At 53.9% G+C, this 56,709-nt stretch carries 55 protein-coding genes, 1 pseudogene and 1 riboswitch; of the genes and pseudogenes, 27 read left to right on the top strand and 29 right to left on the bottom strand.

Translation table 11 applies throughout. The features are described 5' to 3' along the window. Position 1: 1 nt before the first annotated feature. Entirely contained in the window at positions 2–1,771 is a 1,770-nt protein-coding gene (locus IM294_RS18250) for a terminase ATPase subunit family protein (RefSeq protein WP_182410592.1), read from the top strand. Next, positions 1,771–2,808 carry a phage portal protein gene (locus IM294_RS18245; RefSeq protein WP_050737075.1) on the top strand — a complete coding sequence of 346 codons (1,038 nt, stop codon included), beginning with the start codon at positions 1,771–1,773 and terminating at the stop codon, positions 2,806–2,808. Before IM294_RS18250 ends, IM294_RS18245 begins: the two co-directional genes overlap by 1 nt. 519 nt (positions 2,809–3,327) lie before the next feature. On the opposite strand, the gene IM294_RS22270 is transcribed toward IM294_RS18245, so the two are convergent. Continuing rightward, positions 3,328–3,519, bottom strand: coding sequence for a hypothetical protein (locus IM294_RS22270; RefSeq protein WP_339327531.1), 192 nt, complete (start codon positions 3,517–3,519; stop codon positions 3,328–3,330). Here IM294_RS22270 and IM294_RS18240 point away from each other — a divergent pair. Further along, positions 3,518–3,949, top strand: a complete 432-nt coding sequence (locus IM294_RS18240) for a hypothetical protein (protein ID WP_171854451.1) — start codon at positions 3,518–3,520, stop codon at positions 3,947–3,949. The two genes, IM294_RS22270 and IM294_RS18240, sit on opposite strands and share 2 nt — an antisense overlap. A gap of 131 nt (positions 3,950–4,080) precedes the next feature. Further along, a complete protein-coding gene (locus IM294_RS18235; RefSeq protein ID WP_171854450.1) occupies positions 4,081–5,121 on the top strand; it encodes a Fic family protein in 1,041 nt (346 codons plus the stop codon). 381 nt (positions 5,122–5,502) lie between these two features. On the opposite strand, the gene IM294_RS18230 is transcribed toward IM294_RS18235, so the two are convergent. From IM294_RS18230 to IM294_RS18205, 6 genes are all read right to left on the bottom strand, one after another. Beyond that, on the bottom strand, positions 5,503–7,788 hold the full coding sequence (locus IM294_RS18230) for a replication endonuclease (protein WP_182410593.1): 2,286 nt from the start codon (positions 7,786–7,788) through the stop codon (positions 5,503–5,505). Beyond that, positions 7,778–8,053, bottom strand: a complete 276-nt coding sequence (locus IM294_RS18225; protein ID WP_182410594.1) for a DUF5405 family protein — start codon at positions 8,051–8,053, stop codon at positions 7,778–7,780. Before IM294_RS18225 ends, IM294_RS18230 begins: the two co-directional genes overlap by 11 nt. A gap of 16 nt (positions 8,054–8,069) precedes the next feature. Beyond that, positions 8,070–8,285 (bottom strand): DUF2732 family protein, encoded by a 216-nt coding sequence (locus IM294_RS18220; RefSeq protein ID WP_182410595.1) that lies wholly within the window; start codon positions 8,283–8,285, stop codon positions 8,070–8,072. Between the two features lie 64 nt (positions 8,286–8,349). Continuing rightward, positions 8,350–8,850, bottom strand: coding sequence for a hypothetical protein (locus tag IM294_RS18215; RefSeq protein WP_047634736.1), 501 nt, complete (start codon positions 8,848–8,850; stop codon positions 8,350–8,352). Then, entirely contained in the window at positions 8,841–9,020 is a 180-nt protein-coding gene (locus IM294_RS18210) for a hypothetical protein (protein WP_182410596.1), read from the bottom strand. The genes IM294_RS18215 and IM294_RS18210 overlap by 10 nt, the downstream gene beginning before the upstream one ends. Before the next feature lie 11 nt (positions 9,021–9,031). Then, a complete protein-coding gene (locus IM294_RS18205) occupies positions 9,032–9,307 on the bottom strand; it encodes a regulatory phage cox family protein (protein ID WP_182410597.1) in 276 nt (91 codons plus the stop codon). Positions 9,308–9,427: 120 nt separating this feature from the next. Between IM294_RS18205 and IM294_RS18200 the strand changes: the two genes are divergently transcribed. The 5 genes from IM294_RS18200 to yegS all read left to right on the top strand — a co-directional run bounded on the left by IM294_RS18200 (position 9,428) and on the right by yegS (position 13,840). Continuing rightward, on the top strand, positions 9,428–9,727 hold the full coding sequence (locus IM294_RS18200) for a helix-turn-helix transcriptional regulator (RefSeq protein ID WP_182410598.1): 300 nt from the start codon (positions 9,428–9,430) through the stop codon (positions 9,725–9,727). A gap of 112 nt (positions 9,728–9,839) precedes the next feature. Then, positions 9,840–10,847, top strand: a complete 1,008-nt coding sequence (locus IM294_RS18195; RefSeq protein ID WP_182410599.1) for a tyrosine-type recombinase/integrase — start codon at positions 9,840–9,842, stop codon at positions 10,845–10,847. Positions 10,848–11,201: 354 nt separating this feature from the next. Further along, a complete protein-coding gene (locus IM294_RS18190; protein ID WP_060571630.1) occupies positions 11,202–12,167 on the top strand; it encodes a hypothetical protein in 966 nt (321 codons plus the stop codon). A gap of 61 nt (positions 12,168–12,228) precedes the next feature. Beyond that, entirely contained in the window at positions 12,229–12,780 is a 552-nt protein-coding gene (locus IM294_RS18185; protein ID WP_227015684.1) for a hypothetical protein, read from the top strand. A 160-nt stretch (positions 12,781–12,940) separates the two neighbouring features. After that, positions 12,941–13,840 (top strand): lipid kinase YegS, encoded by a 900-nt coding sequence (yegS, locus tag IM294_RS18180; RefSeq protein ID WP_126818230.1) that lies wholly within the window; start codon positions 12,941–12,943, stop codon positions 13,838–13,840. A gap of 68 nt (positions 13,841–13,908) precedes the next feature. On the opposite strand, the gene fbaB is transcribed toward yegS, so the two are convergent. Beyond that, a complete protein-coding gene (fbaB, locus tag IM294_RS18175; RefSeq protein ID WP_008500869.1) occupies positions 13,909–14,961 on the bottom strand; it encodes a class I fructose-bisphosphate aldolase in 1,053 nt (350 codons plus the stop codon). 250 nt (positions 14,962–15,211) lie between these two features. Between fbaB and IM294_RS18170 the strand changes: the two genes are divergently transcribed. The 3 genes from IM294_RS18170 to IM294_RS18160 are packed head-to-tail and all read left to right on the top strand — an operon-like array spanning position 15,212 to position 18,440. Beyond that, on the top strand, positions 15,212–16,489 hold the full coding sequence (locus IM294_RS18170; protein ID WP_028013818.1) for a nucleoside permease: 1,278 nt from the start codon (positions 15,212–15,214) through the stop codon (positions 16,487–16,489). After that, complete coding sequence (locus IM294_RS18165; protein WP_041909084.1) at positions 16,486–17,490, top strand: ADP-ribosylglycohydrolase family protein; 1,005 nt, start codon at positions 16,486–16,488, stop codon at positions 17,488–17,490. The genes IM294_RS18170 and IM294_RS18165 overlap by 4 nt, the downstream gene beginning before the upstream one ends. Continuing rightward, on the top strand, positions 17,487–18,440 hold the full coding sequence (locus tag IM294_RS18160) for a PfkB family carbohydrate kinase (RefSeq protein WP_059358514.1): 954 nt from the start codon (positions 17,487–17,489) through the stop codon (positions 18,438–18,440). The genes IM294_RS18165 and IM294_RS18160 overlap by 4 nt, the downstream gene beginning before the upstream one ends. Here IM294_RS18160 and IM294_RS18155 read toward each other — a convergent pair. From IM294_RS18155 to thiM, 3 genes are read right to left on the bottom strand one after another with little or no spacing between them, the layout of a single operon-like run. Beyond that, the gene (locus IM294_RS18155; RefSeq protein WP_028013821.1) at positions 18,414–19,160 is read right to left on the bottom strand and encodes a GntR family transcriptional regulator; all 747 of its coding nucleotides are present in this window, start codon (positions 19,158–19,160) and stop codon (positions 18,414–18,416) included. The two genes, IM294_RS18160 and IM294_RS18155, sit on opposite strands and share 27 nt — an antisense overlap. 42 nt (positions 19,161–19,202) lie before the next feature. Continuing rightward, on the bottom strand, positions 19,203–20,003 hold the full coding sequence (thiD, locus tag IM294_RS18150; protein ID WP_126818229.1) for a bifunctional hydroxymethylpyrimidine kinase/phosphomethylpyrimidine kinase: 801 nt from the start codon (positions 20,001–20,003) through the stop codon (positions 19,203–19,205). Further along, positions 20,000–20,770 carry a hydroxyethylthiazole kinase gene (thiM, locus tag IM294_RS18145; protein ID WP_126818228.1) on the bottom strand — a complete coding sequence of 257 codons (771 nt, stop codon included), beginning with the start codon at positions 20,768–20,770 and terminating at the stop codon, positions 20,000–20,002. The genes thiD and thiM overlap by 4 nt, the downstream gene beginning before the upstream one ends. A 35-nt stretch (positions 20,771–20,805) precedes the next feature. Further along, positions 20,806–20,903, bottom strand: a riboswitch (TPP riboswitch). 211 nt (positions 20,904–21,114) lie between these two features. Here thiM and IM294_RS18140 point away from each other — a divergent pair. Together IM294_RS18140 and IM294_RS18135 are read left to right on the top strand one after the other, a co-directional pair. Beyond that, on the top strand, positions 21,115–21,375 hold the full coding sequence (locus tag IM294_RS18140) for a hypothetical protein (protein WP_185860352.1): 261 nt from the start codon (positions 21,115–21,117) through the stop codon (positions 21,373–21,375). Beyond that, positions 21,375–21,809, top strand: coding sequence for a hypothetical protein (locus tag IM294_RS18135; RefSeq protein WP_126818227.1), 435 nt, complete (start codon positions 21,375–21,377; stop codon positions 21,807–21,809). The genes IM294_RS18140 and IM294_RS18135 overlap by 1 nt, the downstream gene beginning before the upstream one ends. A 46-nt stretch (positions 21,810–21,855) precedes the next feature. Here the strand turns inward: IM294_RS18135 and IM294_RS18130 are convergent. Then, positions 21,856–22,709 (bottom strand): annotated as a pseudogene (locus tag IM294_RS18130) (integrase); the annotation flags it as partial. A 637-nt stretch (positions 22,710–23,346) separates the two neighbouring features. Between IM294_RS18130 and IM294_RS22125 the strand changes: the two are divergent. Together IM294_RS22125 and IM294_RS18120 are read left to right on the top strand one after the other, a co-directional pair. Continuing rightward, the gene (locus tag IM294_RS22125) at positions 23,347–24,417 is read left to right on the top strand and encodes a YadA C-terminal domain-containing protein (protein WP_227015683.1); all 1,071 of its coding nucleotides are present in this window, start codon (positions 23,347–23,349) and stop codon (positions 24,415–24,417) included. Positions 24,418–24,576: 159 nt separating this feature from the next. Continuing rightward, positions 24,577–25,047 carry a hypothetical protein gene (locus IM294_RS18120; RefSeq protein WP_126818226.1) on the top strand — a complete coding sequence of 157 codons (471 nt, stop codon included), beginning with the start codon at positions 24,577–24,579 and terminating at the stop codon, positions 25,045–25,047. A gap of 48 nt (positions 25,048–25,095) precedes the next feature. On the opposite strand, the gene IM294_RS18115 is transcribed toward IM294_RS18120, so the two are convergent. After that, positions 25,096–26,529 (bottom strand): glycoside hydrolase family 32 protein, encoded by a 1,434-nt coding sequence (locus IM294_RS18115; RefSeq protein WP_193360374.1) that lies wholly within the window; start codon positions 26,527–26,529, stop codon positions 25,096–25,098. A gap of 17 nt (positions 26,530–26,546) precedes the next feature. Beyond that, a complete protein-coding gene (locus IM294_RS18110; RefSeq protein WP_126818224.1) occupies positions 26,547–27,788 on the bottom strand; it encodes an MFS transporter in 1,242 nt (413 codons plus the stop codon). 236 nt (positions 27,789–28,024) lie between these two features. Between IM294_RS18110 and IM294_RS18105 the strand changes: the two genes are divergently transcribed. From IM294_RS18105 to IM294_RS18095, 3 genes are all read left to right on the top strand, one after another. Then, positions 28,025–29,032, top strand: coding sequence for a LacI family DNA-binding transcriptional regulator (locus tag IM294_RS18105; protein WP_126818223.1), 1,008 nt, complete (start codon positions 28,025–28,027; stop codon positions 29,030–29,032). A 343-nt stretch (positions 29,033–29,375) separates the two neighbouring features. After that, on the top strand, positions 29,376–30,752 hold the full coding sequence (locus tag IM294_RS18100) for a diaminobutyrate--2-oxoglutarate transaminase (protein WP_014884533.1): 1,377 nt from the start codon (positions 29,376–29,378) through the stop codon (positions 30,750–30,752). Positions 30,753–30,770: 18 nt separating this feature from the next. Continuing rightward, entirely contained in the window at positions 30,771–32,237 is a 1,467-nt protein-coding gene (locus IM294_RS18095; RefSeq protein WP_028013828.1) for an aspartate aminotransferase family protein, read from the top strand. A 36-nt stretch (positions 32,238–32,273) separates the two neighbouring features. Here the strand turns inward: IM294_RS18095 and IM294_RS18090 are convergent, their stop codons facing one another. The 4 genes from IM294_RS18090 to IM294_RS18075 form a co-directional block, all read right to left on the bottom strand. Next, positions 32,274–32,789, bottom strand: a complete 516-nt coding sequence (locus tag IM294_RS18090) for a protein disulfide oxidoreductase (protein WP_126818222.1) — start codon at positions 32,787–32,789, stop codon at positions 32,274–32,276. Between the two features lie 75 nt (positions 32,790–32,864). Next, complete coding sequence (locus IM294_RS18085; protein ID WP_126818221.1) at positions 32,865–35,039, bottom strand: polysaccharide biosynthesis tyrosine autokinase; 2,175 nt, start codon at positions 35,037–35,039, stop codon at positions 32,865–32,867. After that, positions 35,039–35,488 (bottom strand): protein tyrosine phosphatase, encoded by a 450-nt coding sequence (locus IM294_RS18080; RefSeq protein ID WP_126818220.1) that lies wholly within the window; start codon positions 35,486–35,488, stop codon positions 35,039–35,041. The genes IM294_RS18085 and IM294_RS18080 overlap by 1 nt, the downstream gene beginning before the upstream one ends. After that, complete coding sequence (locus IM294_RS18075) at positions 35,488–36,627, bottom strand: polysaccharide export protein (protein ID WP_028013832.1); 1,140 nt, start codon at positions 36,625–36,627, stop codon at positions 35,488–35,490. Before IM294_RS18075 ends, IM294_RS18080 begins: the two co-directional genes overlap by 1 nt. A gap of 475 nt (positions 36,628–37,102) precedes the next feature. On the opposite strand from IM294_RS18075, the gene IM294_RS18070 reads away from it, so the two are divergent. Together IM294_RS18070 and IM294_RS18065 are read left to right on the top strand one after the other, a co-directional pair. Further along, positions 37,103–37,435 carry an RcnB family protein gene (locus tag IM294_RS18070; RefSeq protein ID WP_008500887.1) on the top strand — a complete coding sequence of 111 codons (333 nt, stop codon included), beginning with the start codon at positions 37,103–37,105 and terminating at the stop codon, positions 37,433–37,435. Next, positions 37,386–37,865, top strand: a complete 480-nt coding sequence (locus tag IM294_RS18065; RefSeq protein ID WP_045259769.1) for a GNAT family N-acetyltransferase — start codon at positions 37,386–37,388, stop codon at positions 37,863–37,865. Before IM294_RS18070 ends, IM294_RS18065 begins: the two co-directional genes overlap by 50 nt. 93 nt (positions 37,866–37,958) lie before the next feature. Here IM294_RS18065 and apbC read toward each other — a convergent pair whose 3' ends face one another. Then, entirely contained in the window at positions 37,959–39,068 is a 1,110-nt protein-coding gene (apbC, locus tag IM294_RS18060; protein WP_028013834.1) for an iron-sulfur cluster carrier protein ApbC, read from the bottom strand. Between the two features lie 137 nt (positions 39,069–39,205). On the opposite strand from apbC, the gene metG reads away from it, so the two are divergent. Then, entirely contained in the window at positions 39,206–41,239 is a 2,034-nt protein-coding gene (gene metG, locus IM294_RS18055) for a methionine--tRNA ligase (protein ID WP_047363114.1), read from the top strand. A gap of 30 nt (positions 41,240–41,269) precedes the next feature. Here the strand turns inward: metG and IM294_RS18050 are convergent, their stop codons facing one another. Genes IM294_RS18050 through IM294_RS18040 form a run of 3 tightly spaced genes read right to left on the bottom strand, consistent with a single transcriptional unit; the run spans position 41,270 to position 44,185 of the window. Beyond that, positions 41,270–41,740, bottom strand: coding sequence for a DUF1456 family protein (locus IM294_RS18050; RefSeq protein ID WP_045259745.1), 471 nt, complete (start codon positions 41,738–41,740; stop codon positions 41,270–41,272). Between the two features lie 46 nt (positions 41,741–41,786). Continuing rightward, positions 41,787–42,506: a two-component system response regulator BtsR gene (gene btsR / locus IM294_RS18045; protein ID WP_023312443.1), complete on the bottom strand. Its 720-nt coding sequence runs from the start codon at positions 42,504–42,506 to the stop codon at positions 41,787–41,789. Then, a complete protein-coding gene (locus tag IM294_RS18040) occupies positions 42,500–44,185 on the bottom strand; it encodes a sensor histidine kinase (RefSeq protein WP_126818219.1) in 1,686 nt (561 codons plus the stop codon). The genes btsR and IM294_RS18040 overlap by 7 nt, the downstream gene beginning before the upstream one ends. Before the next feature lie 218 nt (positions 44,186–44,403). On the opposite strand from IM294_RS18040, the gene mlrA reads away from it, so the two are divergent. Beyond that, positions 44,404–45,144, top strand: coding sequence for an HTH-type transcriptional regulator MlrA (mlrA, locus tag IM294_RS18035; protein ID WP_126818218.1), 741 nt, complete (start codon positions 44,404–44,406; stop codon positions 45,142–45,144). A gap of 69 nt (positions 45,145–45,213) precedes the next feature. After that, a complete protein-coding gene (locus IM294_RS18030) occupies positions 45,214–45,327 on the top strand; it encodes a protein YohO (RefSeq protein ID WP_008500895.1) in 114 nt (37 codons plus the stop codon). On the opposite strand, the gene IM294_RS18025 is transcribed toward IM294_RS18030, so the two are convergent. The 5 genes from IM294_RS18025 to bglX form a co-directional block, all read right to left on the bottom strand. After that, entirely contained in the window at positions 45,302–46,039 is a 738-nt protein-coding gene (locus IM294_RS18025) for an ABC transporter permease (protein ID WP_126818217.1), read from the bottom strand. The two genes, IM294_RS18030 and IM294_RS18025, sit on opposite strands and share 26 nt — an antisense overlap. Beyond that, the gene (locus tag IM294_RS18020; RefSeq protein WP_126818216.1) at positions 46,023–46,973 is read right to left on the bottom strand and encodes an ABC transporter ATP-binding protein; all 951 of its coding nucleotides are present in this window, start codon (positions 46,971–46,973) and stop codon (positions 46,023–46,025) included. The genes IM294_RS18025 and IM294_RS18020 overlap by 17 nt, the downstream gene beginning before the upstream one ends. Continuing rightward, positions 46,966–48,123 carry an ABC transporter permease gene (locus IM294_RS18015; protein WP_126818215.1) on the bottom strand — a complete coding sequence of 386 codons (1,158 nt, stop codon included), beginning with the start codon at positions 48,121–48,123 and terminating at the stop codon, positions 46,966–46,968. The genes IM294_RS18020 and IM294_RS18015 overlap by 8 nt, the downstream gene beginning before the upstream one ends. 12 nt (positions 48,124–48,135) lie before the next feature. After that, positions 48,136–49,053 (bottom strand): ABC transporter substrate-binding protein, encoded by a 918-nt coding sequence (locus tag IM294_RS18010; RefSeq protein WP_041909045.1) that lies wholly within the window; start codon positions 49,051–49,053, stop codon positions 48,136–48,138. A 146-nt stretch (positions 49,054–49,199) separates the two neighbouring features. Beyond that, positions 49,200–51,497: a beta-glucosidase BglX gene (bglX, locus tag IM294_RS18005; RefSeq protein WP_126818214.1), complete on the bottom strand. Its 2,298-nt coding sequence runs from the start codon at positions 51,495–51,497 to the stop codon at positions 49,200–49,202. Positions 51,498–51,686: 189 nt separating this feature from the next. Here bglX and dld point away from each other — a divergent pair, with 189 nt between their 5' ends. Beyond that, a complete protein-coding gene (gene dld / locus IM294_RS18000) occupies positions 51,687–53,435 on the top strand; it encodes a D-lactate dehydrogenase (protein WP_041909041.1) in 1,749 nt (582 codons plus the stop codon). Positions 53,436–53,547: 112 nt separating this feature from the next. Continuing rightward, entirely contained in the window at positions 53,548–54,102 is a 555-nt protein-coding gene (locus tag IM294_RS17995) for a GNAT family N-acetyltransferase (RefSeq protein WP_028013845.1), read from the top strand. 93 nt (positions 54,103–54,195) lie between these two features. Here IM294_RS17995 and pbpG read toward each other — a convergent pair whose 3' ends face one another. Together pbpG and IM294_RS17985 are read right to left on the bottom strand one after the other, a co-directional pair. Beyond that, positions 54,196–55,119, bottom strand: a complete 924-nt coding sequence (gene pbpG, locus IM294_RS17990; RefSeq protein ID WP_028013846.1) for a D-alanyl-D-alanine endopeptidase — start codon at positions 55,117–55,119, stop codon at positions 54,196–54,198. 167 nt (positions 55,120–55,286) lie between these two features. Beyond that, positions 55,287–55,874 carry a Yip1 family protein gene (locus tag IM294_RS17985; protein WP_126818213.1) on the bottom strand — a complete coding sequence of 196 codons (588 nt, stop codon included), beginning with the start codon at positions 55,872–55,874 and terminating at the stop codon, positions 55,287–55,289. A 157-nt stretch (positions 55,875–56,031) separates the two neighbouring features. On the opposite strand from IM294_RS17985, the gene IM294_RS17980 reads away from it, so the two are divergent. Then, positions 56,032–56,604, top strand: a complete 573-nt coding sequence (locus IM294_RS17980; protein ID WP_126818212.1) for a DedA family protein — start codon at positions 56,032–56,034, stop codon at positions 56,602–56,604. Positions 56,605–56,709 lie beyond the last annotated feature (105 nt).

Here is a 56,709-nt window from a genome sequence, read left to right as displayed (position 1 = left end):
CATGACAATTTCAACTGACCTTTCACTGTTAAATGACCCGCGACGACAGGCGCGGCTGTTGTACTGGCAGGGGTTCGCCGTGCCGCAAATCTGCGACATGCTGCAGCTCAAGCGCCCGACCGTGCAGAGCTGGAAACAGCGTGATGAATGGGAGGAAACTGCGCCGATTAATCGGGTAGAAATGACGTTAGAGGCTCGACTCATTCAGCTTTACGCAAAGCCAGACCTGACACCGCATGACTTTAAAGTCGCTGATTTCCTGTCGCGCCAGATGGAGCGCCTCGCGCGCGTCAACCGTTACGCTCAGACCGGTAACGAAGTGGATTTAAACCCCAAAATTGCCAGCCGCAACAAAGGGGATCGCAAAAAGCCGAAACGCAATTATTTCAGCGACGAGGCAATCGAGAAGCTCGAAGAGATTTTTCTCGACCAGTCATTCGAGTATCAGCTCGAATGGTGGCGCGCCGGGCTTGCCCACCGTATCCGCCACATTCTCAAATCCCGCCAGATTGGCGCGACGTTTTATTTTGCGCGTGAAGCGTTACTTCAGGCACTCAAAACCGGCCACAACCAGATATTTCTTTCGGCCAGTAAAACGCAGGCTTACGTGTTCCGTAAGTACATCATCGCCTTTGCCCGACAGGTTGACGTCGAGCTCACCGGCGATCCGATTGTGCTCGGCAATAACGGTGCTGAGCTCATGTTTCTCGGTACTAATGCCAACACGGCGCAGAGTCATAACGGCGATTTGTACGTTGATGAAATTTTCTGGATCCCCAACTTCCAGAAATTAAAGCGGGTCGCCGGGGGGATGTCTTCTCAGGAGCATTTACGCACTACCTACTTTTCGACCCCATCGTCGCTGGCGCATGGTGCTTATCCGTTCTGGTCTGGCGAGCAGTTCAACCGTGGCCGCTCGGACGCCAGCGAACGCGTCGACATCGATATCAGTCACGCCGCGCTCGCGAAAGGCGTTGCCTGCCCGGATGGACAGTGGCGGCAGATTGTCACCATTGAGGACGCGCTCGCTAAAGGGTGCACGCTGTTCAACATCGATACGCTGAAGCGCGAAAACAGCGTCGATGAGTTCCGCAATCTGTTCATGTGCGAATTTGTCGATGACAAAGCGTCGGTATTCCCGTTCGAGGAATTACAGCGCTGCATGGTGGATAGCCTCGAAGTCTGGGACGACTACGCGCCATTCGCTGACCGGCCATTTGGTCATCGCCCGGTATGGGTCGGCTATGACCCGTCATTACGCGGTGATAGTGCCGGTTGCGTGGTAATCGCGCCGCCGGTCGTCGCCGGGGGTAAATTCCGCATCCTTGAGCGCCATCAGTGGAAAGGCATGGACTTTGCTCAGCAGGCCGAGTCCATTCGCGAGCTCACGCAGAAATACAACGTTGAGTACATCGGTATCGATGCGACTGGTCTCGGTCAGGGCGTATTCCAGCTTGTGCGCTCTTTCTACCCGGCAGCACGTGAAATTCGTTACACACCGGAAATGAAAACCGCAATGGTGCTCAAAGCGAAGGACACAATCGGCCGCGGGTGCCTTGAGTACGACGTCAGCGCGACCGATCTCACGCAGTCGTTTATGTCGATTCGTAAAACCATGACCAGCAGCGGGCGCAGTGCGACCTATGAAGCCAGCCGCACAGAGGAAGCCAGCCACGCAGACCTCGCATGGGCGACCATGCACGTATTGATTAACGAACCGCTTACCGCCGCCAGCGGGCAGCAGTCATCCAGTATTATGGAGTGGAATTAATGAGCAAGAAACGCAACAAGCGCCAGCCGCAACAAAGCACACGCAAGCACACCGCCGAGCCAGCTCAGAGCATGGAAGCATTCACGTTTGGCGAGCCGACGCCGGTACTCGACCGCCGCGACATTCTCGATTATGTCGAGTGCATCGATAACGGCCAGTGGTACGAGCCGCCGGTAAGTTTCTCAGGGCTTGCGAAAAGTATGCGCGCCGCCGTACACCACAGCTCACCGATTTACGTTAAGCGTAATATTCTGGTGTCGACCTATATTCCGCACCCGCTGTTATCACGTCAGGACTTCAGCCGCTTTGCGCTCGATTATCTGGTATTTGGTAACGCCTTTTTAGAAGAGCGTCGAAGCGTCACCGGCAAACCGCTAAAGTGCGAAACCTCCCCGGCCAAGTACACCCGACGCGGGGTGGATGATGATACTTACTGGTACATTCAGAGCTACACGCAGCCGCACCAGTACGCGACAGGCTCCGTCTTCCACCTGCTTGAGCCGGATATCAATCAGGAGCTCTACGGGATGCCGGAATACCTGAGCGCACTCAATTCCGCCTGGCTGAATGAATCCGCCACGCTGTTTCGCCGTAAGTATTACCAGAACGGGGCGCACGCCGGTTACATCATGTATGTGACTGACGCCGCGCAGAGTAGCACCGACGTCGAGGCGCTCCGCAAGGCGATGCGTGACTCGAAAGGGCTCGGCAACTTTAAGAATCTGTTTTTTTACGCGCCAAACGGAAAGGCCGACGGCATTAAAATCGTGCCGCTGAGTGAGGTCGCCACGAAGGATGATTTTTTTAACATTAAAAAAGTCAGTGCCGCTGACCTGCTTGACGCCCACCGCATCCCGTTCCAGTTGATGGGTGGCAAGCCTGAAAACGTCGGGTCAGTGGGGGATGTTGAGAAGGTGGCAAAGGTCTTTGTTCGGAATGAGCTAATCCCGCTACAGGCGCGATTCATGGAGCTGAACGAGTGGGCCGGTCAGGAGATTATCCGTTTCGACAAATACTCCCTCGAAGACAACGAATAAACCGTAATCAGCCGCCCTGACAGGCGGCTTTTTAATACCCACCATCACACGCTCTCAGAGCGACGACACGCCGTTGCAATCGACAACCTCCCAACGACTCACCCGACACCATTACAACGCGATAGCGAGCCGCTGAGACGCGAGAAAAATAAATAAATAACCCGGCTCAGCGCGCAATGCTTTCCCCGCCTCGCCTGCGCGCTTAACGGGTCGCTTTTAATGCAGGTGCATCAGGAGACCCGAGCCGCGCCAGCACTGGTGCTGGCTGGCAAATGCTGGAATATAAAACGAATGCAAACTCATGCACCTGATGCATGCGTCGCTAAAAAAACAGAAAAACACCCGAAAAATTAAATAAAAAGCCGGTAATTATGGTGCCGGTTTCGGTCGGGTTTTACCCTGATTACTGGCCGCGCAATGCGCCTATAACACTATTGAGGCTCATGCTGGCAACAATCAGCAGAAAAATCGTCGTCCACGGATTTTCATAAATGAGAGATAACATATTGATATAGTTATTTATTTGTGCATTCTAATGTGGTTTAACAGGCTTTTTATAACGACCGTAAGCTCATCTTTACTGGCTTGCTCGACCATTTTTGCGGTATAGCTTTCCACCTCGCGTGAGCTCAGGTCGTTATTTAAGGCCATTACAGTCAGTTTCTTGACCCAATCTGCAAATGGGTCTATTGATGAAAGGGAATTACACATGTCCAAAAACCTCGAGTTATTTAACCAGCAGACGGCGGAAATCTTTGCAGTTCTATGGGATAACTTCCCGGTGCCACAGGTCATTACCTACGAAAAATTTAACGCTGCGCTACCTGATGACTACTTTGACCAACTTAACTCACCAGAAATGAAAGCACTGAATCAATTACGTAGTGTGGTTGAGGGTACATTCACTTTTCTTAATGAAAATGGCTACATCTTGTACGGAACAGACCACCAGACCTATTTCCATGATGTGCGCCTCACTGAGAAAGCTCTCGCTGTGCTCAACATAAAACCCGAAGCACTTGGTGGTAATGAAACGATGGGCGATAAAATTATCAGTGCGGTGAAAGACGGGACACCGGGAGTTATTGCCGGTGCGGTGACGAACTTGCTGACTCTCGGCGTTAACTTGATAACAAGCTAACATCTCGCGCATCTCCTAGCTCTACCTCATCAGTTTTTAAGAAGATTGCACTTCAGTTGGTGCAAGATAAAATGCCTTTTAACTTAAAATATGTTATTTTTTCAAGATGTTCCAAACCCTGAATGAAGAAAATGAAGCATACAAAAGCCGAGATAGTTAAAGTAAATGGTGAATTCTCTCTGAGCTTACTTAGCTTTGATATAGTTCACATTAAGAAAACATTAGAGCATAAAAGAAGCATTAACTATTACTGGAACACTAAAACAAAAGAGGTTATTTGTGGTTCAGGCTCACTGCGGAATCATCATGACATCCCATCTGTAGCTCATTTATTTCATTACAAAAAAAGAGCTTGCGATCTTAGCCGTGAAGAAATCCAACTAGGCGACTCTGTATGCGTATTATTCAATACAACTGCCGCACTTTTCCTTTTCGGTTCAATTGTTGGTATCGATAAATTAAAAAAAGGCACTTATTTTCACATATTGCCTCATGACAAAAACTTCCCTTTCCAGCTTAATCAAGTCATCAAAGTAAAGCACCAGAAAAATAACATTTATCTTTTAAAAGATGGCAAAAATGAACGCTACGAGTATATGGCAACAAAAAACATGGCTTTTGCGAAATATCAATACCAAGTTGATTTTGCTGAAATCGTAATATCATATATTAACAGCACACAACTTATAATAAATTATGCGTCTGATAAGAATAAAACAATAAACGAAAAAACCATCTTAGAATGCCATAAGGCTCTTTTTGCACATATTTATGATTGGGCTGGAAAATACAGAAACCACCCTGTTGTAGTTGGCGATAAAGAACGTCCAACCATGGAACATGACGAGGTAAAAAAATCATTAAAAGCCAGTCTCAGAGCCTGTACAAAAAAAGAACTTGAAAAAATAAGTTCAAAAGAGCAACTGGTTAATAAATTAACAACCCTTCACGCAGAACTTGCATGGATTCATCCTTTTCAAGATGGTAATGGCCGCTCAATACGACTATTTCTTCAAATAGTAGCAGCTACTATGGGTTATGAATTTGATATGGAGAAGTTAGATGGAAATATTAAGAATAAACGGGCATATCATTATGCTGTCAGGCGTGCAATACATAATAGCAAAGGGAATTTGATTGCCCTTATTTCAAGGGCAATCAAAGAACTTTAAGCCGCAGCAACCCGTGTCAAGAATCGAGCTGCCTGAGACATTTTAGACCATGAAGTATTGGTAATATTATTACCTTCCAGAGAAAACGAAGCACGCAGGGAACGATTAACACTTTGCTCAAGCCTTGAACGACGTACAGGCTTAGCAGCTGCGTGCTCGCCTCTTACTTGTATCGTGATAACCTTTTTGCTCATTTTAGTCTCTCTAGTCTTTAAGAACATCATAACTCACTCGGCAATGATAGTTTTTCTCATCTACAAACTTCACAGCCGGATGGCGATTCTACGCCTGATTGCTCACATCTACAACACTTACTTCATACACTGTTCGGCTTACCAGCCATCACACAACCGCTCAGAAACTCACTACTACAAGAGTTCTTTAGTTATCTTCAACTATATACCACCCCCACTCATCTACAACCGGATATGCAAATTTTTTATTGCCATAAATCACCGTTGCCCCACGCGCCAGCACGTCGAGCACCCACCGTTCCGGGGTAATGCCCTCCTGAGCTAAATCGAAACGAATTCTTGCGACGCGATCCCTTTCGGGCTTTGTCATCCTAGCTGATGGCGCTTGCTCGCTGGTTTTGAGCGGTGCATTGCTTCTTTGCTGCCGATGTTTGCGCGGTGCGCCAGCTTTTAACGCCCCGTTAAGCACTTTCACGACGTCTGGCTCATTCCAGCCGATAACCCCGCGCTCAATCAGATTTAACACCGCTGCGGCATGCTCAGACGGTGTGGGGATCATAACTGGATCGCCACCGCCGGTGAGCTTTCCACAGTTATTGACAGGACTCCGAGGCGCGGCAGAGCCGCTTTTTAAAATCAAAGGCTCAACGGCCAAAACCTTTGGAACGATGCGCCATTCGGCTGTACGGGTAACATGGACACGGTGAGCCCCGAGGTGTGGGGCATAAATACCGACCACTCTCTCGATATCTTCCTCATATTCGTTGACCTCATCCGTCACCTTACGCGCGACCCTAACGGCCTGAGCGTCACGCTTAACGTTTGCCCCTCCCTGCGCGATGATGTACCGCTCAAAGTCTCCCTCATCTGCAGCAGCTCGCGCGGCCTCGACCCTGTCGTCAAATTCACTGGCAATACTTACGCCACGCGGCAGCTTGCGCAGTTCGCGGTAAGCGCCCATTGTCGGGAGGCCAATTGGTTTAAACTGCGGGATGCGCCATGTAGACGCCCATGCGGTAACGGCGGCGGCCGTATCTTTAAGAGGTTTGCCGGTGTCGTGATCGAGCTGGCCGTCGAGCGCATAGCCGTCGATATTTTTGGCAATGTATTTAGCGATATAACCCGCCGCGCCGCCCTGATTAAGATGACGTGACTCAAAGCGCTGTTTTGCTGCGCCCTTTTCGTTTCCGTCCTCTTTAAGGGCGTAATGACGCATAATTTCATTAATGGCTTTACGCTGACCGGGTTTGCAAAACAGCATCATGTGCCAATGTGGCGTGCCGTCGTGATGTGGCTCGACAACACGCATCCCGTACACTTCCAAATCGTTATCCTTGAAAGCGGTACGCATAAGGCTCCAGATTCGGCACAGGTAGCGCTGGCCGTCTTTTGGCGTGAATGCGCTTTCGTTCCAGCCGTGATTAAGCTGTACCGTTTTGTTTTCGCCTTTACCGACCTGTCTGGTCGGATGATATTTCGAGGGTGTGGTCAGGGTGATAAACATCCCTACATCACCGGCGCTGGCCGCGTAGCGCTCAATCCCGGCGATAGTGTTCATCAGTTCCATACGACGTATTTCAGGGTTAGAGATACTCCCCATGACCTTGCTGATGAGGTCGATACGTTCGCCGGTGACTTTGTTTTCCAGCTCGCAGGATTTCAGGTATTCGAGATTAGCCAGGCGGCGCGCGTGAACTTCGCGGATCGCCATTTTGCTGGCATAGGGCGAACGGTCTTTGTTGACCTCACCGGCAGCGATGAGCAGCGCCTCGCGCCAGCGCATACGCTGCGCTTTAAGCTGGTTAACCCACCACTCATCTTTTATCAGACGGGAAATTGCGGAAAACGCCATACGGATCGTCATTTGACCCTTACGGTATTTTTTCCAGTACATCGGGGTGATGTTAAAAGCTCGTGCGACACCGGCCACCTGACCGTATATGTGTGCCTGAGCCTCATCGGTAAAAAGGGATTCTTTACCGCCAAAAGCCTCAGCCCATTCGTCGCTGAGTTCCTCGTATTTGCTCCAAAGTTGTGAGGCAATACGGGAAGCAAATTTTTTGAGCTCTTTGTCGCTCATATCCGCCAGATGTGCATATACGTCACGCTCTGACAGAAAGCCGGGAGAGACGGATTCATTTATCCCGCTCAGCTCGTTAACCCGCTCAAGACGCGGCAGCAGCTTGCGCTCAAACGTGTTTTTGAGGAAATAAAGCCCACCCAAAGGGCTCTTTGTGCGACGTACAAAGTTATAACGCGCGGTAAACAGCGTTTGCAGGAAAAACGGCAGGCGGTCAATCCGGTTTAAAACACCTTGCACCTGACGGAGTTCGGCACGTGTAAGGGGTCTGTCGCGGCCTACGGCCTCGCGGGATTTGTTCCAAGGATAAGCACCGACGAAATTCTCACCGGTGCTTTTTGGTAGCGGGGGTGGTGGCGAGGGGGCAACGCGCCCCCGGTTCTCAGCGGCCATTTGCTGTGAATGCTTCCACACATTTTTGACCTATCTGCTCGACCTGCTTCTCTAACTCTGAAAACTGGCAAGCTTCGCCGGTTAAAATGTTATGCAGCACCAGACCGGAAACGAGCTTGCCGATTGTTGGATAATAGCCAACAGCATCGAGCCACTCTTTACCGGCATTTTTTCCAGACTTAGCGATTTTCTTTTCCTGCAAAATAAACTGAAATTGGTCACTGGTAATTACGAATTTATTATCAATGGCGATATTAATGCTCATATATTCCCTTATTAATTTATTGCTGATTCAAAATTGAATTGTGAAGTTTTTCGGATTCCTGCCCCAACAGCTCGATGATTTCCGTGCGGTTCATTTCAGACTTGCAAATGTGCGCTATCAGAGAATCAAGCGCAGACGCTAACCGGGTCGCGGTGACTAGCTGCGCCTCGACGGCGGCCTGCGCTAACAGGGCTTTCATATCGTTGCGAGGTACTGATATTTCTTTATTCATTTACCCGGCTCCAGACAAAAAGATGTCCCACGCATTCAAGCGCGTAAAAAGGTGTTCTATTTAATTAATGTAAATATTGCTCAGGCTTAACCGAGGTTAAAATAGTTGGGGCATATTCAAACAAGCTGAATAATTCACGTAGCGCTCGGAATAATTGCTCCCGCCAATAACATGAATCTTCATTAACGCGCCAGTAAGGCTGATTAAACTCTTTCTCAGTTAATCCGGCATGAAGAAATAAAGTACGGCGCTGGCTTACTGTCAGATAACTTATATACGTCGATTCACTGGCTCCGACCTGACGACGTTTAGAAAACGCACCGCGCAGCTCGTCAATCGCGCAGGCCAGACGCTCGCGATCCACATCGTTCATTTCTTCAAAACGCATGGTCGCGTGACGCTGTTTAAGCTGAGCATGAAAACAGACCGTCAGGCGGTCGCGTTCCATCATCTGATTATAAAAATCGCAGGAGTCCTGCCAGCGTGGTTCTGCAAGATGCTTGCCGATAACTACGCGCAGCGCTGCAGGTTGTTTCTGTACTAAATCAAGAGTCATCACAGCCATTTTGACACCTCTCTGATTTTCATGATGCGCTTAACAACGACGGCCAAAATTCCAGGCTTACGGGTGCGGATGATGATGCCTTTGCGCCCCCGGCCGTGGGTGATCGTGAAATTAATCGGGGTCCGGCTCTCGTTACGAAGTAACTGTGCGATACAACGAGGTTCTTTCATTTCATCGTTCCTTAAGCTGTCTCACCTAACCCTAGCCACATCAGCCAACCATCACGGATCTCTTTCGGTCTGCTTTCAAACGCCAGTTGCATACCTTTGTTCCATGCCGGTAGGTAAATCCAATACTCTCCTGCGCGGCCTGATGTTGATTGAGGGTCTGTCATTTCAACAACTGGCAACTTGCCTTTCTCAATCATTCCTTTTACAGCGGCAGGAGTTTTACCGATGAGTCTTGCAAACTCCTGCACCGGTACGGCATCTGTATTACTTACAAGCTGTCTGTTCATCTGATAGGATTCTCCTTTAGTGCAACTAATTGCTCTTAATGGGCTTTAATTGCTCTTATCGCGTAACTCAATAGGGTTTTAATATCCCTTTCGGGACAATATTCTTCCATAGGAGTAACTATGTCAACCCCAGTGCATGAGAAGTTGAAACTGATTCGAGAGTCCGAGCGGCTAAACAAAAGGCAATTCAGCGAGTTAACAGGCCTCGCATATAGTTCATTAGCAGGCTATGAGGCAGGCGATAAAAAACCAGGTGTTGAGCAAATTATGAAAGTCCTTCAACACCCGAGATTCTCTAAGTACACGATGTGGTTTATGACAGATCAGATTTTTCCTGAGTCCGGACAGATTGCTCCGGTTCTCGCACACTTTGGGCAAGCCGAAACAACCTCGCAGCACTCAGACCAAAAGATTGGCTAACACTTTACCGACATTACATGCTCATAAAATGCATGTTACTGGTCGAAAAATATTCAAAACATATCGATTCAAAATGTAACGGAATTAAACAAAACGTAAATCGGAGGGTTTCATGAGTATCAAGAAACTCGATGATGGTCGTTATGAAGTGGACATCAGACCTGCCGGGCGCAATGGAAAGCGCATCCGCAGGAAGTTCGACAAGAAAAGCGAGGCCATCGCTTTTGAGAAACATACCCAATACAACCACCACAATAAGGATTGGTTAGCTAAACCGACAGATAAGCGGCATCTGTCTGAATTGACTAAAGTCTGGTGGGATTTGAAAGGTAAGCATGAGGATCACGGCAAGTCTAATCTAGGGAAGATTGAGATATTCATAAAGATTACCGACGACCCTTGCGCGTTCCAAATTACTAAATCTGTGATAAGCCAATACACAGCAGCACGCAGGTCACAAGGCATTAAGCCCTCAAGCATTAACCGTGACTTAACCTGTCTTAGCGGTATGTTTACAGCCCTTATTGATGCTGAATTATTCTTTGGCGAGCACCCGTTCCGGGGCATGAAAAGGCTGAAAGAAGATAAACCCGAAACGGGATATCTTACACAGGATGAGATCGCCCTTCTGCTTTCGAAACTGGAAGGTGACAATAAAAAAATCGCAATCTTATGCCTAAGCACCGGGGCAAGATGGAGCGAAGCGGCGCGGCTCAAAGCAGAAAATGTTATTCACAACCGCTGCACTTTTGTCAAAACCAAAACAAACAAGCCCCGCACCGTCCCCGTCTCGGATGAGGTTGCAGGGTTAGTTACTGGAAACAAGCGAGGGTTCTTATTCCCGGATGCCAATTACCCGGCTTTTAGGCGGCTTATGAAGGAGTTAAAACCTGATTTACCTGCAGGTCAGGCAACCCACGCATTACGGCATAGTTTCGCTACGCACTTCATGATTAATGGTGGGAGTATTATCACATTGCAAAGGATACTTGGGCATTCTCGCATAGAACAAACGATGGTCTATGCGCACTTTGCACCAGAATATTTGCAAGACGCGATTACACTGAATCCATTACGTGGGGGAACTGGCGAGAGTGTCCACACAGTGACCACAGTGTAGTGGTTTATAGTGGCTTTTAGTGGTCTTGTGTGCCGCGCAAACCCGCATTGCACCGCTAAAAGCCCCTGTTGTAAGGGAGGTAAATCTCCCTTACGCGGGCTTATTTTTTGCCGCATTCAGTCCACTTATTAAAAATCAAATTGCGTAGACCCACCAATTGAAGGGTGTTGATTCGTGATAGCGTCTGCTGGAAGATCTTTTCGAGAATCGGGCAGGTATACGACATTCATCACAACTTTTAATGGATCTGGCGGGATGGCGCATTATTCGGATTATTCCCAATTCCGGTCTACAACATGCCCTTTACTCTTGATTTCTTGACGATATACGATTTCACATGGATGGAGAGACGACATGACATTTCCTGGTCAGATTTCAAAGGATTTTCCGGATTATGAACTCGCACGTAGTCTGGGTCTTGCCTCCGGCGGGGATATAAATTTCACCGCCCTTGCCAATCAGTTGGACTGTAGCCGTAACTTTAGCCAGGTTGGGATCATCTACTCAGACGGTGCGCGTCAGTGGTTAGTAAGACCCTCAAGGCGGATTGCGACACCAAACGAAAGCTCGGTAAGCCATGTCGTCATCACTAAAGTAAATGCCTCATCAAATAATCCCATCCAGGCAACGACGACGACGATTCAGTCACCGTCATTAGCGACTGAAATAGGTTCTACGGCGATTTCTTGCGGAGCCGCCATTCTTACTGTCGTCCTTGCTGCAGGCGCAGGTATGGCCATTCCTCTCACCGCAGGTTCTTCCGGTGCTGTTGCCGCTGTGATTGTCGCAGGCGGTGTAGCAACAGGAATTCAGTGTGCAAACGGGCTTGGCCGCTTGTCACTTATTGCCATGAATCATAATGACTATGTTGCCTGGATGGACTCCCAGGAGTGGTATACCGCAACCAATACTGCTCTGGATGCAATTTCACTTGCCGGGGCAGCTGCAGGTCTAAAAAGCGCTGTATTAACCTACCGCCTTCTTAATCGCTCGACGTCTGAAAGTTTACTCTCGTTATTACAAAAAATGAGCCGAGCGGACCGCACGCGGTTAACGGAGGAGATCATTCGTATCCGAAATCCCGGGATCTCGAATTCAGGGGTTAAGGCGGCAATGAAAGCTGGGGTTTACCCTAAACGTTATCCATCGGAAGCGCTGCAGTTGCTCTTACAGCGAGAGCTGTTGAATGCTATTTCAAACTCCTCAGCATTTGTTGGAAGTGCTCTCTCGGGTACAATCCGGAATCCTCAGAATATTACACAATCTGGTAAATACGTTTTTGGTCTGATTCAGTCTTTTTCATTTACAGGAAGTTATTGACCCGGACATGATAAATTACATCAAGAAGAGCCTTGCATTAAGTACTGTGATAACAGGTGAAATGGCGACTGACGATTGTCAACGGCTTGAATCATTGAAAGATCGCTTAAAAGATCAGCACGGTGTTCCTGTGGGTGTACATATGACTGGCATACCCTTAGCAATAAGTACCTTACTCAGTATTTTTTGCTACGCTATGCTACAAGTTTCTGTCTGGATGTTGCTATTTCGCTTGATCGGCTTACCTGAATTTCAAGTAATGATGGGTGTATTCCTTGGAGCAGTGGTGTATTGCATGGTTGTGATGTGCACGATGTTTTTAACTGCAAGAGGGTCATTGACGGGATTTAAACTGCATATTTCTGTCATTACACTGACTGGCTTGATGAGCATCGTTTATTTTATCTGGACGTGGATTTCGCTTTTATTCAGCTCTGCAGAGAATTACACACCGCAAATAACTTCATTATTAGGGTTGGGATTTTTCTGCTTGAATATCGTGTGGATGAATACATCGGTCTTTTACCGTTCAATTGCGCTAACGCTACATAATCGGGTGTGGCGTAAGCAGTTGAAAATTGAGAACAGGAACATGACAGGGCTCAAACGTTGACAGCAAGAGTCAATTGAGAGACTGGCCTATAAAAGGTAAACGCCTCAAAGGGGGATACCCCCCTTTCCGCAGCCATATTTTTGTCTTTCATCCTGTTCTTACCCGCTTTTTCCCTCTCTGCTATACACTCTTACTAACGCTAAAAAAGGGAGCAGCGAGGATGGCAACCTATCCAGACAGTTTATTGATTCTCAATGGCAAAAGTGCAGGCAACGATCCGTTGCGTCAGGCGATTATGGGTTTGCGTGACGACGGTGCACGTATCCACGTGCGCGTGACGTGGGAAAAAGGCGACGCGGCACGCTATATCAATGAAGCCCTCGGGCTTGGCGTTGAGACCATCATTTCCGGCGGCGGCGATGGCACCATCAATGAGATCGCCTCTGCGCTTATCGACCTGCCACCGGCAGATCGCCCGGTGATGGGCATATTACCGCTCGGCACCGCCAATGATTTTGCCACCAGCGCCGGGATCCCGGAAGATTTAGAGAAGGCGCTTCAGCTGGCGATCCTTGGCAAAGCCACCGCCGTGGATATCGCCCAGGTGAATGACAAAACCTGCTTTATCAATATGGCGACGGGTGGATTCGGCACGCGCATTACCAGCGAAACGCCGGAAAAACTGAAGGCGGCGCTGGGCGGCGTGTCGTACCTGATCCACGGATTGATGCGTATGGACACCCTCAAGCCGGACCGATGCGAAATTCGCGGTGAGGCTTTTCAGTGGCAGGGTGACGCGCTGGTAATTGGGATTGGCAACGGACGTCAGGCAGGCGGCGGACAGCAGCTCTGCCCGGAGGCGCTGATTAACGATGGTCAGCTACAGCTGCGCATTTTCACCGGCGACGGTCTGCTGCCCGCGCTGTTTACCACGCTGACGCAGCCGGAAGAGAGCCCGAATATCATTGACGGTAAATCGGCGTGGTTCGAGGTGAATGCGCCGCACGGGATGACGTTTAACCTCGACGGAGAGCCGCTGAGCGGGACGCAGTTCCGCATTGAGGTATTACCCGGCGCGCTGCAGTGCAGGCTGCCGCCGGACTGTGTGCTTTTGCGCTGATGTTTCACACGGTGCGCGATGATGTCCTCACCCCAACCCTCTCCCACAGGGAGAGGGAGATGGAGACGTCAGGCAATTGTGACTTTACTGTCCAGATAGACGTCCTGAACCGCATTGATCAGCTTCACGCCGTCGGCCATTGATTTCTTGAACGCCTTACGGCCAAGGATCAGCCCCATGCCGCCCGCGCGTTTGTTGATAACTGCCGTACGCACCGCGTCTGACAGGTCAGTATCGCCGCCCGCCGCGCCGCCGGAGTTAATCAGCCCTGCACGGCCCATATAGCAGTTCGCCAGCTGGTAGCGCACCAGGTCGATCGGGTTATCGCTGGTCAGCTTGCTGTAAACGCGATCGTCGGTGTAGCCAAAGTTCACCGCTTTATAGCCACCGTTATTCTCCGCCATTTTCTGCTTCACGATGTCCGCGCCGATGGTGGCCGCCAGATGGTTCGCCTGGCCGGTCAGGTCGGCGGAGACGTGATAATCCACCCCGTCTTTTTTGAACGCCGAGTTACGCAGGTACGCCCACAGCACGGTCACCATACCCAGCTCGTGCGCGCGCTCAAACGCTGCGGAGATCTCTTCAATCTGACGACGGGACTGTTCAGAGCCGAAGTAAATCGTCGCCCCGACGGCCACCGCCCCCATGTTGAACGCCTGCTCGACGCTGGCGTAGAGGGTCTGGTCATACTCGGTGGGGTAGCTGAGAGTTTCGTTGTGATTCAGCTTCACGAGGAACGGAATGCGGTGGGCATAGCGACGCGAAACCGAAGCCAGCACGCCGTAGGTGGAGGCTACACAGTTACAGCCCGCTTCAATCGCCAGCTCAACAATGTTCTTCGGATCGAAGTAAAGCGGGTTCGCCGCGAAAGAGGCACCCGCCGAGTGCTCAACGCCCTGGTCCACCGGCAGAATAGAGAGATACCCGGTGCCGCCGAGTCGCCCGGTGTTGTAGAGGGTCTGCATGTTTCGCAGAACCGCAGGCGGACGGTTGTTGTCCACCATCACGCGGTCAACGTAGTCGTGACCAGGCAGATACAACTGGTCGGCTGGAATGGTCATACAACGATGCTGTAAAAGGCTGTCGGCGTCTTTGCCAAGCAACTGCGCAATATCAGTCATGTGATACTCCCGTAAATCCGACGTCGTGTCGGTGTGTGTTTATCCAGTCCCATCTTTTATGGGCAGACTAAGCCTGGTACCGACTTAACAGATTTTCCACCATATGCATTTTTTTTCAGCACAATCTGCTGGCTCGATTCGTGTACAACAAAACTGTTACATTGATCAAACAATCGCCACAAAGGTATTTAAAAGGTATTATTGAGTGGTATGTTAAAGGCGTACCTTATCTGACATGCAGGATTAAATAATGAAAACGAAAGTCCAACTGTCATTCATGATGTTTGTTGAATGGTTTATCTGGGGCGCGTGGTTTGTGCCATTGTGGCTGTGGCTGAGCAAAAGCGGGTTTACCGCCGGGGAAATTGGCTGGTCTTACGCCTGTACCGCGATTGCCGCGATCCTCTCTCCTATCCTGGTCGGCTCGCTTACGGACCGTTTCTTCGCCGCGCAGAAAGTACTGTCGGTGCTGATGTTCGCCGGCGCGATCCTGATGTACTTCGCCGCGCAGCAAACCCAGTTCAGCACCTTCTTCCCGCTGCTGCTGGTCTATTCCCTGACCTATATGCCGACCATCGCGCTGACCAATAGCATTGCCTTCGCGAACGTGGACGACGTTGAGGCTGATTTCCCGCGTATCCGCGTGATGGGCACCATCGGCTGGATCGCCTCGGGGCTGGCGTGCGGGTTCCTGCCACAGATGCTCGGCTACAGCGATATTTCCGATACCAATATTCCGCTGCTGATGACCGCAGCCAGCTCCGCCCTGCTCGGCGTCTTTGCCCTGTTCCTGCCGAACACGCCGCCGAAAAGTACCGGCAAGCTGGATTTCAAAGTGATGCTGGGGCTGGATGCGCTGGTCCTGCTGCGCGACAAAAACTTCCTGGTGTTCTTCTTCTGCTCGTTCCTGTTCGCCATGCCGCTGGCCTTCTACTACATCTTCGCCAACGGCTATCTCACCGAAGTGGGGATGAAAAACGCCACCGGCTGGATGACGCTCGGCCAGTTCTCTGAAATCTTCTTTATGCTCGCCCTGCCATTCTTTACCAAACGCTTTGGTATTAAGAAGGTCTTACTGCTGGGTCTGATCACGGCCGCCATCCGCTACGGCTTCTTCGTTTACGGCGGTGCGGAGCAGTACTTCACCTACGCCCTGCTGTTCCTCGGCATCCTGCTGCACGGCGTGAGCTATGACTTCTACTACGTGACCGCGTACATCTACGTGGATAAAAAAGCGCCGGTGCACATGCGCACCGCCGCGCAAGGCCTGATTACGCTGTGCTGTCAGGGGTTTGGTAGCCTGCTGGGTTATCGCCTGGGCGGCGTGATGATGGAAAAAATGTTCGCTTACAAAGAGCCGGTGAATGGGCTGACCTTCAACTGGGCCGGAATGTGGACATTTGGTGCAGTCATGATTGCCGTGATTGCCGTGCTGTTTATGCTGTTTTTCCGCGAATCGGATAAAGAGATCACCGCAATTGAGGTGGTTGATGGCGATACCGCGCTGACACAAGGGGAAGTTAAATGAAACAAGACCGTATTCTCGGGGCCCTTTACGGCCAGGCGTTAGGGGATGCGATGGGCATGCCGTCGGAGCTGTGGCCGAGAAAGCGCGTCAAGGCGCACTTCGGCTGGATCGACCGCTTTTTACCCGGCCCGGCAGAGAATAACGCGGCCTGCTATTTCAAACAGGCAGAATTCACCGATGACACCTCGATGGCGCTGTGCCTGGCCGATGCGATCATCGAGTGCGACGGGGAGATTAACGCGGACGTTATCGGCAAGCACATCCTGAACTGGGCGCTCGACTTCGACGCGTTTAACAAGAACGTGCTCGGCCCGACCTCGAAAATCGCGCTTAACGCGATTCGTGACGGGAAGCCGGTCAGCGAGCTGGACAACAACGGCGTGACTAACGGGGCGGCGATGCGCGCCTCCCCGCTGGGCTGCCTGCTCCCGGCGACGCGGCTGGAGCACTTTGTGGATCAGGTTGCGCAGGCCTCCAGCCCGACGCATAAATCGGATCTCGCCATTGCCGGCGCGGTGGTGATTGCCTGGGCGGTTTCCCGCGCCATCGACGGGGAACGCTGGCAGAACATCGTCGATGCCCTGCCGGGGATCGCCCGCTATGCGCAGGAGGCGAAAACCACCACCTTCAGCGCGTCGCTCGCGGCACGCATTGAGCTGGCGCTTAAGACCGTGCGGGACGCCAACGGCATCGACTCCGCCAGCGAGCAGATTTATCAGCTCACTGGCGCAGGTACCAGCACCATTGAGTCCGTTCCGGCAGCCATCGCGATGGTTGAGCTGGCGGGAACCGACCCGAACCGCTGCGCCATTTTATGCGCCAATCTGGGTGGCGATACCGACACCATTGGCGCGATGGCGACGGCCATCTGCGGCGCGCTCCACGGCGTGCAGGCCATTGACCCGGCGCTCAAAGCCGAACTCGACGCCGTTAATCAGCTCGATTTCGGTCACTACTGTGAAAAACTGCTGCACTTCAGGGAGCAAAGGGAGGGGGTATGAATTCTTTTGCCCAACGTCTCGACACCCTGCACGCCACGCGCCCGGTGACGGTGCTGGGCGCAGCGGTGATTGACGTCATCGCCGACGCCTACGCCCTGCCCTGGCGCGGGTGTGATATCGAGCTTAAACAGCAGGGGGTGAATATCGGCGGCTGCGCGCTGAATATCGCCATCGCCCTGAAACGGCTCGGCATTGCGGCGCAAAACGCCCTTCCCGTCGGCCACGGCGTGTGGGCGGATATTATCCGTAACGCAATGGCGAAGCAGGATCTGCACAGCGCCGTGGAGGCTGAAACCGGCGACAACGGCTGGTGTCTGGCGCTGGTGGAGCCTGACGGCGAGCGCACCTTTATGTCCTTTAGCGGCGTCGAGAACCAGTGGCAGCAGCGCTGGCTTGACGAGCTAAACGTCCCGCAAAATAGCCTGGTTTATCTCTCCGGCTACCAGTTGGCCTCGCCGTGCGGCGAGCTGCTGACGGGCTGGCTTGAAGGGCTGGAGGACGTGACGGCGCTTATCGATTTCGGCCCACGCATCGCGGATATCCCCGACGCGCTGATGGCGCGGATTATGGCCTGCAGGCCGATCGTGTCGCTTAATCGTCAGGAAGCGGAGCTCGCTGCTGAAAGGCTGGGCGTTGAGGCTGAAAACCTGGGCGAGGAGTGGCAGCAGCGCTTCGGCGCCGCGCTGATTGTGCGGCATGATAAAGACGGGGCTGCCTGGTATGATGGCGACGCATCGGGCGTTGTTCCGGCGTTTCCCGCCACGGTAGTGGACACCATTGGCGCTGGCGACAGCCACGCGGGCGGCACGCTTGCCGGGCTGGCGGCGGGATGGTCGCTGGCGGACGCCGTTCTGCTGGGGAATGCCGTGGCGTCCTGGGTGGTGAGCCATCGCGGCGGCGACTGCGCGCCCACTCGTGAGGAATTACTCCTCGCACACAAAGACGTATAGGTCGCTGCGACAGTAGCTGATGCTGTACTCAATCGGCCGGTGCTGCTGGTCAAGCGCAACCTGCTTGATCACCAGCACCGGTATTTTTTCGTCCATCTTAATGTGCGCCTGAAACTCACTGTCCGGCATGCGGGCGCTGACCCGTGAACGGGTGCGCTGCGGGAAGATATTCTGACTGCGGAAGTAGTCGTACAGCGAAATCCCTATCGCATCCGGTTCGGGAATGAGCCCAACCGGCACCCAGGACTCTTCAATCGACACCGCATCGTCATCCACATAGCGAATACGCTTCAGCAAAAAGACGTCGCTGTTCGGCTCCAGCGACAGGTGGCCCGCCACCTCTTCCGGGCATTTCACCACGCGTTTATTGACCCACAGCGTATTAGGCGTTTTACCGCGCAGCACCACCTGCTGAGAGAACCCGCGCGCTTCCTTGAGCGAGTATTCGAAGATGTTGTTAATTTGCGTGCCGTAACCCCGGGCACGCGTGACAACGCCCTCGGCTTCCAGCGCCTGCATCGCTTTGCGCACGGTGATACGCGACACGCCGGTTAACTGGCTCAGATCGCGCTCGCCGGGCAAAATGTTCCCGTGCTCCAGCACGCCGCTGCGCACCGCGTTTTTTACCGTTTCGGCAAATTTCAGGTACAGCGGCGTGTTGTCAGGCGCGGCGATCCGTTCAGTCAGTTGAGCGATTAACCGGGTATGCGCTTGTTCCATCTCTGTTTTCTCAGGCGTGGTGTTTCCTGCCAGTATACTGGGTTACCACCACGCATGAAAATGATGAACCGGCCCAATACCGTGACCGACTTCCAGAGTATCGGCTTTTGCCAGCGCCGCCGAGAGCCAGATTTTCGCTTCTCGCACCGTATCAGCCCAGCCGTCATGCCGCGGGCGCAGCGCCGCCAGCGCGGCGGAGAGAGTGCACCCCGTGCCGTGGGTGTTTTTGGTCTGTACGCGCGGAGCCGTAAAACGTTGCTCGCCTTCGCGGGTAAAGAGCCAGTCCGGGCTTTCAGCGTCATCCAGATGACCGCCTTTCATCAGCACCGCGCCGCAGCCCATCGCCAGCAGCGCATACCCCTGCTCTTTCATTTCGCGTTCAGTTTGCGCGTGCGACGTGCCTAACAGCGCGGCGGCTTCCGGCAGATTGGGCGTGATGAGCGCCACCTGCGGCAGCAGCTTATTGCACAGCGTCTCAACGGCGGAGGCGGAGAGCAGCGGATCGCCGCTTTTTGCCAGCATGACGGTATCCAGCACCACGTTTTGTACCTGATAGCGTTTAAGCCGCTCGGCCACCGCCTCCACAATATCCGTCTCGGCCAGCATGCCGATCTTGGTGGTATCAATCCGCACGTCGCTGAACACCGAATCCAGCTGCGCGGCAACAAAATCCGGCTCGATACGGTAGACCGACTGCACGCCGCGCGTGTTTTGCGCCACCAGCGCGGTAATCACCGAGCAGCCATACGCGCCAAGGGCCGAGAAAGTTTTCAGATCGGCCTGGATGCCCGCGCCGCCGCTGGGGTCGGTACCGGCAATGGTCAGGGCGTTAATCCGCTTCACGCCTGTTCCTCCAGCGTATAGAGCGCATCCAGGAAGGCGCTGGCAAAACTGCCCGGGCCACGCGACTGCGCAGCGGCGACCGTTCCGGCCCGCTTCATCCATCCGCAGGCGGCAGCAATGTTATCCAGCCGGTCCCCCGGCAGCGAGCTGCTCGCCGCCACAACGGCAGAAAGCGCGCACCCGGTGCCCACTACGCGCGTCATTAACGGGTCTCCGCCCGTTACCGTTCGGGTCCGTTCTCCGTCAGTGATGTAGTCCACCTCGCCGGTGACCACCACAATGGCATGGGTCTGGCGGGCCAACGCCTGAGCGGCAGGCAACGCGCTGGCGGCGGTGTCGGTGGTATCAACGCCGCGCCCACCCGCGCTCATTCCGGCCAGAGCCAGGATTTCGGAGGCGTTGCCGCGAATGGTGGTCGGGTTCAGGGCCAAAATTTGATGGCAAAAACGGGTGCGGAACGTCAGGGCACCCACCGCAACCGGGTCCAGCGTCCAGGGTTTGCCTGCCGCCACCGCGCTTTCAATCGCCCGACGCATCGACTGGGCGCGCGGTGCGGTCAGCGTGCCGACGTTGATTAACAGCGCATCGGCTATCGCGGCAAACTGTTCGGCCTCTTCGGCCTCAATCACCATCGCCGGGGATGCGCCAAGGGCCAGCAAAACGTTGGCTGTAAAGGTCTGTACGACATCGTTGGTCATACAATGAGTCAGCGGAGAACGGGTGCGGAAGTGGTGTAAAACGTGTAAATCGAGCAGGTCAGGCTGCATGGGTTCGCTCCTGCCTTGCGTGAAGAAGCGATGACCGGGAAGGCATCTGACTTCCCTACGCTGGCATTATCCAGATCAGGTAATACGGGTATTTCTCAGCCTTCAACGAAGAAGGGCACCCCGAGTCAAATAAAACAAAATCAAAAGCTTGCGATTAATGCTCCTCATTAATCCCTGTTCAGGATAGTAATGCCAGCGGGAAGTCTTGTAAACGATAAAAGCTGCCCTCTTGGGGCATGTATGACAGGATGAGTGACAGTTTGTGTGACACAAGTATCCATCCATTTCTTAGACTCAAGCCGTCTCGAGTATTAAAATATGGAAAATTAACTCGAGGGAGCATTATGCCAAATTCACCAGTCCTAGAATTACAGGAGCTTGCCAGTAATAGAACGAATGATATTGTGGATGTTCTTCTTAAAGCCAAGATGATAGCAGTGAATTATGAATGGGCAAGTCTTCCGCCTGGAAGGTATGGTCAGCCAGCGAAAACAAAGTCTGAAGCACTTTCTTTATACAATTATTATCTGGATGAAGAAGTTAAGGGACAAACAGATCTTCACCTTGACATTGGTTATATTACAAAAACAGCGGAGTCAGAATAATGAAAGCTTGGCCTTTTACATTATTGTTAATTTCAATAGCAACCCATGCAGACTCAAACTTTGGAGTGTGGAGTACTAGTTGTGATGATGATGGTTTTTCTATTACTATTGACAAAAACATCAATCCACTTGTTGTTAATGACAATCAGATTGTTGTCAATGTTCATTCTAACGAAATATCTAAAGAGAAAGTTGATATTTTCTACGACAGTGTAGCTGATCTTGGCCGAGGTGGAATGAATTTTGATTGGAAGAATGTAAGTTCAACTACGCCTCTGGCAGAATTAAACATCGTTAATCGAAATGGCGAATTGCGATGGAATGGATTTTACGATAGAAAGAAATCCAAATATTATTGGGTGAATGATCCTGATTTTGTACAATCTTATGCAAACAATGGCGTAATTAAATTGCATAAGTGCGAAAAAGAATGAATGTTGCGGAGGCGATCCCTCCGCGCTCTTATTTTAGGTAGTATCACTAATCCCATTGTATTCCGTCAATTACATAACAGACTGAAGATAAGGGAAATGTATGCAGATAGCGCCGGATGATACCTGAACCGCTCTTCTCATGACCAACCACCTGTTGCAAGTGCGACAAGTTACCAACCCAGCCAGCAAAACAGGTGGAAATCATTGTGTGACGGAAACTATGCACCAATCGCCTCTGTCCATAATCATCAAGGCACGGAATCCCAAGCTGATCGCGAACGTCAGCTAACACTCTGCCGATCTTCGTCATGTTCTTATCCGACACAGGCGAGAAGATTTTCTCTTTCCACTGACGATTAACGAAATCGAGGAACCCCACTCGTTCAGTTTGGGGTGGATCGCAACTTGTCGCGTTGCATTTTCGGTTTTCCCCTGCCCCCTTCTTGCTCCTGTGTATGCCAACAACAACGTGATCCATTTTTCCCTGCCGTTAGGCTGCTTGAGCGCCCAGCCAACAAATTTTCTCATTTCTGCTGCACTATATGCGCCAAATCTCGCTTTGGACGGCGCAGCCACTGCACCATCAGTCGGAGACTTCTCCAGGATGTCTTTGTTGTCGGTTAGGAAGGTTTTGAACAGCGATTTGTAAATCTTCAGATGCTTGTGGATTGACTCTGCACCAACCGAATCTTCAGGCGGCACATCATCGCACTCGAGCAATTGCTGGACAGTCATCGAACGGTAAGGCTGAACAACACGCTTAGGCAGGTTTTCAACAACTTCCATCACCTGCTTAATGTCCTGTTTGGTGATCGTCGTGACATCAGTTGTTGTACCGAGGACAATCTACAGCACTTCCATAAAGCGCTTATTGGCTTGTGAGATTGCCTTTGTCCTGTTGTGGGGTCAGTCCATAAATGACTCTGAGCTGTCTGTTAAACCCGTGGCGATTGAGAGATGGTAATATCCTGCTTTCAGATGCGTGGAACGAGAAGAAACAAGCTTGATAATTACAGGGGCTATCGTGCCGCTCTTTTGAACCGAAACCATTCTCCATAACCTTTCCATAACGCCCTAAAAACATCCACTTTTTCAGCGTGTAAGAAATAGCTCGAACAACATAATTTTTTCCGCTTTCAGTCAGTCTATTTTACGTTTCATTAATCATTAAAACTTATTTCGAATGAAATATAAAGTGTTCCCTAAACCGTTTAACCCCGATAAACATTTAGCCTCTCAATCAAGGGGTTACCGCGAAACTCGCGTTTGGCCTATCATCTTATAAGTTAATGTAAACATTGAGATATTTTCCTCCACCTCTTAAAAATTCACTTTGACTATTCATGCCATTTATGATTTAGATCAATATCCAAAAGCTCGCATTAATTGATAGTTACTGCACGTTACGAATTAAGTGATTTATTTAAAATTTAACGTAACTCCGTTATTTTAATCAGGCGTAACCAGACGTTACATCAACACGCCAGGATAGCCAGCCTTGCCCTTTTTTACTTTTTAAATGATGAGTGTTTTACAAATGAAAGTTGTTAAAAATGCCGTTACTGCTTTTGTATTTGGTGTTATTTTCACTGGCTCTATGAACGTAACTCAAGCAGCTGATGTAAACATAAACCTTAACGATAACGTATTCAATTCAGGTACTTTTATTCAGGTTCAGGGCACTGACAAAACCGCTTATAATCTGGATAATATGAAAGCTGAAAATGTAAAACAAGACGGGCAGATCTATAACTTACAAGGCGATCGTGAGCGGATGCAAAACGAGATTGACGCAAGTAATGGTAATATCAGCACTAACGCCAATAATATTTCCTCTCTTCAGACTTCTGTCTCTGGTGTCGATCATGAAGCTAAATTAGCAGGCGATCTTGCTGACACCGCTAATAAAAAAGGTGATGCGGCGTTACAGGGCGTGCTGACTAACGGAACTGCAATTACTAATATTGAAACTGTTAACGCTGTCCAGGATAGCCGCCTTGCAACTGTTGAAGCTACTAATGGTATGCAAGATGGCCGCCTGTTAGCTCTTGAGAATGCACCAAAACCAACTAATGGCGTTGATGGAAAAGACGGCGCTAAGGGTGAGAAAGGCGATACCGGCGCACAGGGCGTTGCCGGAATTAACGGACGTGACGGAGCGAATGGTAAAGACGGCAAAGATGGAAAAAATGGCGTGATGACCACTGTGACACGCACGCAGGTAGACACGACAACAAAGGCTAAAGTCGCTACTAATAGTCAGGCGGTTACGGCCGAGGCTCAGGAGCTGCAGGCGACCAAACAGACATTACAGGCTCTGAATAACAACGCTAACCAGCAATTTAAATCGCTGCGTGAGGAAGTCGATAATAACAAGAAAGAAGCAAACGCAGGTATCAGCGGCGCGATGGCGATGGCCGGTTTACCTCAGGTGCAAACAAATCAGCGCGTGATGTTCTCGGCTGGCGGTGCGACTTACAACGGTGAAAGCGCGTTAGCGGTTGGGGCGTCGGTTAACTTTAACGAACATATGGTTGGTAAAGTGAGCTTCTCTGATGACACAGCAAATAATATGGGGGCTTCAGTCGGCGTAGGGATTGGCTTTTAATAAATAACCAGTATGACAAAATACATTGTTATCTCTGTAATAGTGTATCTGATGCTTATTATCGTTGGCGCATGGTTAGGAATTATGTATCAGGCTTATTATATTTGCGGCCATTAAACCTTCTTCTATAGAATATATTTCACCAAAGGTATCATCGTAATGATAAAGTCACTCTTAGCGGTATTAATAGCAGGTGCTGCCATCCTGCTTTCTGCGTGTACTTCACCTGCTCAGCGCATGGCCGAATGTGAGCGCCAGGGCATTAGCAAAGATACCTGCTACCTGGCTGAGCAAAATCGCCAGAATGCTTATAATGAAGCCGCACAAAATGCAGCATGGGCGAACGCGCACGATGCCGCATCGGGTACGGGTATCTGGGCTAAAAAAGACGCGAAACAACATGCTCAGGCGGCCAAAGCGGTACACGCCTTTAAATGGGAAGGAATGAAGATCACAATTAAAGGCGAGATCCTGGATGTCGATGGCGTATTGGGCGCGCTGGATGAAAATGAGCCTCAGGCAAAAGTTTATTCACAAGGGCTATACACCTTCATTTACTATCCTGCTAAAGGCAAATTAGCGGTGAGTAAAGAAGGAAAGTTCGAAGGCTACGCAACAAAGATTAAATAGAAACAGAGGCGACACCTGTCGCCTTTTTAATTTGCAGGCCTTAACGTATTACTCTAGCTGCCACGCCCCGGCCTCAATAAGCGATGCGGTTCCCGTCCAGGCAAACATTGCCAGTTCGCGCGCCCCTTCATCAGGATAAATGCGGCTGCTCAGGCACGCCTCCCCTTCATTGACAAACACTTCCACTGACGAGCTGTCAACGAACAGGCGCAGGCTTAGCGTGTCGTTCAGGTTCAGCGCGACGCTTCGGGTACCGCACAGGCCATACTGCGGATAATAACGCTCCAGCACCAGGCGCTGCATCTGCGCATCAACGTAGAGACGGAATCCGTCGCCAAGACGAATGCCGTACTGCTCCGCGCTGCTGTTAGCACAGTCCCACTGCAGAATAACCTCCATCGCATCGCAGCTTTCCACCTGAACGATCTGCTGATTGTTGAGCGTGCTCACCGGCCAGGGGAACCACGCTCCCCGCAAGCTTTCCACTTCTCTGGCTGGCCGCATCTGCAGGCGGTTATCCGCGCTTAGCGTCAGTTCGCGCGGTAAAGAGAGCATGCCAGCCCACCCGTCCTGCTGTTCCGGAAGGGGAGATTCCCACATGTCCAGCCAGCCGATAACGATGCGGCGGCCGTCAGGCGTCAGGAAGCTTTGCGGCGCATAGAAATCATGCCCGCTATCCATCTCCACAAACTCACCTTCACGCACGAAAGGTTGGCCGGGCTGCCACTCCCCCAGCAGGTAACCGCTCTGGAAAAGATTGCGATTTTTGAATCCCTCCGCAGCCAGCCCCTGAGGTGAAAACATCAGCACGCGTTTGCCGTTGAGGGTGAAAAAGTCCGGGCATTCCCACATATAACCCATCTCTTTTTCAGCCACCGCAAGCACGCCCATATCCTGCCATTCGCGCAAGTCGTCAGAACGGTAAACGCGCACCTGGCCCGTCTCGCCATCCCGCGCGCCGACAACCATGTACCAGCGCTCCCCTTCCCGCCACACTTTTGGATCGCGAAAGTGATGCAGCCCAGGCGGCGTGTCAACGATCGTTCCTTGCCGCGTAAAATGGACGCCATCACGGCTGGTTGCCAGGCACTGCACCTGGTAAAGGTTAGCCTCGTCATCCGGATCGCCGTGGAATTTGTGGCCGGTATAAATCAGCGCCAGCGTATCGCCATCCACCACCGCCGAGCCGGAAAAACAGCCGTCCTTATCTTCTGGCCCTTCCGGTGCCAGTGCCACCGGGAGGTGTTCCCAGCGAACTAAATCCTTGCTGCGCGCATGGCCCCAGTGCATCGGCCCCCACTGGGTCGAGTACGGATGATGCTGGTAAAACGCGTGATACCAGCCGTCAAACCACACCAGACCATTCGGGTCGTTCATCCAGCCGGCACGCGCGGCGAGGTGGTAACGCGGATACCAGCGCAGGTTAAGATCGCCGCGTTTGGCCTGTAATGATTGTTCAGCTTTGGCAATGGAATGCATCATTTGTTTACTCTTTTCAGTCAGATAGTGGAGGGTTGCGGCATGAGCGGGTCAGAAGAAGACTTACCCGAGCGCAACAGGAAGATGGATATGAGCGTGGTGCTGAACACTAACAGCCCCATAATGAGATAGGATTGGGCAAAGCCGTATTTCTCATAGCTGTAACCCGCCAGCGGCGACAGCACAGACGCAATCACCGAGCTTGTACAGGCAAAGCCCACCAGATAGAGCGTGGAAGAGAGCCGCTTATCAAAATGTAAGCTGTTGTATTTAAATACCGAGACCAGCAATACGGGCAGTTCTACCGCGTGCAGCAGCTTGGTAATGGAGATGAGCACCGGCCCCTCAACCAGACCAGATGCCACCATACGCATTGCCATCACCATTCCCGCGAATATCAGCCCGTTTTTCGCGCCGAGGCGGTTCACCAGCCACGGGGCGCAAAACATGCCCGCCGCCTCAAGGAAAACCTGGAAGGAGTTGAGATAGCCGTACATGGCGTTCCCTTCCTGCAACGTCGGGAACTGTGATGAGAAATAGACCGGGAACTGCTGATCGTAAACGCCGTAAATGCAGGTGCCGATAACGAAAAACACCAGCGCCCAGAAACGCGGCAGCGTCAGCAGGCGCAATGCGTCTTCCAGCGTCACCTTGCCACCGGACACCGCTTCCTGCATGGCGTGCGGTGCGGAAGAGACCCGCAGGCGCGCGAGCAAAACAAAAAACACCAGCCCGGCGCCGCTCGCGACAGCGAAATTCAGCTTCGGATTGATGTTAAACAGGAGCCCCGCAAAAAAGGTTGCCGCTGCCCAGCCAAGCGATCCCCACATTCTCGCCTTGCCAAACTCAAACTGGCTCTGACGGGCCACGCGTTCGGTATAGGATTCCAGCACCCCAATCCCACCGTTAAACGTCAGGCCAATAAAAATCCCGCCGAAAATACTGCCCAGTAACACGTTAATTTGCAGCAGATAGCCAAACAGCAAAAAGGCCGGACCGGAAAGAATAAGCAGACTGGTCAGAAACCAGAGCAGGTTTTTGCGCAGGCCGAGTTTGTCCTGAATAAATCCATAGCAGATTTGAGCAAACAGTGCGGAGACGGAAAGCACGGCATAGATAACGCCCGTATCCCCCGCTTTTAACCCCACTTCCTGGTGGAGCCAGATAGAGAGCAACGAACCGGAAGATGACCAGCTGACAAAAAAGAAAAACAGTAATGCGCTCAGTAAGGGATAGCTGTGAGAGTGATGCGTTTTCATCATGGCATTCTCGTGTTGGAGTAATGATCAAATGATAACGTTAACATCCATGCTTTCTCATGCTGCCTGATTAAGATTTAAGATGTTAATCACGAAAGTTAACGTTAACATTAAGGAAGTGAGATCGCGATCATAAATTCATAACTGAGGTAAGCATGACTTAACCTGGTCATCAGCCTTCCTTTTACATCAGCGACTTAGTTGTATACCCTCTCACAGAGCATTAACGGAGTAAGAAAATGGCTTCCCTGAAGGACGTCGCAAAGCTGGCTAACGTATCGCTGATGACGGTTTCCCGCGCGCTTAACAGCCCGGAGCGCCTTAAACCGGAAACGCTGGCGCGCGTACAGTGGGCTATCGAGCAAACCAGCTACGTTCCCGATCTGTCCGCCAAGAAAATACGCGGCGCGAATGCTTCGCCTAAAACCATAGGCGTGCTGGCGCTCGATACGGTCACGACACCTTTTTCGGTGGAGATTACGCTGTCCATTGAAGAGACGGCCAGGATGCACGGCTGGAATAGCTTCGTCATGAATATGTTTGCTGACGACAATCCGGATGCCATTGTCGATCTTCTGCTCTCCCACCGGCCTGACGGGATTATCTACACCACGATGGGGTTACGTCAGGTTCCTCTTCCTGCCAAGCTGCTCACCCTCCCCTGCGTGCTGGCCAACTGTGAGAGTGTCGGTGAAAAGGTCGCCAGCTATATCCCGGATGATGAACAGGGGCAGTACGCCGCCGTCAGGGCATTACTCGCAGAAGGCTATCGGCAGCCCCTGTGTCTGCATTTACCTGTGGGCCATCTGGCCACAACCCGGCGCCGTCAGGGGCTTGAACGCGCCTGCCGTGAAGCCGGAATCGACCCGGACAGCCTGGAACATGCGTATATGGCGCACGGGGATGAGCATTATCGTGATATTCCGACCGCATTGCTGGCGCGTATCCGGAACGGCATCCCGCGGTTTGATTCCGTTATCTGCGGTAACGATCGTATCGCGTTTATGGTGTACCAGACGCTGCTGGCGCAAGGGCTTCGCATCCCTGAAGATGTCGCGGTTATCGGCTATGACAATATGGTGGGCATTGGCGAGCTGTTTTTGCCGCCTCTTTCAACGGTTCAGTTGCCCCACTACGAAATTGGTCGCCTGAGCGCCCTGCACATTATTAACGGTGAACAACACCGGGAAACGACGCGCGTTGAAAGTCCATTTTTAATGCGTGATTCCATTGCGCGCGCCATGTGACTACCGCTTTTTGTCGTTGATGGAAAAAGAAGGGGTTATGAAGGCAGCATACCCCCTTCTTTTGTCAGCCAATGGCACGATTTGTCACACTCTTTTCTGTCATTTAACAACCCGAACAAATGCCGAATAAGCAATTGTTTTTATTGCCAATAAAGTGCAATTTTCTTTTTAAAAATGGTGATATTGCCTCTCCTGTGCTCCATGTCACAAAACAGTAAACAAATTAACCATTGAGCCCCGTGACAAAAGGCTCTATATTGGCGGCGTTTTTTTCAGGCCCCATCTGTTTTTTAACTTTTTATTCAATCGTGGCTCATAGCGAAGCGGCGGTTGTAGGAGTGATATGATGACGGATAAAGTCCGTATTGACACCGTAGATGCCCACAAAAGCAACGAAACCTATCTGGCCCGTCAGGCCGAGTTTGAATCTAACGTCAGGAGTTATCCGCGCAAACTGCCTTTAGCGATTACTAAAGCAGAAGGCGTGTGGATCACCGATGCAGATAATAAAGAATACCTTGACTGTTTAGCAGGCGCAGGGACCCTTGCGCTTGGCCATAACCATCCTGATGTGCTGAAAAGCATCCAAAATGTCATTACCAGCGGCTTGCCGTTACACACTCTGGATCTGACTACGCCTCTGAAAGACGCGTTTTCTGAATATCTGCTCTCTCTGCTGCCTGGTCAGGGCAAAGAGTACTGCCTGCAGTTCACCGGTCCATCCGGTGCCGACGCCGTTGAAGCGGCGCTGAAGCTGGCGAAAAAAGTGACCGGCCGTAGCGGTATCATCAGCTTCTCCGGCGGTTACCACGGCATGACCCACGGCGCACTGTCCGTGACCGGTAACCTGTCTCCGAAAGAAGCGGTTGACGGTATGATGCCAGAAGTGCAGTTCATGCCTTACCCGCACGAGTACCGCTGCCCGCTGGGTATCGGTGGTGAAGCGGGCGTGAAAGCGCTGACTTACTACTTCGACAACCTGATCAACGACGTTGAAAGCGGCGTGCGTAAACCTGCCGCGGTGATCCTGGAAGCCGTTCAGGGCGAAGGCGGCGTGAACCCGGCTCCGGCTGAGTGGTTGCAGCGCATTCGTAAAGTGACTCAGGAACACGGCATTCTGCTGATCCTCGACGAAGTTCAGGCTGGCTTTGCCCGTACCGGTAAATTCTTCGCCTTCGAACACGCGGGCATCGAGCCAGACATCATCGTGATGTCTAAAGCGGTTGGTGGCGGTCTGCCGCTGGCCGTGCTCGGTATCAAAAAGCAGTTCGACGCATGGGCGCCAGGCCACCACACCGGTACTTTCCGCGGCAACCAGCTGGCAATGGCAACCGGCCTGACAACGCTGAAGATCCTGAAAGACCAGAACATCGCGGGCAAAGTGGCTGCACAGGGCGAATGGCTGAAAGGCCAGCTGAAAGAGATGGCAAAACGTTATCCGGTCATCGGTCACGTGCGCGGTCTGGGCATGATGATCGGTATCGAGATCGTTAAGCCACACGAAGCTGCTGACCATATGGGCTGCTTCCCTGGCGACGGCGAGTTGTCTGCGCTGATTCAGAAGAAGTGCTTTGAAGCCGGTCTGATTCTGGAGCGTGGTGGTCGTAACGGTATCGTTCTGCGCCTGCTGCCTTCCCTGCTGATCAGCGACGAAGAGCTGAAAATCTTCCTGGATAAATTCGAGCAGGCACTGCTTGCTGCGGGCGTTCGCCCGGCGTAACCGGAGTAGTTGATTACGATGTCAGATTCAAACCCAATTTTGTTCTCCTCTGCGCAGAGCATTGAAGCTTACCAGCAGGCGATTGAACAAAGCACTCAGGCTGTGATGCAGTGGCTGAAGCAGCCTGAGATGTACCAGGGCAAAACGGTCGCGGAGCTGCGCGACCGTATTAAGCTGGATTTCAACCCGAAAGGGCTGGGCAACGAAGCGGCGATTGAACGCGCCGTGGAGTTCTTCCTGAAAGACAGCTTGTCCGTTCATCACCCGCAGTGTGTGGCGCACCTGCACTGCCCAAGCCTGGTGGTAAGCCAGGCGGCGGAAGTGCTGATCAACGCCACTAACCAGAGTATGGACTCCTGGGATCAAAGCCCGTCCGCAACCATTATTGAGATCAAACTGATCGAGTGGCTGCGTACCCGCGTGGGTTATCAGGCTGGCGACGCGGGTGTCTTCACCAGCGGCGGTACCCAGAGCAACCTGATGGGTCTGATGCTGGCGCGTGACGCATTCTTCGCGCGTCAGGGCCACTCCGTTCAGCAGGACGGTCTGGTGGGCGATCTGCGCAAAATTCGCGTGCTGTGCTCCGAAAACGCACACTTCTCCGTGCAGAAAAACATGGCGCTGATGGGCCTGGGCTATCAGTCCGTAGTGCAGGTGAAAACCGACGAGTTCTCCCGCATGGATCTGACCGATCTGGCGGCGAAAATCGAGCAGTGCAACGCGAACGGGGAGCAGATTCTGGCCATCGTCGCGACGGCAGGTACTACCGATGCCGGTGCTATCGATCCGCTGCGTGCCATTGCTGAACTGGCGGCGAAGCAGAACATCTGGGTACACGTTGACGCGGCCTGGGGCGGCGCGCTGCTGATGTCCGATCAGTATCGTCACTACCTGGACGGCATCGAGCTGGTGGATTCCGTCACCCTGGACTTCCACAAGCAGTTCTTCCAGACCATCAGCTGCGGCGCGTTTCTGCTGAAAGAAGCGCGTCACTATGAGCTGATGCGCTATCAGGCGGCCTACCTGAACTCTGAGTTCGACGAAGAAGCGGGCGTGCCTAATCTGGTGTCCAAATCTCTGCAGACCACCCGTCGTTTCGACGCGCTGAAGCTGTGGATGAGCCTGGAAGCGCTGGGTCAGGAGCAATACGCGGCGATCATCGATCACGGCGTAACGCTGGCGCAGCAGGTTGCGGCCTACGTGAAAGAGCAGCCTGCTCTGGAACTGGTTATGCAGCCACAGCTGGCAAGCGTGCTGTTCCGCTTCCGTGGCCAGGTACAGATGGACGACGCGGGCATCGCCCTGCTGAACCAGAAAATTGGTGATGCGCTGCTGGAATCCGGCCGTGCAAACGTCGGTGTGACCGAGCATAACGGCATCACCTGCCTGAAGCTGACTCTGCTGAACCCAACCGTGACGCTGGAGGATATCAAAATCCTGCTGTCGCTGGTTGAGCGCACCGCGCAGGAAGTTCTCGCGAAGTAATACAAAACCCCTCTTCCGTCGGAAGAGGGGTTATCTTTATACGCCTGCCCACCACATTCTGATTTTCAATCCCCAGTAGCTCGTCCAGCCCGTTGTGGTACTGACTACTTTCCCCTTTGACACAATCACCAGCGTCGGCGTTACGCTCACCTGCCACTGCTGCGACACGGCACCGTTTGCATCGTTAATCACCGGCATACACAGGTTTTTCTTTTCAGCCCAGCGAGCGAGCTTTGCATCGTCACCGGAGCGCATGGCAATGCTTACGACGTTACCGCCCTCTTTTGCCAGCTTATCGACCGCAGGTGTCGTATAACGACAGATGCTACACCAGGTTGCCCAGACGTAAATCAGCAGGGGGCGCTCCTTGCTGAGCGCCGCGATATCGTGAATGTTACCGTCGATGCTCTGCATAGGCGTTGCGCTAAAGCTGGCGGGTAATGACGGCTTTCGGTATTGATCCACGCCCCACATAACCGCCAGCGTAAGCAGAATGAGTATGATCCCTTCCCGCGCCCAGCGGCGCAGGCGACTCAATTTACGGTTATCCATTATGACCTCTCGATTTAACGGAGGTCATCTTAGCGGGCTATTCGGCGTCATGCTGTAAAGAAGTGTCGCGTCACTTTATTCCGGGGTATAGCCGTAGTTGTAATGGCTATAACCCGAGTGGTAATAGAACGCAGCGGATTTCACAATATCATTGAGAATCGCGCCTTCAACCTGGACGCCCATCTGCTGCAGACGCTTCCGACAGTTTTCGATCTCTTTGACGCTGGTTTTACCGAAACGGGCAACCAGCAACGTGGTTGCCGCGGCTCTGGCGACGAGTAGCGCATCCGTCACGGCCAGCACCGGTGGCGTGTCGACAATCACGATGTCGTACTCTTTGTCTATTCGTGACATTACCGTCTGGAAGCGCTCATTCATAAGCAACTCGACAGGATGCGAAGGCTGAGGTCCACAGGTCAAGACATCAAAGCCACCTTTTTCGAAGTGTTGAATCGCATCCTGCCACTCTACGCTTCCCCCCAGCACGCTGGACAAGCCATGCTGGTTGTTCAGTTTGAAAATATTGTGAACATATCCCTTGCGCATATCCGCATCAATAAACAGTACCCGTTGACCTGCCTGAGCGGCAATCGACGCCAGCGAGGTGCTCACCAAAGTCTTTCCGCAGTCCTGCGAAGGGCCTGAAATCACCACTATCCGATTAACGGCATTCATCATGGTAAAATGCAGACTGGTGCGTAACCCGCGCACCGCCTCGACAAATATATCCACCGGACGGTCAACGGGCAGGAAAGGTACGTTTGACGTCCTGTGCTTCCAGTGGGAAGCAAACAGCGTCCTCCTGCGCAAATGCGTTTTTTTCCATAGCCACACTGAACGCGGGAGCGTAGCCAGAAGAGGCATTCCCTGCGCTTCCAGCTGTTCAGACGAGGTGATGCCCCGTTTAAACGCAGAGCGCACCAACACCGTTCCTGCAGAGAGCATCAATCCCACCAGCATACCGAACACAATGATAATCACTTTGTGCGGTTTGACGGGTCCAGGCTGCGTTACTGCAGGGTCAATGATCCGCACGTTTCCGATGGCGCTGGAGCGCGAGATATTCAGCTCCTGCTGACGCGTCAGCAGCTGCAGGTAGATGGTGCGCCCGGACTCAACGTCACGGCTTAAACGCAAAATTTCCTGCTGTGTAGAAGGCATGGATGAGACACGGTTATTCAGGCGCGTACGTTCCTGCTCCAGGGTCTGTTTTTTTTCCCGTAAGGCGCGGTAGGTTGGGTGATCCTTTTTGAAAAGCTGAGAAACTTCTGCTTCGCGGAACGTCAGCTCGTTAAGCTGATTTTCCACATTAACAACCTGATCGAGAACCGTCTTCGCCTCAAGGGATAGATCGACAGAATCGCGCTGCTCTCTGTAGGCGTTCAGTCGTGCTTCGGCTTCATCCAGTTCGCGCCTGATTTTAGGTAATTGGTCCTGTAAAAACGTCAGGCTGCGGGTATCTTTAGCTTCCTGGCGCGCAATATTCTGGCTGAGATAATTTTCAGCAATGGTATTGAGCACCACGGCGATCTTGTCAGGGTCCTCGCCCGTCAGCGTTAAGGTAATAATTCCGCTCTGCTTCGCCGACTCAGAAACAATGAGTCGGCGCTGAAGGGCGTTAATTGCTTCAAGCTTTGTGACGGTTTTGAGGGCAAACCGGGTGCCTGGTGCCGCACTGAGCGAGGTGACAAGCAGCGTTATTCCGTCTTTAACCAGCGTTTCCCCAACAACGCCATCAGCCTCAAGCGTTTTTCCTTCGAGGTGATACCGGCCCTGCTCCTGAACGGTCAGTAAAAGTTCCTGTGGCTTGTCTTCCAGAAGAGGAAGGGTAAGCGCGCCAATTGTCAGTTCACCGGCTTTACGCCCTCGTTCCAGCAGCGGCCCAATGACGGGCAGCACGCGCCGTTTGACGCTGTATGTTAGCCCAAGCTTATCAACGGTCTCTCCCAGAATCATCCGCGACTTGAGCAGCAAGAGTTCGGGCGCAACATCAGGTGAAAGATCGGTACCAAACTGGCTTAAACTTTTGAGCAACGAGTTGTCCTGCTTCGCTTCTATCTGCACAAGGGCATCAGCCTGATAGATCGGTGTGACGCTATACGCATAGATCCCGGCGCATACGGTGAACAGGAGCGTGATGCACGCTATCATTACCCGATGATCAAACATCTCAGCCAACAGCTGAATGAGATCAATTTCATTATCATGCGGTGTCGCAGCACCAAATTTGTCTGATTTATGAGACGACATTACTGCTTCATTCCTTGTTGACGCAAACGACGAGCCCATTCCTGACTGGCTTTTCCTAACTGCTCGAAAACATATTCGAAGGCTTCCCGGCTTTTGCGATACGGGTCGGGAATGTCCTTTGTTTCCAGCCACTGACCAAACAACAGCGATTTCCCCCGATTCTCCGGCGCCACTGAGGCAATAAAACGGAGATGCTCTGGCTCCATCACCAGAATCAAATCGGATTTTTGTAACAGATAACGTGTGACCTTACGCGCCACGTGACCTTCCAGCGAAACGCCATGACGTAAGGCGACTGCCTTTGCAGTCGCATCCGCCGGGCGTCCTTCAAGCCCGAAAATACCTGCCGAGGTCACCTGCGCGTCGGGTAGCTGCTGGCGCAACAGCCGCTCACCCATCGGTGAACGGCAAATATTGCCGGTGCAAACCACGAGAATTGAATTGAACATTATTGCGGCCACGACCTGATGTAACGGACGGTTTCGGTCAGGTCATGTACGCCACTGATGGTGGGTACCAGCTGGGCGATCACACGATTCCAGCGTGAAAGCGGTGCCGTCGTGACATAGACAATGTCGTACGGTTCCAGCTCGAATTCTGTGCTCAGCACCATGGCTGAGGCATCTTCCGCATTGAGTTGATAGATGTTGGCGATTTTATCTTTCTCGCCTTTTCGTGAAACCGGGCGAATAACAAAAATCCCGGTTGCATCGGCCATATTCTGGTTCAGCCCGCCTGCATTCCCCAGGGCTTCGGCCAGCGTCATGCCGCTACGATCCATCTTAAGGGTGCTCTGTTTAACCACCTCGCCCATCACAAACACTTTCAGCGCGTCGTTCCGGGGAACAAACAGGATATCGCCCGGATAAAGAAGCTTATTTTGGGTTAAATCGCCATGTTGCATCAGAGCATAGAGTGAAAGGCGCGAGTCCTGGCCATCATGCGTGAGCACGACGTTACGCCAGTCGGCATCCGCAGAGAGACCGCCCGCGGCGTTCACCGCATCCATTACCGTCAATGGAATATTGGTTATTGGCTGCTGGCCCGATTTCTCAACCTCTCCGGTGATATAGGCTTTTTGAGAACGGAAGGAGGCAACGCTGACGTCCACCTGAGGGCTCTCAATGACCTCATCCAGCCGCGCGGTGATCTCCTCACGTACCTGCGAAACCGTTTTGCCCGCCACTTTCAGCTTGCCGACGTAGGGGTAGAAAAGCGTACCATCGGCGTTAACCCAGTTACCCGCGTCGCTCGCGCTACGGTACTGCCCTGCGGGCGTCGTGAGTTCAGGGTGATCCCAGACGGTGACCGTCAAAATGTCCCCTGAGCCAATGCGGTATTCCCAGTTTTTGAGCTGCTCATCCAGAGTAGGATTTGCCTGAGATTTAGAAACGGGTGGGCGCAGTTTTTCAATCAATCCAGGGGTTAAAGGAAAAACTTCCACGCGTTTGTCCAGCGGATCGTTAATTTCCTCACCGGTAGTGACTTTTTTCCCGGAAAGACTTAAGTTCTGGCCTGGTGAAAATACACATCCTGTTAGCTGGCTGAGCGTCAGAAAGGACAGTAAAAGAGCAGTTGTATTTTTCATTTATATAAAATGTTGATTTATCGTTGCGCTGGATAGTTAACTCGCAAAAGAAAGCAAGCAAGTCCTTGAAATATATTTATTTATTATTTCACCGTGATACTGTAAAACACACGTTCGCTGTCGTTTAAAAAGTTAAAAAACAGCGCACAATTGCGCAAGAAAACGGAGAGTAATAATACTTTATGCGCCGCGATATTAAATGTTATCCCTTACGAAAGCATTCGCTTAACGGTGCTATTTTGACGTATAAACTTATTTTCAGAATAGATTAATAAAATAATAAAAATAACAAATATTCCGCACAATCAACATTCACCGCAATGATGTGCATCACCGTTATCGACTACCCAAACCCCTCCACTTTTGTTACATTTTTTATCAAACGCATCATGCTTTGATACTTAAAATAGACCGTCTGTCTTGTGCTGTGTGCCCTACAGACGAAAGTCTCTGAAACAATATCACTGGAGAAAAAATGGCTAAGCGTAAATTGCTGCTTCTGGGTGTATTACTGTCTCTGGCGGGCTCCGCGTTTTCTGCCCCGCAAACCGCCGCTGCGCCATCGGGCATCAAGGCCTATGAAGAACAAGAGTTCATCGCCGATTTCACGAAGTTTAAAATCGGCGATACGGCACCGGCGCAGTATCAAACGCCGGAGTACACCATTAAACAGTACCAGCTGCGTAATCTTCCGGCACCGGATGCCGGTACCCACTGGACCTACATGGGCGAAAACTACGTCCTGATTGGCGATGCAGATGGCAAAATCTACAAAGCCTACAATGGAGATATTTTCTATCATCGCTGATACGATCGTAATCCGTCCGTGGCAGGAGAGCGACCGCCCTTTCCTGCGTACGCTCTACCTCCACGCCCGGCGTGAAGCCTGGCCGTGGCTGGACAGTTCTGCGTGGCAGCTTGAAGATTTTGACGCGGCAACCCTGGACGAAGAGATTTGGGTGGCGGAGCAGGATGGGCACCGACTTGGCTTCGCCTCAGTCTGGACGAACGATAATTTTCTGCACAACCTGTTTGTCGACCCGCAGTATCAGAGCCTGGGCGTCGGACATGTGTTGCTTGAGCACGTACAGAAGACGTTTACCAGCACGGGCTCACTCAAGTGTCTGGTGAAAAATGCGCGGGCTATTACGTTTTACCAGCGGCACGGCTGGCACATTGAGGCGACGGGGAATTCTCCTGAGGGAGAGTACTATCTTATGCATTACCGGCTTGGGTAAAGTCAGGTGGCGCTTCGCTTACCTGACCTACAAAATCGTATTTCGTAGGCCGGGTAAGGCGAAGCCGCCACCCGGCAATCCAGCGCTGGGGGGTTACACCGCGCGGAAGGCGATTTCACCCGGGATCACTTCACCCTGCCAGTACAGCTGCGCCGCAACGCGCCCCGCCAGCTGGCGATACATCTCAGCGAACTCGCTGTCCGGACGGCTGACGACCGTCGGCTTCCCGCTGTCCAGATCTTCACGCAAGGAAATATGCAGCGGCATCTGCCCCAGCAGCTGGGTGTGATACTGCGCTGCCAGTTTTTCCGCCCCACCCGTACCAAAGATAGGCTCATGGTGTCCGCAGTTGCTGCAGATGTGCATGCTCATGTTCTCGACGATGCCGAGCACCGGCACTTCCACTTTCTCGAACATCACGATGCCTTTTTTGGCGTCGATCAGCGCGATATCCTGCGGCGTGGTGACCACAACGGCCCCCGTTACCGGGATGTTCTGCGCCAGCGTCAGCTGAATGTCACCGGTGCCCGGCGGCATGTCCAGCACCAGATAATCCAGATCCGGCCACATCGTTTCCTGCAGCATCTGCAGCAGCGCTTTGCTGGCCATCGGGCCGCGCCAGACCATGGCGTTATCGTCGGTCACCAGGTAACCGATGGAGTTGGTCGCCAGACCGTGCGCCACGATCGGCGCCATATGCGTGCCATCCGGCGAGGTTGGACGCTGATTTTCCGCACCCAGCATGTTTGGAATAGACGGACCGTAGATATCGGCATCCAGAATACCGACCTTTGCCCCTTCCGCCGCCAGCGCGAGCGCGAGGTTGACGGCGGTAGAGGATTTACCCACCCCACCCTTACCTGAACTCACGGCGATGATGTTTTTCACCCCGTTGACGCCCGGCTGATTTTTCACACGCTTCAGCGTGGCAATGCTGTGGCTCAGCTTCCAGTCAATCGCTTTCGCACCGGTAATGCGCAGCAGCTCGGCGCTGGTCTGCTCTTTCAGCGCGTCAAAGGCGCTGGTCCAGACGAACGGCATCTGCACTTCAACGTGCAGCGTATCGTCCAGCCACGCGACGTGGTGCAACGCTTTCAGCGTAGTGAGGTTATGTTTCAGGGTTGGATGCTGAAAGTTAGCCAGCGTCCCGGCGACCATTGCTCGTAAGGCTTCCGGTGATTTGGCCTGGGATTGAGAACTCATCCCGACTCCTTTGTTCTTGTGAATAAGACCTTAGACAAACAAGTTTACCTGAAAGGCCGTGGTTTGTGCTTACTTAATAATGCCCCTTTTGGTAATATCGAAAACCCTTTTCACAGTTAAAAGAAGTAATGCCTACTATGACTCAAGTCGCGAAAAAAATTCTGGTAACGTGCGCCCTGCCGTACGCCAACGGCTCAATCCACCTCGGCCACATGCTGGAGCATATCCAGGCTGATGTCTGGGTCCGTTACCAGCGAATGCGCGGCCACGAGGTTAACTTCATCTGTGCGGACGATGCCCACGGCACGCCGATCATGCTGAAAGCGCAGCAGCTGGGGATTTCCCCGGAGCAGATGATTGCCGAAATGAGTCAGGAGCATCAGACCGATTTTGCTGGCTTTGACATCAGCTATGACAACTATCACTCCACGCACAGCGACGAAAACCGCGAGCTGTCGGAGCTGATCTACACCCGTCTGAAAGAGAACGGTTTCATCAAAAACCGCACTATCTCTCAGCTGTACGATCCGGAAAAAGGCATGTTCCTGCCGGACCGTTTCGTCAAAGGCACCTGTCCAAAATGTAAATCCCCGGATCAGTACGGCGATAACTGCGAAGTCTGCGGCGCGACCTACAGCCCGACCGAACTGATTGAGCCAAAATCCGTGGTATCCGGCGCCACACCTGTGATGCGTGATTCCGAGCACTTCTTCTTCGACCTGCCGTCCTTCAGCGAAATGCTGCAGGCGTGGACCCGCAGTGGCGCGCTGCAGGAGCAGGTGGCGAACAAGATGCAGGAGTGGTTCGAATCCGGCCTGCAGCAGTGGGATATCTCCCGCGATGCGCCGTACTTTGGTTTCGAAATCCCGAATGCGCCGGGCAAATATTTCTACGTCTGGCTGGATGCGCCAATCGGCTACATGGGCTCCTTCAAGAACCTGTGCGACAAGCGTGGCGACGCCGTCAGCTTCGACGAATACTGGAAGAAAGACTCTACCGCCGAGCTGTACCACTTCATCGGCAAAGACATCGTTTACTTCCACAGCCTGTTCTGGCCGGCCATGCTGGAAGGCAGCAACTTCCGCAAGCCAACCAACCTGTTTGTTCACGGCTACGTCACGGTGAACGGCGCCAAGATGTCCAAGTCCCGCGGGACGTTCATCAAAGCCAGCACCTGGCTGAATCACTTCGACGCGGACAGCCTGCGCTACTACTACACCGCGAAGCTCTCTTCCCGCATCGACGATATCGACCTGAACCTAGAAGATTTCGTGCAGCGTGTGAACGCAGACATCGTCAACAAGGTGGTGAACCTGGCGTCCCGTAACGCGGGCTTTATCGCCAAGCGCTTTGACGGCGTAATGGCCGCTGAGCTGGCGGACCCTGCCCTGTACCAAACCTTCACCGACGCGGCAGCCACCATTGGCGAAGCCTGGGAAACGCGCGAGTTCGGTAAAGCAGTACGTGAAATCATGGCGCTGGCTGATCTGGCTAACCGCTATGTGGACGAGCAGGCGCCGTGGGTTGTCGCTAAACAGGAAGGCCGCGATGCCGATCTGCAGGCCATCTGCTCCATGGGCATCAACCTGTTCCGCGTGCTGATGACGTACCTGAAGCCGGTTCTGCCGCAGCTGGCAGCCCGCGCTGAAGCGTTCCTGAACACCGAACTGACCTGGGATGCAATGGCGCAGCCGCTGCTCGGCCACAAGGTGAACACCTTTAAGGCGCTGTATAACCGCATCGAGATGAAGCAGGTTGAAGCGCTGGTCGAAGCCTCTAAAGAAGAGGTGAAAGCGGCTGCAGCACCGGTAACCGGCCCGCTGGCGGACGATCCGATTCAGGAAACCATCACCTTTGATGACTTCGCTAAAGTCGACCTGCGCGTGGCGCTGATTGAAAACGCAGAATTCGTGGAAGGCTCTGACAAGCTGCTGCGCCTGACGCTGGATCTCGGCGGCGAGAAGCGCAACGTCTTCTCCGGCATCCGTTCTGCCTACCCGGACCCGCAGGTGCTGATCGGCCGTCAAACCGTGATGGTCGCTAACCTGGCGCCGCGCAAAATGCGCTTCGGCATTTCCGAGGGGATGGTGATGGCAGCAGGCCCTGGCGGGAAGGATATCTTCCTGTTAAGCCCAGACGAAGGCGCGAAGCCGGGCCAGCAGGTGAAATAACAAAAAAGCCGGAGATAATCTCCGGCTTTTTTATGGTTTCGGGTGATGCACCCGATGGGTCAGCCCGCGCAGGAAATTACGCAGAAACTGGTCGCCGCACTCGCGGTAATTTTTGTGGTCCGGCGCGCGCATCATGGCAGTGATTTCCGGCATCGACACGCGGTATTTCTGCTCGGTCATGATCGCCTGGATATCGTCCGTTTTCAGCGAGAAGGCGATACGCAGCTTTTTCAGCACCGTGTTGTTGTTCACCCGACGCTCCAGCGCCAGCTCGGGCGCGGAGTCATCTTTTCCACGCTTATCGTAGATCAGCCCGTTCAGAAAACCCGACAGAATGATGTCCGGGCAGCGGACGAAGCCCTCTTCGTCCTCTTTGGTCATCCAGGTATCAAAATTTGCAGACGTGGATTCCATGTCGGACAGCGCAAGAATGCGCACCATGTCGTTATTGTTTGCTTTCAGGGTGTAGCGCAGGCTACGAAGAATATCGTTACTTAGCATAGAGCCTTCGAATGTCGATGATGCAATGGCGCGCAGTGTACCAGTTTTACAGGCCAATCGCCTCTTTCAAACTTTTCAGATAGCGGCGGCTGACGGGGACGGTCTGCCCGGCGCGCAGCACCAGCTCGGCCTGACCGTTATCTTCCAGACGGATCTCCTTCAGGTGCGCCATGTTCACCAGATACTGACGGTGACAGCGAATCAGCGGCGTGCGGCTCTCGAGCGTGCGCAGGGTCAGCTCGGTAAACCCTTCGTTCCCTTCCGCGCTGGTGACAAACACCCCGCTCAGGCGGCTGCTGACAAACGCCACATCATCCATTTGCAGCAGATAAATCCGGCTGTGCCCGGTGCAGGGGATAAATTTCAGCGGCTGCTGGTTCTCCGGCAGCAGCGTGACGTCCTGGACGGTTCGCTCCTGGCGTAAGCGGGTGAGCGTTTTTTCCAGCCGCTTCTCTTCAATCGGCTTGAGTAAATAATCGAACGCGTGCTCCTCAAAAGCCTTAACGGCATATTCGTCGAACGCCGTCAGAAACACGATGTAGGGACGATGCGCCGGGTCGAGCATGCCGACCATCTCCAGCCCGCTGATGCGCGGCATCTGAATGTCGAGGAACAGCACGTCCGGGCGCAGCTTGTGCACCGCACCGATGGCCTCAATGGCGTTGGCGCACTCCCCCACAATCTCAATGTCTGGCTGCTCCTGCAGCAGAACGCGCAGGTTTTCCCGTGCCAGCGGCTCGTCATCCACGATCAGCACTCTTAACATGCGTTTTCCTCCAGCGGCAGTCGAACGGTAATACGGGTAAAACGGTCAGGCTCGCAGGCGACGGTAATGCCACAGTCGTCGCCAAAATGGGCGCGCAGACGTTTATCAACCAGGCTCATCCCTAATCCGCCCGAAGCGGAAGGCTGGTACAGCCCGGCGTTATCTTCAATATCCAGCACCAGATGGTGGTTAAAACGGCTGGCGGCAATGGTTATCTCCCCTCTCCCCAGAAGCTGCGAGGTACCGTGCTTGATGGCGTTCTCCACGATAGGCTGCAGGGTAAAGGCCGGAAGATGCTGATACCCCAGTTCGTCCGGAACGGAGAGCGACACCTGCAGGCGGGACTGAAACCGCGCCTGCTCAATTTGCAGATAGGCATTCACGTGCTCAATTTCGTCGGCGAGGGTAACGATCTCTGACGGGCGCTTCAGGTTTTTACGGAAAAAGGTCGACAAAAACTGCACCAGCTGCGCGGCCTGATCGCTGTCGCGGCGAATCACCGCTTTGAGCGTGTTGAGGGCATTAAACAGGAAATGCGGATTGACCTGGGCATGCAGCAGCTTAATTTCAGACTGCGTCAGCAGGGCTTTCTGCCGTTCATATTGCCCCGCAAGAATTTGCGCGGAAAGAAGCTGGGCGATACCCTCCCCCAGCGTGCGGTTGATGGAGCTGAACAGACGGTTTTTCGCCTCATACAGCTTGATGGTGCCCATCACCCGCTGATTTTCCCCGCGCAGCGGAATGACGAGCGTGGAGCCCAGCTTGCACTGCGGATGCAGCGAGCAGCGGTAAGGCACTTCGTTACCGTCGGCATACACTACTTCGCCGGTTTCAATGGCGCGCAGCGTATAGGTCGACGAGATCGGTTTGCCCGGCAGGTGGTGATCGTCTCCGGTGCCGGTAAACGCCAGCAGCTTTTCGCGATCGGTAATGGCCACCGCGCCGATATCCAGCTCTTTATAGAGCACCTGCGCAACCTTCATGCTGTTCTCTTCGTTAAACCCCTGACGCAGGATCCCTTCGGTCGAGGCGGCAACCTTCAGCGCCGTGGCGGAAAAGGCCGAGGTGTACTTCTCAAACATGGCGCGCTTGTCGAGCAGAATACGCATAAACAGCGCCGCGCCGACCGTGTTGGTCACCATCATCGGGGCGGCAATACTGCTGACCAGGTGCAGCGCATCCTCGAACGGGCGGGCAATCAGCAGAATGATCGCCATCTGCGCCATTTCAGCCACAAAGGTAATGGCCCCGGCGGTAAGCGGGCTAAACACCTTGTCCGGGCGACCGCGCTTAATCATATAGCTGTGCACCAGGCCACCAAGCAGCCCTTCGACGATCGTCGAGATCATGCAGCTGAGCGCCGTCATTCCGCCCATGGAATAGCGATGCAGCCCACCGGTTAAACCGACAAGACCACCGACGACCGGGCCGCCCAGCAGCCCGCCCATCACCGCGCCGATGGCACGCGTATTAGCAATAGAGTCTTCGATATGGAGGCCGAAGTAGGTCCCCATGATGCAAAAAATAGAGAAGGTGACGTAGCAGAGCAGCTTGTGCGGCAGGCGTACGGTGACCTGCATCAGCGGAATGAAAAGACGCGTTTTGCTCATCAGCCAGGCAATGACCAGAAACACGCACATCTGCTGAAGCAACAGCAGCACCAGGTTAAACTCGTACATACTCAAAACCGCACACGCTAAAAAACGCGTAACATACACGGATGCGGCTGAACTTTCTTTGAAGCGCCCCAAAAAAGCGCAAAATCGTGTCCGTTATCACATCTTTTTCTGCACATCGTGCATGGTTCGCATCATTTGTTTAAAAATTAATCAACTCTTCCTGGTTCGGCAAAGTGGGTCTACAGTTAAGCTGGGGACGCGTAAGCCAGGGGGCAAATATGGCGCTTTACACAATCGGTGAAGTGGCACTCCTTTGTGATATCAATCCCGTTACCCTACGGGCGTGGCAGCGACGGTATGGATTGCTCAAACCGCAGAGGACGGACGGTGGTCATCGCCTTTTCAACGATGCCGATATCGACCGGATCCGCGAAATCAAAAGCTGGATCGACAACGGGGTGCAGGTCGGGAAAGTGAAGTCCCTGCTGAGCCAGGACGACCCGGACACGCAACGCCTCTGGCGCGAGCAGCAGGAAACGCTGCTGCGGCTCCTGCAGGCCGGTAACCTGCAGCGACTGCGCGTCTGGATCAAAGAGCAGGGTCGCGATTATCCGGCGAAAACGCTTATCACCCATCTTTTCATTCCGCTCCGTCGGCGCCTGCAGTGCCAACAGTCTACCCTGCAGGCGCTGCTCAGCATGCTTGACGGGGTGCTGATCAACTATATTGCCGTCTGTCTTGCCTCGGCGAAGAACAAGGCAGGAAAAGATGCGCTGGTGGTCGGCTGGAACGTGCACGATACCACCCGTCTGTGGCTGGAAGCGTGGATCGCCACCCAAAAGGGCTGGCGCGTGGATGTCCTTGCGCACTCGCTGGGGCAGCTCAAACCCGAGTTTTTCGACGGCCAGACCCTGCTGGTCTGGTGTGGCGAAGTGCCGTCCGCCACGCAGCAACAACTGCTGACGGAGTGGCGTGAGCATGGTTATCCGGTTTATTCCCTTGGCCCGGATGAGCCATAACGGCATTTAATGGTTCATTAACAGCTGCGCTTCACCGTATAATTGTTCCGTTAACAACAGGAGCACATGATGAAGGCAACTAAACTCGCCATTATTACCCTTTTTGTCCTGATGGCCGTAAGCGGTATCGGCGGGGTGATGCTTGCAGGATACTCGTTTATCGTTCGTGGCGGTGTCGGCTGAGGTGCAGCGCCAGCCGCTCAAAAAGGCGATCGACAACGATGGCCGCCAGCGCGACCAGCACCGCCCCCTGCACAATATAAGCCGTATTAAACCCGCTTAAGCCGATGATGATCGGCGTTCCCAGCGTATTGGCACCGACCGTAGACGCAATGGTCGCCGTCCCGATGTTAATGATCACCGACGTGCGGATCCCGGCAATAATAACCGGTGCCGCAAGCGGCAGTTCTATCTTGCGCAGCCGCTGCCAGCGGCTCATCCCCATCCCTTCCGCCACGCTTAAAACAGACGCCGGGACCGCCGCAACGCCCGCCAGCGTGCCCTGCAGAACGGGCAACACGCCGTACAGAATCAGCGCAATAATCGCGGGCTGCTGACCAAAACCCATCACCGGCACCGCTATCGCCAGCACCGCCACTGGCGGAAACGTCTGTCCAATGGCCGCAACCGTCTCCACCAGCGGACGAAACTCCCGGCCCGCAGGTCGCGTGACCGCGATGCCCGCCCCTACTCCCAGCACCACCGCGATGACGCTTGAGAGCGCCACCAGCCAGAGATGCGCCAGGGCAAGGTTAATAAAGCTCTCCTGCTGATACACCGGCCGCGGTAGCCCCGGAAAAAGAGTGTTAAACAGCGCCGCGCTGTGAGGCATCAGAAACAGTAAGGCGACAAAGAGCGCTACCAGCCAGGGGAGCGGATCACGCAGTGCCTTCACGCGTCACCTCCCCGGCCAGCAGATCGCGAAAATGCAGGCTGCCGCACGGCGCACCCCGGGCATCCGCCACGGGCAGGACTTCGCACCGGCGCGCGACAAACGCGGAGAGGGCATCCCGCAGGCTCATCTGCTCCTGTAGCGGTTCCCCGCCGGGCGGTGCATTCTCACGGCGCATATAGTCTCCGACCGTCCGCAGGGAGAGCAGCCTGACGCCCAGCTCGCTGCGGCCAAAAAATTCGCGCACAAAGTCATTCTTCGGGCTGGTCAGCAGCGCAAGCGGCGCGCCCTGCTGCACCACCTCGCCGTGGTCCATCAGCACCAGATGATCGGCCAGGCGCAGGGCTTCATCTATATCGTGCGTCACGAGGACGATGGTTCGACCAAGAATGCGGTGAATGCGGGTCATCTCCGTTTGCAGCGCCCCGCGCGTAACGGGATCCAGCGCGCCAAAGGGTTCATCCATCAGCAGCACCTGCGGGTTAGCCGCCAGCGCGCGCGCCACGCCCACGCGCTGCTGTTGCCCACCGGAGAGCTGGTGAGGATAGCGCTCGCGCAACGCGGGCTCCAGCCCCAGCAGAGACATCAGTTCATCAACGCGGTCAGCGATTTTAGCCCGCGACCATTTCTCCAGCTGCAGCACGGTGGCGATGTTCTGTGCCACCGTCCAGTGCGGAAACAGGCCGATAGACTGAATGGCATAGCCCATTCGGCGGCGCAGCTCCAGCACCGGCAGGCTGCGGATCTCTTCCCCGGCAAAGCGAATTAACCCGCTGTCATGCTCCACCAGCCGGTTGATCATCTTCAGCGTGGTGGATTTTCCCGAGCCCGAAGTGCCAATCAGCACGGAAAATGCCCCCTCGGCAAAGTTCAGGTTCAGATGGCTTGCCGCCGGGCGGCCGGCAAAGGTTTTACTCACATCATGAAATTCAATCATTGGCTCTTCTCCTGAGCAGCGCGAGCCATAAGGCAAACAGGGCGTCGACGACAACCGCCAGCGCAATAGTAGGGACTACGCCTAACAACACCAGATCGAGGGCGCTGCTCAGCAGCCCCTGGAACACCAGCGCGCCAAAGCCGCCCGCGCCAATCAGCGCGGCAATCACCGCCATGCCAACGGTCTGAACCGCTACCACCCGCAGGCTGCGCAGCAGCAGGGGCAGCGCCAGCGGGAGCTGAATCTTCCAGAAACACTGTCGCGCGCTCATCCCCATCGCATGGGCGCTTTCCAGCACATCCGGCGCAACCTGGCTTAAGCCCGCGACCACGCCGCGCACCAGCGGGAGCAGCGCATACAGCACCAGCGCAATCAGCGCGGGCGTTAACCCCGTTCCGGCGATACCCACCGCGCCCAGCGCGGGAAACGACTTCACCAGCCCGGCCAGGGGGGCAATCAGCAGTCCAAACAGCGCAACGGAGGGAATGGTCTGGATGACGTTGAGCACGGCAAAAATGCTACCCTGACGTGAGGGATGACGATAACACCACATACCGAGCGGTATCCCGATCAGCAGCGCCGGGATCAGCGTGCCGAAAAGAATCGTCAAATGTTGCGCCAGGGCATCATCAAACACCTCCTGACGGTTGGCGTACTCTTTTAACAGCGAGAGGTTGTTCAGTTCACCACTGAACAATAACAGCAGCGGAATAGACCATATCTGCGCATTAAGCACCCAGCGCCAGACAGAACTGGCGACGAGACGACGAATCGCATCGCTGCTGGCCAGTAAACACAAAGCCAGCCAGAGCCACAGGCCGCTGCCTGGCGTGGTTCTCGCCAGCGGACTTTCCGCCGAGGCCATATGCGTTGCCGCCAGCCCCGCGCTCCAGAACAGCGTGATAAAGAGACCTTCCGAGAGCAGCAGCGTCAGCCACTGCGCCGTTCGCCCTTGCCAGAGCGACAGTCCAACCCACGCGGCCAGCGCAGCCGCCAGCCACCACGGCGTGAACGACCATACGTCCCAGAGAGCACGCCCTTCCCCCGACATCAGGCGGTTAGGCGCGACGTTCACAAACGGTAACGCGACCGCCGCGATGGCCACGCAGGCCAAAAGCAGCAGTACGCGGTTATGACATTTTATTGGCACAGCCCTTTCCCGTTACTTCACAAGCCCTTGTTGTTTCAGGAAGTCAGCGGCCACTTTTTTGGCATCCAGTCCCTCGACGGCAATGCTGGCATTCAGCTGTTGCAGCGTTTTTTCATCCAGCTTTTCGAAGACCGGTTTGAGCCATTCAGCAATATCCGGGTAGGCTTTCAGCACCGCCTCACGCACAACCGGGGTAGGAGCGTAAATCGGCTGAACGCCTTTTGGATCGGTCAGGGTTTGCAGGCCCAGTGCCGCGACCGGGCCGTCGGTGCCGTAGGCCATCGCCGCGTTAACGCCGGAGGTTTGCTGCGCCGCCGCCTTAATGGTTACCGCCGTATCTCCGCCCGCCAGCGAGAGCAGTTGCGCCTGGTCGAGCTTGAAATCGTACGCTTTTTCGAATGCAGGCAGCGCGTCAGGACGCTCGATAAACTCCGCGGACGCCGCAAGCTTAAAGTCGCCCTTCTCTTTCAGGTAGCGGCTGAGATCCGCAAGCGAGGTGAGCTTCCCTTTCTCCGCCACGTCCTTACGCACGGCGATAGTCCAGGTATTGTTGGCCGGGGCCGGGGTCAGCCAGACCAGCTTGTTCTGTTCCGCGTCGAGTTTTTTGACTTTTTCATAGCCAGCTTTGGCGTTTTTCCATGCCGGATCGTTCTCTTCTTTAAAGAAGAACGCGCCATTGCCGGTATATTCAGGATAAATATCCAGCTCGCCGGAGGTAATCGCGCCGCGCACGACGGGCGTGGTGCCCAGCTGAACTTTATTGACGGTTTTCACGCCGTGGCTTTCCAGCACCTGGAGAATAATATTCCCGAGCAGCGCGCCCTCGGTATCGATCTTTGAGCCCACTTTTACCGGCTCCGCCGCCTGTAACGGCAGGCTTAGCGCCGCGAGTAGTGCCGCAGAAACTACCATCCCCGATTTAATCGTCATTCCACTATCCTCATTTTTTTGCTGCCTTTTTCAGAGGCTTGAGAGAAAAGCGTAGCTTAAAACGGCGGATTTACCCGGCAAAATGCCTTTTTAGCATAAGGTAAGACGCATCCCCCGATGGACGGGGGATGCAAAGGAGGGAAAGGTTACAGCAGCTCGAACTCGCCTTTATTTACGCGGGCGGAATCCACCCCGATAAAGACGTTAAACTTGCCCGGTTCCGCATCATATTTCATCTGCTGGTTCCAGAACTTCAGCGCATCCACGTCAATCGGGAAGCTGATGGTTTTGGTTTCGCCAGGCTTGAGATTGACCTTCTCAAAGCCGCGCAGCTGCTTCACAGGACGGCTCATCGAGGCGGTGACATCCTGCACGTACATCTGAATCACCGTTGCCCCTTCACGCTTGCCGGTGTTGGTCACCTCGACGCTGGCGGTGACCTTGCCGTCACGCTTCAGGCTCGGCGCCGACATTTTCACCTCAGAAACCTTGAAGGTGGTGTAGCTCAGGCCATAACCAAACGGGTAGAGCGGGCCGTTAGCTTCGTCAAAGTAACGAGACGTGTATTTGTTCGGCTTGTCGGCGTTGTACGGGCGACCGGTGTTCAGGTGGCTGTAGTAAACCGGGATCTGCCCGACGGAGCGCGGGAAGGACATCGGCAGCTTGCCCGACGGGTTGTAATCGCCAAACAGCACGTCGGCGATGGCGTTACCGCCTTCGGTGCCGGCGAACCAGGTTTCCAGAATAGCGTCAGCCTGCTGGTCCTCTTTCACCAGCGCCAGCGGACGACCGTTCATCAGCACCAGCACAAGCGGCTTGCCGGTCGCTTTCAGGGCGGCGATCAGATTGCGCTGGCTCTGCGGGATGGTGATGTCGGTACGGCTGGAGGCTTCGTGCGCCATACCCTGCGCTTCCCCCACGACCGCGACAACGACGTCAGACTGCTTCGCCGCGTTGACCGCTTCGTCGATCATCTCCTTCGGCGTGCGCGGATCGACCTTCACCGCTTCCTCGTACTGGTTGAGGAAGGTGACGATGTCTTTATCGTCGGTGACGTTCGCCCCTTTGGCGTACACCACTTTGGCGTTTTCACCGACGGCGCTCTTGATGCCGGTCAGGACGGTAACGGACTGATCGGCCACGCCCGCGGCGGACCAGCTGCCCATCACGTCGCGCTTGCTGTCAGCCAGCGGGCCGACCACAGCAATAGTGCCGGATTTTTTCAGCGGCAGCGTGTCAAGGCGGTTCTTCAGCAGCACCAGACTTTCGCGCGCCACTTCACGCGCCTCTTTACGGTGCAGGCGACTTTCGGCGTTGGTATCCGCCGGGTCAGAATCTTTCGGCCCCAGGTGGCTGTACGGATCGTTAAACAGCCCCATGTCATATTTCACGTTCAGCACGTGGCGCGCGGCATCGTCCAGCTCCGCCATCGTTACCTTGCCGCTCTTCACCAGCCCCGGCAGGTATTTGCTGTAGTACTCGTCGCTCATGCTCATGTTGATGCCGGACTTAAGCGCCACGCGCACCGCGTCTTCCGGATCGGACGCCGTGCCGTGCTTGATCAGCTCTTTAATCGCGCCGTGGTCGGAAACGGTGATGCCCTTAAAGCCCCACTGGTCGCGCAGCACGTCTTTCAGCAGCCAGGAATCGGAGGTCGCAGGCGTGCCGTTCAGCGAGTTCAGCGCCACCATCACCGCACCGCTGCCCGCATCCAGCCCCGCCTTGTACGGCGGCATGTAGTCGTTAAACAGGCGCTGTGGGCTCATGTCGACGGTGTTGTACTCTTTACCGCCTTCCACGGCGCCGTAGGCCGCGAAGTGTTTAACGCTGGTCATCACCGAGTAGCGGTCCGCCGGGCTCTTGCCCTGCATCGCTTCCACCATGGTTTTGCCCATCGTGGCCGTTAAATAGGTGTCTTCACCGAAGCCTTCCGAGGCGCGGCCCCAGCGCGGATCGCGCGAGACGTCCACCATCGGTGCCCAGGTCATGTTCAGGCCGTCGTCCGCCGCTTCATAGGCCGACACGCGCCCGACGGTTTTCACCGCGTCGAGGTTAAACGAGGAGGCTAAGCCGAGGCTGATCGGGAAGACGGTGCGCTGGCCGTGCACCACGTCATAGGCGAAGAACAACGGGATTTTCAGGCGGCTGAGCTGCATCACCTGATCCTGCATGGCGCGGATATCCTGGCGGGTGACGGTGTTAAAAATCGCGCCCACCTGGTTCTCTTTGATCATCTCGCGGATGGCCTCTTTCGGGTTATCCGGGCCAACGCTGATCAGACGCAGCTGGCCGATTTTTTCATCGACCGTCATCTTCTTAAGCAACTCCGTGACAAACGCGTCGCGGGCTTCAGGCGTGAGCGGGTGATTACCAAACAAATCCTCTGCCAGCGCAGGTTGCAGCGCCAGGCTGACGGCGACACCTACAGAACATAGCCATTTCATGTTGTTATTCTCTCTCATCAATAACCGTGGGAAGCACCCGGCCAGACCGTGCGAAAAGCGCAGTGTGCCATAAACCCTCTGAACGTTGCAGGGTTATTCTCTGATTTTTCTCGTGAATACTCGACCGCTGAACAGTTAATCGCGCTATGCTTTACAGCGAGAAATTTGCCCCACCACAAGGAGTGGAAGATGACTTCTGTTCGAACTGACGATAACAAAACATTTATTAACGAACTGTCGCGCCTGGTTGGCTCCTCTCACCTGCTTACCGACCCGGCCAAAACCGCCCGCTACCGTAAGGGTTTCCGCTCCGGCCAGGGCGACGCGCTGGCGGTGGTCTTCCCCGGCACGCTGCTGGAGCTGTGGCGCGTGCTGAGCGCCTGCGTTGCGGCGGACAAGATTATTTTAATGCAGGCGGCCAACACCGGCCTGACCGAAGGTTCCACGCCGAACGGCAACGATTACGATCGCGATATCGTGATTATCAGCACTCTGCGCCTCGACAAGCTGCACCTGCTGGACAAAGGCGAGCAGGTGCTCGCGTTCCCGGGCACCACGCTCTACTCGCTGGAAAAAGCGCTTAAGCCGCTGGGCCGCGAGCCGCACTCGGTGATCGGCTCCTCCTGCATTGGCGCCTCGGTGGTCGGTGGGATTTGCAATAACTCCGGCGGTTCGCTGGTCCAGCGCGGCCCGGCCTACACCGAAATGTCACTTTTTGCCCGCATCGATGAAAACGGCAAGCTGACGCTGGTGAACCACCTGGGCATCGATCTGGGCGTGACGCCGGAACAGATCCTCAGCAAGCTCGACGACGACCGCGTGAGGGACGAAGACGTGCAGCACGATGGTCGCCACGCGCACGACCACGATTACATCACCCGCGTACGCGATATCGAGGCCGATACCCCGGCGCGCTACAACGCCGATCCGGATCGCCTGTTTGAATCGTCCGGCTGCGCGGGCAAGCTGGCGGTTTTTGCGGTGCGTCTCGACACCTTCCCGGCAGAGAAAAAGCAGCAGGTATTTTACATCGGCACCAATCAGCCTGAGGTCCTGACTGAAATTCGTCGCCATATTCTGGGCGAATTCACCCACCTGCCGGTGGCGGGCGAGTACATGCATCGGGATATTTACGACATCGCGGAGCGCTACGGGAAAGACACCTTCCTGATGATCGATAAGCTTGGCACCGACAAAATGCCGTTTTTCTTCACCATGAAGGGCCGCACCGACGCGATGTTGGAGAAAGTGTCGCTGTTCAAGCCCCACTTTACCGACCGCTTTATGCAGAAGCTGGGCAACGTTTTCCCTGCACATCTGCCGGAGCGAATGAAAACCTGGCGTGATAAGTACGAACATCACCTGCTGCTGAAAATGGCCGGGGACGGGATCGCCGAAGCGCAGAGCTGGCTGACCGAGTTCTTCAGGACGGCTGAGGGTGATTTCTTTGCCTGCACGCCGGAAGAAGGCAGCAAAGCCTTCCTGCACCGCTTCGCCGCGGCGGGTGCCGCTATCCGTTACCAGGCGGTGCATTCCGAAGAGGTGGAAGATATTCTGGCGCTGGATATCGCCCTGCGACGCAACGACACCGAATGGTTTGAGCATCTACCGCCGGAAATCGACAGCAAGCTGGTGCATAAGCTCTATTACGGCCACTTTATGTGCTACGTCTTCCATCAGGATTATATCGTCAAAAAAGGGGTAGATGCTCATGAACTGAAGGAGCAGATGCTCGCCCTGCTGCGCGAGCGTGGCGCACAATATCCTGCGGAACACAACGTCGGGCATCTTTATAAAGCCCCTGACGCCCTTAAGCAGTTTTATCGCGAGAATGACCCTACAAACAGCATGAACCCCGGAATCGGGAAAACAACGCGGAAGAAATACTGGAAAGAGAGTGCAGACGCGGAGCAGCGCATAACGCAAGCGTCTGATTAAACCTTACAGCCAAATTTGAGAGATTGTTTCGCGCGCCTTAATCGTAATAGAGTAGCGGTCTGTCGCCGGAGAAATGTTTCTCCGGCATTCTATAACGAGGAGCAGGCGCATCATGTCGGCTGTTGATGTTTTATCCGAAACCGAACTGGAAGTGCGCGACGCCCTTCCCGATGATGTGCATGCCATCGCCGCCATCTATGCCTGGCATGTGCTTCACGGACGCGCGTCATTCGAAGAAGTCCCCCCCACCATCGACGAAATGCGTCAGCGCATGAAAAGCGTGGCCGAGAACGGTTTACCGTGGCTCATCGCGCTCTATCGCGGCATCGTGGTGGGCTATTGTTACGCCACCCCTTATCGACCGCGTCAGGCCTATCGCTATACTCTGGAAGAGTCGATTTACGTGGATGCCAGCATCACCGGACGCGGTTTTGGCACCGCATTAATGAACGCGCTGATCGCGCGCTGCGAGCAGGGCCCGTGGCGGCAGATGATTGCCGTTGTGGGAGATGGCAATAATAATTCCGGCTCGTTACGGCTGCATAAAAAACACGGCTTTGAGATTGTCGGTCAGCTTCGCAGCGTGGGGTATAAGAAAGGCGACTGGCGGGATACAGTGATAATGCAGCGCCCGCTCAATGACGGTGACTGGACGCTGCCGGAATAAACGTAAAACGGTAACCTGGGTTACCGTTTTTAGTGTTTTCTCCCTCTCCCGTGGGAGAGGGTCGGGGTGAGGGCATCAACGCGCAGAGGGGAATTAATCGTTTTGCGCCGTCGCCATCTGCTCCGCTTTCTGCTTTTTATAGGTCAATGCCGCAGCCGGAACGGGCTGCACTTTCCCGGTCTCAATCCAGGTCCGCAGGCGGCTCGCATCCGCGAAGTGGGTATATTTCCCGAAGGCATCCATCACCACCAGCGCCACCGGCTTACCGTTAAACACGGTGCGCATCACCAGGCAGTGGCCTGCCGCATTGGTAAACCCGGTTTTGGTTAACTGAATATTCCAGTTCTCGCGGTACACCAGATGGTTCGTGTTGCGAAACGGCAGCGTGTAAGACGGATTCGAGAATGTCGCCATGTCCTCACGCGTGGTGCTGAGCTGGCCGAGCAGCGGGTACTGCTTGCTGGCAATCAGCAGTTTCGTCAGATCGCGGGCCGTGGAGACGTTGTTAATCGACAGACCCGTCGGTTCAACAAAATGAGTATTGCTCATCCCCAGCGCTTTGGCTTTGGCGTTCATCGCGCGGATAAAGGCATCGTAACCGCCAGGATAGTGGTGCGCCAGACTTGCCGCCGCACGGTTTTCAGACGACATCAGCGCCAGCAGCAGCATATTTTTACGGCTGATTTCACTGTTAAGGCGCACGCGAGAGTAGATCCCTTTCATCTCCGGCGTGTGGCTGATATCCACTTTCAGCTTTTCGTCCAGCGGCAGGCGAGCATCAAGCACCACCATCGCGGTCATTAATTTGGTTATTGAGGCGATCGGGCGCACCAGGTCCGGATGGCTGGCGTAAATCACCTTATTGGTGTTGAGATCAACAATCATCGCGCTGCCGGACGCAATTTGCGGCTGGGCAGCAGCGGTGGTCACCGCGGGCGTTTTGGCGACGGCTGGCACGGCAGCGGACGCGCCCAGCAGCAGCGCCAGGCTAAGTAAGGAGACACGAAATTTCAGCATGGTGAGACTTCTGATAATTATTCACGCACGTAATGACGTACACCGCCTGTGTCGACGGATAAACACAGGCTGGCTTCGGCATCATAGCGGTCACCGTGCTTTGTCGCCAGCGGATAATCGTGAACAGATGCTGCATTGCTGGCATTTACACCAGCAATGCAGTGAGCTTAGAAGAGACGGTATCCATAACCCCAGAGAATAACCGTCAGTGCCAGTAACACCTCCAGTACCAGCACCCCGATGGCAAGCGTGGAACCGGAGAAGCTCAGGCCCTCTTCTTTATTGATATTCAGGAAGGTTGGAACGCCCAGATACAGCAGATAACCGGTGTAAAAGAGCGCAACAGTACCGATCAGCGCGCACAGCCAGACCAGTGGATAGAGCGCAACAATACCGCTTAAGAACAGCGGGGTCGCGACGTATCCGGCGAAGACCATACAGTGTGCCAGCGATGGGCGCTGTGGATAGTTACGCGCCATCCAGTGAATGACGCGCCCCATGACCGCCACCCCTGCCAGCATCAGGCCATAAAAGAGAATGGCCAGATAAAGCCCGGTAAACCAGGAGAGCTGAACCACGGTACCGTCACCGAAGTTCCAGCCGATTTGTGTTGTGCCAATAAACGCGCATATTACCGGCACCGCGGCCATCAGCAGCACATGGTGGGTGTAATGATGCGAGACCGTTTCGTTCTCACTTTTGATGACATGCATTTCATGATCGGGATGGGAGAAAAGTCCCCAGACATGGTTCATAGCGCCCCCTTGTTGTCGGCCCGTCAGCGATACCTTAAGTATAATGCAGGCTTTAGATTATTTTATGTACAGTGGGAAATTTCCGTTGATTGCCGCGCGGTTGATTCATGAGGTATATGATTAAACGAGGTACGCAGAGGGAGATAACCGTTACGTAATGGATATTAACGCACTCATTGAACAATATGGATATGCCGCGCTGGTCATCGGCAGCGTGGCGGAAGGTGAAACCATCACGCTGCTGGGCGGCGTCGCCGCGCATCAGGGCTTACTGAAGTTTCCGCTGGTCGTCGCTGCGGTCGCGCTGGGCGGCATGATTGGCGATCAGCTGCTCTACTTCCTGGGGCTGCGCTTTGGCCCGACGCTGCTCAAGCGTTTCATTAAACACAAAAAGAAAATCAACCGCGCGCAGCGCCTGATCCAGCGTCACCCTTATCTGTTCGTCATAGGCACCCGCTTTATGTACGGCTTCAGGATCATCGGGCCGATACTGATTGGTGCCAGCCGCCTGCCGCCAAAAATTTTCCTGCCGCTGAATATTGTTGGCGCGATAGCCTGGGCGCTGATCTTCACGACGCTTGGTTACGTGGGTGGCGAGGTGATTGGCCCATGGCTGCACAACCTTGACCAACACCTGAAGCACTGGGCGTGGTTGATTCTGGTGGTTGTGGCGGTGATTGGGGTCAGGCAGTGGATGCGGCACAGAGAGAAGAAGCGGGATGAGGAGTGAGTCAGCCTGGTGCCCCTCACCCCTTTGGGGTGTACGGTCCGGGGACATAGTGAACACTTGTTCGGGGACATGGTAGACACTTACAACTGAGGCATAAGAACCCGT

Source organism: Enterobacter cloacae complex sp. P43RS (genome assembly GCF_014930585.1).
Lineage (GTDB): Bacteria > Pseudomonadota > Gammaproteobacteria > Enterobacterales > Enterobacteriaceae > Enterobacter > Enterobacter bugandensis.
The sequence above is the reverse complement of the archived record's forward strand: the minus strand, read 5'-3'. Positions and strand labels throughout refer to the sequence as shown.

Excerpts from the sequence above, each read along its gene's own strand:
- IM294_RS18240 (WP_171854451.1), top strand. The coding sequence starts at position 3,518 with ATGTCCAAAAACCTCGAGTTATTTAACCAGCAGACGGCGGAAATCTTT.
- IM294_RS18190 (WP_060571630.1), top strand. The coding sequence starts at position 11,202 with ATGACATTTCCTGGTCAGATTTCAAAGGATTTTCCGGATTATGAACTC.
- IM294_RS18090 (WP_126818222.1), bottom strand. The coding sequence starts at position 32,789 with ATGGATAACCGTAAATTGAGTCGCCTGCGCCGCTGGGCGCGGGAAGGG.
- IM294_RS17985 (WP_126818213.1), bottom strand. The coding sequence starts at position 55,874 with ATGAACCATGTCTGGGGACTTTTCTCCCATCCCGATCATGAAATGCAT.
- IM294_RS18065 (WP_045259769.1), top strand. The coding sequence starts at position 37,386 with ATGGCAAAATCTACAAAGCCTACAATGGAGATATTTTCTATCATCGCT.
- IM294_RS18205 (WP_182410597.1), bottom strand. The coding sequence starts at position 9,307 with ATGAACAGACAGCTTGTAAGTAATACAGATGCCGTACCGGTGCAGGAG.
- IM294_RS18185 (WP_227015684.1), top strand. The coding sequence starts at position 12,229 with ATGGCGACTGACGATTGTCAACGGCTTGAATCATTGAAAGATCGCTTA.
- IM294_RS18225 (WP_182410594.1), bottom strand. The coding sequence starts at position 8,053 with ATGAGCATTAATATCGCCATTGATAATAAATTCGTAATTACCAGTGAC.
- IM294_RS18085 (WP_126818221.1), bottom strand. The coding sequence starts at position 35,039 with ATGTCGTCTCATAAATCAGACAAATTTGGTGCTGCGACACCGCATGAT.
- IM294_RS18095 (WP_028013828.1), top strand. The coding sequence starts at position 30,771 with ATGTCAGATTCAAACCCAATTTTGTTCTCCTCTGCGCAGAGCATTGAA.
- IM294_RS17980 (WP_126818212.1), top strand. The coding sequence starts at position 56,032 with ATGGATATTAACGCACTCATTGAACAATATGGATATGCCGCGCTGGTC.
- IM294_RS18115 (WP_193360374.1), bottom strand. The coding sequence starts at position 26,529 with ATGATGCATTCCATTGCCAAAGCTGAACAATCATTACAGGCCAAACGC.
- IM294_RS18230 (WP_182410593.1), bottom strand. The coding sequence starts at position 7,788 with ATGGCCGCTGAGAACCGGGGGCGCGTTGCCCCCTCGCCACCACCCCCG.
- IM294_RS18100 (WP_014884533.1), top strand. The coding sequence starts at position 29,376 with ATGATGACGGATAAAGTCCGTATTGACACCGTAGATGCCCACAAAAGC.
- metG (WP_047363114.1), top strand. The coding sequence starts at position 39,206 with ATGACTCAAGTCGCGAAAAAAATTCTGGTAACGTGCGCCCTGCCGTAC.
- pbpG (WP_028013846.1), bottom strand. The coding sequence starts at position 55,119 with ATGCTGAAATTTCGTGTCTCCTTACTTAGCCTGGCGCTGCTGCTGGGC.
- IM294_RS18235 (WP_171854450.1), top strand. The coding sequence starts at position 4,081 with ATGAAGCATACAAAAGCCGAGATAGTTAAAGTAAATGGTGAATTCTCT.
- IM294_RS18195 (WP_182410599.1), top strand. The coding sequence starts at position 9,840 with ATGAGTATCAAGAAACTCGATGATGGTCGTTATGAAGTGGACATCAGA.
- IM294_RS18050 (WP_045259745.1), bottom strand. The coding sequence starts at position 41,740 with ATGCTAAGTAACGATATTCTTCGTAGCCTGCGCTACACCCTGAAAGCA.
- IM294_RS18210 (WP_182410596.1), bottom strand. The coding sequence starts at position 9,020 with ATGAAAGAACCTCGTTGTATCGCACAGTTACTTCGTAACGAGAGCCGG.
- IM294_RS18070 (WP_008500887.1), top strand. The coding sequence starts at position 37,103 with ATGGCTAAGCGTAAATTGCTGCTTCTGGGTGTATTACTGTCTCTGGCG.
- IM294_RS18105 (WP_126818223.1), top strand. The coding sequence starts at position 28,025 with ATGGCTTCCCTGAAGGACGTCGCAAAGCTGGCTAACGTATCGCTGATG.
- IM294_RS18010 (WP_041909045.1), bottom strand. The coding sequence starts at position 49,053 with ATGACGATTAAATCGGGGATGGTAGTTTCTGCGGCACTACTCGCGGCG.
- IM294_RS18140 (WP_185860352.1), top strand. The coding sequence starts at position 21,115 with ATGCCAAATTCACCAGTCCTAGAATTACAGGAGCTTGCCAGTAATAGA.
- IM294_RS18250 (WP_182410592.1), top strand. The coding sequence starts at position 2 with ATGACAATTTCAACTGACCTTTCACTGTTAAATGACCCGCGACGACAG.
- IM294_RS18165 (WP_041909084.1), top strand. The coding sequence starts at position 16,486 with ATGAAACAAGACCGTATTCTCGGGGCCCTTTACGGCCAGGCGTTAGGG.
- apbC (WP_028013834.1), bottom strand. The coding sequence starts at position 39,068 with ATGAGTTCTCAATCCCAGGCCAAATCACCGGAAGCCTTACGAGCAATG.
- IM294_RS18030 (WP_008500895.1), top strand. The coding sequence starts at position 45,214 with ATGAAGGCAACTAAACTCGCCATTATTACCCTTTTTGTCCTGATGGCC.
- IM294_RS18200 (WP_182410598.1), top strand. The coding sequence starts at position 9,428 with ATGTCAACCCCAGTGCATGAGAAGTTGAAACTGATTCGAGAGTCCGAG.
- yegS (WP_126818230.1), top strand. The coding sequence starts at position 12,941 with ATGGCAACCTATCCAGACAGTTTATTGATTCTCAATGGCAAAAGTGCA.
- IM294_RS18215 (WP_047634736.1), bottom strand. The coding sequence starts at position 8,850 with ATGGCTGTGATGACTCTTGATTTAGTACAGAAACAACCTGCAGCGCTG.
- mlrA (WP_126818218.1), top strand. The coding sequence starts at position 44,404 with ATGGCGCTTTACACAATCGGTGAAGTGGCACTCCTTTGTGATATCAAT.
- IM294_RS18220 (WP_182410595.1), bottom strand. The coding sequence starts at position 8,285 with ATGAATAAAGAAATATCAGTACCTCGCAACGATATGAAAGCCCTGTTA.
- fbaB (WP_008500869.1), bottom strand. The coding sequence starts at position 14,961 with ATGACTGATATTGCGCAGTTGCTTGGCAAAGACGCCGACAGCCTTTTA.
- IM294_RS18155 (WP_028013821.1), bottom strand. The coding sequence starts at position 19,160 with ATGGAACAAGCGCATACCCGGTTAATCGCTCAACTGACTGAACGGATC.
- IM294_RS18245 (WP_050737075.1), top strand. The coding sequence starts at position 1,771 with ATGAGCAAGAAACGCAACAAGCGCCAGCCGCAACAAAGCACACGCAAG.
- IM294_RS18110 (WP_126818224.1), bottom strand. The coding sequence starts at position 27,788 with ATGATGAAAACGCATCACTCTCACAGCTATCCCTTACTGAGCGCATTA.
- IM294_RS22270 (WP_339327531.1), bottom strand. The coding sequence starts at position 3,519 with ATGTGTAATTCCCTTTCATCAATAGACCCATTTGCAGATTGGGTCAAG.
- IM294_RS18040 (WP_126818219.1), bottom strand. The coding sequence starts at position 44,185 with ATGTACGAGTTTAACCTGGTGCTGCTGTTGCTTCAGCAGATGTGCGTG.
- IM294_RS17995 (WP_028013845.1), top strand. The coding sequence starts at position 53,548 with ATGTCGGCTGTTGATGTTTTATCCGAAACCGAACTGGAAGTGCGCGAC.
- IM294_RS18120 (WP_126818226.1), top strand. The coding sequence starts at position 24,577 with ATGATAAAGTCACTCTTAGCGGTATTAATAGCAGGTGCTGCCATCCTG.
- IM294_RS18075 (WP_028013832.1), bottom strand. The coding sequence starts at position 36,627 with ATGAAAAATACAACTGCTCTTTTACTGTCCTTTCTGACGCTCAGCCAG.
- bglX (WP_126818214.1), bottom strand. The coding sequence starts at position 51,497 with ATGAAATGGCTATGTTCTGTAGGTGTCGCCGTCAGCCTGGCGCTGCAA.
- IM294_RS18135 (WP_126818227.1), top strand. The coding sequence starts at position 21,375 with ATGAAAGCTTGGCCTTTTACATTATTGTTAATTTCAATAGCAACCCAT.
- IM294_RS22125 (WP_227015683.1), top strand. The coding sequence starts at position 23,347 with ATGAAAGTTGTTAAAAATGCCGTTACTGCTTTTGTATTTGGTGTTATT.
- IM294_RS18160 (WP_059358514.1), top strand. The coding sequence starts at position 17,487 with ATGAATTCTTTTGCCCAACGTCTCGACACCCTGCACGCCACGCGCCCG.
- btsR (WP_023312443.1), bottom strand. The coding sequence starts at position 42,506 with ATGTTAAGAGTGCTGATCGTGGATGACGAGCCGCTGGCACGGGAAAAC.
- IM294_RS18020 (WP_126818216.1), bottom strand. The coding sequence starts at position 46,973 with ATGATTGAATTTCATGATGTGAGTAAAACCTTTGCCGGCCGCCCGGCG.
- IM294_RS18170 (WP_028013818.1), top strand. The coding sequence starts at position 15,212 with ATGAAAACGAAAGTCCAACTGTCATTCATGATGTTTGTTGAATGGTTT.
- dld (WP_041909041.1), top strand. The coding sequence starts at position 51,687 with ATGACTTCTGTTCGAACTGACGATAACAAAACATTTATTAACGAACTG.
- IM294_RS18080 (WP_126818220.1), bottom strand. The coding sequence starts at position 35,488 with ATGTTCAATTCAATTCTCGTGGTTTGCACCGGCAATATTTGCCGTTCA.
- thiM (WP_126818228.1), bottom strand. The coding sequence starts at position 20,770 with ATGCAGCCTGACCTGCTCGATTTACACGTTTTACACCACTTCCGCACC.